Source organism: Sulfuricurvum sp. (assembly GCF_028713855.1).
Lineage (GTDB): Bacteria > Campylobacterota > Campylobacteria > Campylobacterales > Sulfurimonadaceae > Sulfuricurvum.
In genome coordinates this window covers 1-57,553 of record NZ_JAQTNN010000007.1, presented here as the reverse complement: position 1 = coordinate 57,553, position 57,553 = coordinate 1, and the positions used below count along the sequence as shown (strand labels likewise).

The window sequence follows — 57,553 nt, the reverse complement described above, 5'->3', positions numbered from 1 at the left end:
TTAAAGAGCGTATCATGGAAGACGATTGTAAAAATGGTTTTCTACTTGATGGTTTTCCGCGTACTGTTCCTCAAGCCGACGCACTCAAAGAAGCGGGTGTAGCGATCGATGCGGTCATTGAGATCGATGTTGCCGATAGCGTTATCGTTGAGCGTATGTCAGGACGCCGTGCTCATCTCGCATCTGGTCGTACCTACCATGTTGTTTTCAATCCTCCGAAAGTGGAAGGAAAAGACGATGATACCGGAGAAGATTTAGTGCAACGTGATGATGACAAAGCGGAAGTAGTACTTGATCGTCTTCGCGTCTATCATGATCAAACGGCTCCTCTTGTCAACTACTACCAAGGTGTTGCTGCTTCGGATTCATCGGTAAAATATATCACTATCGACGGAACTCAAAAAATTGATGCTGTTGAAAAAGAAATTTTAGCAAAACTCAAATAATCACTTTTTTCCCGCTCTGGCGGGATTCCATCATTTCCCATGTTATAATCTCTCTCATGAAAACTCCCCACTTTTATGCCGTTATTATCGGTTCTGAAATTTTGAATGCACGCCGTGATGATAAACATTTTATCTTTTTACGTGATGCCTTGATTCGTCGTGGTCATACACTCTTCTCATCGTGTATTATCAAAGATGACCCTGTCTTAATCCACAATACCTTTGCTATGATCAAAAACGATCCGGATGCCGTGATGTTCAGTTTCGGAGGAATCGGTTCGACTCCCGATGATTTAACACGACAAATTGCTTCGGATGTTTTTAGCGATGGGATTCTGGTGCCGCAAGAGCAATTTACCCGTGCTATTGTCGAGCGCTTTGGAGAAGCAGCCTACCCTCATCGTATCAATATGGCAAAATTACCACAAAATGCCGGATTGCTTTATAACGTTATCAACAATATGTCAGGATTTTATCTGGATGATCGTTATTTCTTTATGCCCGGATTTCCGGAGATGTCACATCCTATGGCGGAAGAAGCACTGGATCGTTTTTATCCACGTGCCATTCCTGTGTATCGCAAAACATTAATCGCGCAAACATCTGAAAATACACTTATAGACGTGATGAAGCAAGTAGATGAGTCAACCGATTTTTCCTCGTTGCCGATGATGAACGGAGGAAATCCAATCGTTGAAATATCTGTTGCATCAGAAAGCTTAGAGCGATGTATCGTAAACTTTAAGCTCTTTATTGATGCACTGGAAGCAAAAAAAATTCGATATGAAATCATTAAAGATAACTAAAAATAAAGATTTAAACACAAATGCCGATTTACTTATAGTTAAGCAAGGAGGAGAATCTATGAGCATAATGAGCTATATGCTGATCGGACTTGGGATAAGTATTGTCGGATATGGTATATATCGACAAACTTTTCTAAAAAATCCCAAAAAAGATGCATCCCATAAACCCCATTTTACACTCAAAATAGAGACAGAATAACGTATTAGACGTAATGTCTATCATAGAGTTTATTTTGCTCGTTCGCAGAGTTAAATACCCCTTTTAATGCCTCCAAACGTTCCAACCTCTGTTCAGTTGTGGGATGGGTACGAAAGAGATTTGAAAACGAAAAGTTTTTACCGTCAAACGGACTAATAATAAACATATGGGCATTTTCCGGAGTTGAACCCTGCACTTCTCCTCTGGCGTTATAATTTGAAAGTTTAATCAATGCACTTTGCAACCATTCAGGATGTCCGCTTAAACGTGCCGCTCCCTCATCCGCCATAAATTCACGGGAACGGCTGATAGTCATTTGGATGACGCTTGCCGCGATTGGCAGCAGTATCGCCATGGCAATCATGATAATCGGATTGCTATGGCGATTGTTCCGTCCAAACATTGCCCCGAATTGTAGGATATTGGCAACAAAGGCGACCGCTCCCGCGATCGTTGCTGCAATGGTAGCAATCAATATGTCACGATGGTCTACATGTGAGAGTTCATGTGCCATTACCCCTTCTATCTCTTCTTCGGTGAGAAGTTCTAGCAAACCGGTCGTAATAGCGACTGCCGCGTGCTCTGGATTACGTCCCGTTGCAAATGCATTAGGAATGTGGTCGTGGATAATATATATTTTTGGCATCGGTAAATTGGCACGTTCAACAAGGCGCTCGACAACACGATACAGCATCGGTGCTTCTCTGGGATCAACTTCTTGGGCATTGTAATGTTTCAAAATCATCGTATCAGAAAAATAATAGGCATAAAAATTCATCCCTCCTGCGATCAAGAGGGCAATAAGCATACCGCCGGTTCCACCGAAATACCCGCCGATGAGGACGAGTAATACACTTAAAGAGCCTAATAACAAAAAGGTTTTAATCTGTTCCATTCTTTTCCCCTTCTAAAAGAGCCAAAATTGATTTTTTATGCATTTTACGTGCAAAATCGAGAGCACTTAATCCATATGCATCGCGTGAATGTATATCGACCTTTAATTCCAATAGTTTTTTGATGACTTCAACACGTCCGTAACAAACGGCACCCATTAGCGGAGTAAAGCCGCTTCTTCGTGTCGGTTGATTGATATCAAAACCATCACTGATCAGTTTTTCAATGAGAGTGAGATTATTATAGGTGACGGCAACATCAAATACACTAACCCCTTCATCATCTACATGATGAATATCGGCACCGTTTTCAATCAACAGATCAATTATCTCCGAATCACAATGATACCGCATCGCAAAACAGATGACCGATTCACCATTTTCTTCTACCTCATTAGGGCTTCCGCCATTTTTAAGGTACTTCTTTATCCCAAGATAATCGTTTGCTTTTAATAATTCAATCCACTGTTCCATAGTTTATCCATAAATAATTTGTCGTAGTATAACACGCAACATTCAACCCATCCATAGGCTCTTATGGTAAAATTCCGTATTAATTTTATAACAAGAGAGATAATATGGAAGTTTTAGAGACCGAAGCAGCATTTAAAGCGTGTGTCCAAGAGATTCAAAATACTACGGGATACAAAAACCCCCTTGCATTCGGTATTTGCCGTGTTGATTTCGGTCAACTTGACAGCAATAAAATCCTCCAAGCTACTTATCCGCATATCAACTGGAATGAAAATTTCGGTAGTGCCGCTATTTTTATCAAAAGTGCTCAAGAGCAAGGATGTGAGATCGATTTCAATGCTGATGAAGTAATCATCCCCGTAACACTCAAATTTTTAGAAGGGTGTTTAAACGCATTTACCCCATATTCAGATGAAGCATTTGGCGATGCCCATAAAAATATTCAAGTGATCTCATCTCTCTACAACCAAATCAAAGAACGCGGTATGCGTGATAGTGAGTTCCGTCTGGTAATCCTTTTCAATGACGTTGCCTGCACGAGCGTTGAGGGAACCTATCTCAAACTCTACGCCCTATCAACTTCTAAAGTACCACTTCGTTCACTCAACCTAAACGGGGCATTCGGTGCATTGCACAATGTCGCATGGTCAGACGGACAACCGATCGAACTCGAATGGTTGCGTGAGAATGAGATCGAACTCAAATTTGCCAACGAATATCCGAAAATCGATTTCGTCGATAAATTTCCACGCTACCTCCAACACATCATTCCTGCCAACAATACTCGTGTATTGGATGATTCAAAAGTACGTTTTGGGGCACAGCTCCATGCAGGGACAACGATTATGCCGGGTGCGAGCTACGTCAACTTTAATGCCGGTACGACCGGTGTCAGTATGGTAGAGGGACGTATTTCTAGCTCTGCGGTTGTCGGGGACGGTTCAGATGTGGGTGGAGGGGCTTCTATCCTTGGCGTACTCAGCGGAACAGACGGGATCCCCGTCACAATCGGTAAAAATACCCTTTTGGGTGCTAACTCGGTAACGGGTATCGCACTGGGAGATGGATGTATCGTCGATGCAGGGATCGCTGTATTGGCGGGAACCAAATTTGCGGTTAGTCCTGAAGAACTTGCTAAAATCCAAGAAGCCAATCCTACTGCTACTCTCAACGGAAGCAGTTTCAAAGGCAAAGATTTGATCGGCTTGAACGGTATTCACTATCGCCAAGACTCCACAACGGGTCAATTACTTATTCGCCGTTCAACTCGCGAAGTGAAACTAAACGCTGATCTACACTAATTTTTTTGCCCCCCTATCTCTTAAGGTAGAGGGGATTATACTTTTCACATCTGATATACAAGGAGCTTTAGATGATAAGCTCAAATGTCTCTTCAATTCTTTCCAATCAAACGTATATGAATAATAGTGCCAGTAATGTAGCCAATGCTAATACTGATGGCTATGTTCCGCGAGATACTACTATAAGTGAAACCAAAAATGGTGGAACAAAAGCAAATACCTCCCTCTCAACTTCAAGCGGAAGCGAGAAATCTCAAACCGATCTATCCAAAGAGATGACCGATCAAATAGCGATTGAAAAAATAGCTACTTCCAATATTCAAGCGATTCGAACCCAAAATGAGATGCTAGGTTCTCTTTTGGATATTCGAGGCTAGAGTTCTTAAAGAGCTTTTTTCTTTGACGTGGTTTTATTTCCGTTTGTCAAAGTGAGTGGTGTTCTGGTAAAAATATTCATGCTCTCTGCACGGCTAAGTAGTTTCTTTTCGGGATCAAATTCTTCTAGGTCTGAACCCAGTTCCAATGAACTGATAATTGCTTTGCCGATAATAGTTCGTCCTTTGTTGCCGCTTTTATCAATCGTTCGGACGCCCCAGATATTGTGCATGACTAAAACATTCTCTTGATACGTACCGATATAGAGCAACACATGCCCTTTCAGATAAATGATGGTTTCAAATGGAATCCCTTTATTTTTTATCAGGGCTAATTTTTCATCATCTGAAATTCCGGCAAACGAAATAACTTCACCTTTATGCCCTTGGGCTGAAGAGTTGCGCGGCAGCCAAATACCAAAAGGAGTATACATATCACGGATCATTGAAGAGCAATCCCGTTCTCCAAACATCCCTCCCCATCCATAAGTATTTTTGAGGAGTTGGCTCCCTATTGTAATTAAATCATTTTTATTAATTTTACTGACACCGATATGGGCTGAGTGTTTCGGCAGTGATACAATTTTGAGCGTATTGTCACGATCATATGTTTTGACATAATAGGTATCACCCTCTTCATGATCCAATGGGAAAATCATACCGATGCGAGAATACGCTATAAATCGATTATTGGTATCCTGTAAAGGGATATTGTCTTCAATGATAAAAACTTTATCTGATTTTTGAATGGCTGATGCGGTTTTATTATCAATGGCACTAATACCATCGGATTGTACCCATCCGGATGCATTATTGGTAAATATATAACTCCATGCTCCGTCTTTGGTCGTATGTGAGATAAAAATTGGCTCATTAAAATTAACACTGCTGTTTTGAAGAAGATCAAACGGATACCCTTCCCCGGGTTGTGATGGATTTTTATAGAGCGGTTTATCGGTAGGTAATGCACGAATATCCATCCACTTTAGGGTGATTGCTTTTTGGTTTATGGTTCCGTAAGCTTCAAAATTACTTTGAATACTGATTTCATCAAACCAAGCCGGCAGCACCGGGCGAAGATTGCTTCCATACCCTCCCCTAAAAGCGCGGATAGGCCATGCAGCCTCTTGGGCTTTTTCCGGAGGTGCACTATAATTCCAAGGCGAATAATATCGTATATCAAAAGTACTCTGTATCTCATACAAATTATCATGGTCGACACCGTTTTTTTCTACATAAGGGGTCATAGCCTGTTCAAATCGCTCTAAATCATTAATTTTTGGACCATATTCAGGTAGTTTAATATCGAGTTCTTGAGGCAGTGCACAACAAAAAGGATCAGGGTTTAAGGGACTTTTTAAGCCACTTTGATTGGTATCTATATCAGCAGTATAAAGTGGTTCACTAGCTAGTGGAGTCACAGCAGGCGGCGTATGTGTTGTACATCCGCCTAAGATAATTAATGTACTGATGATTCCGATCGTATGTTTCATATATGTCCCGCTTATTCTACCCCGCCAAAACGTCCTACAACTCTGCCGATAATATCAACTTCATCTTTCCAGGCGACATAGGTTGGATAATCTTTGTTATCTGAAATGATATCGAGTTTCCCATCAATCCTTACTTGTAAACGTTTAATAAAAAGGCCGTGTTCGGTACGGATAGTAAAAATCCCGCCTCGGCTGATGTCCGTCTTTGAACGGTTGACAAAAACGATATCGTTATAGCTAAAAGAGGGTTCCATGGAATCCCCCGATACATTTATCGCTTCAATATTGCGTAACTCTTTTTCTCCCCCGAGTGAGAGAACAAAATTTTCTTCCAACATCAAAGGTTCATAGGAGAGTTCATCATTTTCTGCCCCTCCTCCCGCTGAGGCATTTACCGATGAGAAATAACGTACCATATAGAAACGATTTGTCGGCTCTATCAAACTTTCGGGAGATTGGTTATACAATAACCAATTGATGGCGATAGAGCGTTTTGCACAAAAATCGAGTAATTCGGTAAAGGGAATTTTATTTCGCTTTTTCATAGTGGCAAAATTCATTTGCGAAATGTCCAATAGTTCTGCCACATCTTTATCAAACACTTTTTTTTCGGGGAATTCTGAAGAGACAATATCTTTAATCGCCTCAACAATATCGCTGAATGTTTTCATATTAAAACCTTTTGCAGTATTTTGATAGTGTATTGTATGAATTATGCCATAAAAAAAGTGTATATATGACAAAATGACATATTTTTATAGTATATTTCAAAATATATCTACAATTTGCCTAATATCACTCAAGGAGTTGACAATGGCAAAGGTAATTCGTAAAGCAAACGGTTGGATGGATAAGTTTGAGATGAAGATGGGTGTCTGGGCAGAAAAATTATTTTAATCTTTTTTTTCGTTTTCCTCTTTTTTCTCTTCACGTTCCAATCGTGTAAGATGATAGCCTCGAAAGATATAGACCAAAAAGAGGATAAACAACACAATGACTAAGGTATCGAGGATTTGCAGCATATTACATCATCTTTCGGTAGGAATTAAAATTTTGTTTGATCGCTTCGTACAGAATAATTCCGCTACTGATGGCGAGATTAAGACTCCGTCCCTCTTTCGTCATTGGGATTGTCATGGTCTGATTAGGAAAAGCTTCTAATATTTCCGCAGGAATTCCTGAGGTTTCACTTCCGAAAAAGAGGTAATCCCCCTCTTGGAATTCGACTTCAAAATAAGGGCGATCTGTTTTGGTTGTCGCGAAGAAAAAGCGCTCTTTATTGGGGTGCGCTTCCAAAAACTCTTCAGTGTTTTCCCATACATGCAGATCTATTTTATGCCAGTAATCAAGTCCCGCACGACGAACCGCCTTTTCGTCAATATCAAACCCAAGAGGTTTGATCAAGTGCAGTGTTGAACCTGTATTGACACAGAGTCTTCCGATCGTACCCGTATTGTTCGGAATTTGAGGTGTCACTAATACGATATTGAACATTTAGAAAATGATCGTTTTATTGGCATGAACAAAAATACGATCCTCCAATGCTAATTTCAACGCTTTAGAAAGAACGATCTTTTCGACATCACGACCTAAACGCTGCATCTCTTCCCATCCGTAAGCATGGTTAACATGGATAACATCTTGGGCGATAATCGGTCCTTCATCCAGATGATTATTAACGAAATGGGCAGTTGCTCCGATAATTTTAACTCCGCGTTCATAGGCTTGCTTATACGGGTTGGCTCCTATAAAAGCGGGGAGAAACGAGTGATGAATGTTGATAATCTTATCTTCATACGCTTCTACAAAACGAGGAGTTAGAATACGCATATATTTGGCCAATACAATATAGTCTATTTCCCCTAGTTCTGAGAGTTGTTTAAGAACGCGTTTCTCGTGCTCATCCCGATCGCATCCTTCATGGGATACGGTATAGAAGGGAATATCAAATTTAGAAACCAACGGTTTAAGCAAATCGTAGTTTGAGACAACTCCGATAATATGGCAATCGAGTTCTCCTGCTTCATAGCGTATAAGAATATCGCCTAATGCATGTGACTCTTTTGTCGCCATTAAAACGACTTGCTTTTTACGGGGAGCGATTACTTCTAAATGGGCATTTGTAGGCAACACAGCTTTAAGTTCTGCTCTGAGGGTATCAGGAGCAATTTCACCGGCTACAACACTGCGCATAAAAAATTTATTGTGTGCTTTATCTACGAATTCGTTATTAGAGATGATGTTGAGATTGCGGTGGAAAAAGATACTCGATACTTTATATACAAGCCCTTTTTCATCTTTACAATGGATCAATACCCGATATTGTTCATTCATTGTTCAATCCTAATTATGTCTAAACGGTTATCAATTGTCCCCAAAAGATATTCGAGAAAGTTGAGCGTTAAATCGACTTTAGCTTCTATTTGAACATTGTTTGGAGATTGGAACCCTTCAAAGAGGACCAATAAACGTTCTCGAATCCCTTCCAACATGCGTGCTTCATCATCACGAATCGTATGAATCGACTCTACTTCTTTTGAGAGAGGCTGGCGAGGCAGTTCTTCTGTAACCGTCGGCTCTTCTTTGAAAACGTCAAATTTTTTAGTGGGTTCAGAATAGGTTGATAGCTCTTCGATTTCTGCCAATGTGGACAAAATAACATCTTTTAGTTCCATGCTCGTAACAACCACCTTTCAAACTGAATAAATTCGGCCTCTTCATCCATTTGGACAAAAAAAGCTTTCATTTCGTTATTAACCCCTAAAAACTTCTTTCGCATTCCTGAGAGGCGGCGGATAGCAATTTTTGCATCCGCATTAGAGGGATCTTTTTTTAAAATCTCTTTGTAAATTTCAAGAGCATCTTCTTTGAGCCCTTGAAGCTCATAAATATTGGCAAGAGTTAGAGTTTGCATTGGGCCGCAAAATTAGCGATGATAGAACCCATCTCGCTGGTAGAGCAAACTTCTTTCGCATCAAAACCTGCAATATCCTTGGTACGATATCCTTGTGCCAATGCCTGCTTGATACCGTAATCGATACGATCGGCCGCTCTATGTTCATTCAGAGCAAAACGGAGCATCATTGATGCACTCGCGATCGTTGCAATCGGATTGGCGATCCCCTGCCCTGCAATATCGGGAGCGGAGCCGTGAATCGGTTCATAGACACCGATAGCCGCACCGACAGATGCCGATGGGAGAAGCCCGATCGAACCGGAAAGCATACTCGCTTCATCGCTGAGAATATCGCCAAAAATATTCCCCGTTAAAATAACGTCAAATTGTTTTGGATCACGGATCAACTGCATTGCCGCATTATCGACGTACATGTGGGAAAGCTCTACTTCAGGGTACTCTTTTGCCACTTCTTCTACAACTTCACGCCATAGTTGGCTGACATCCAAAACGTTTGCTTTATCAACCGAACAGACTTTTTTCTTGCGATCCATCGCGATTTTAAAGGCAACGTGGGCGATTCGCTCAATCTCAGGACGGGTATATACCATCGTGTTCCATCCGCGATTTTCATCACGCCCTTTCGGTTCACCGAAATAGATGCCGCCGATAAGCTCACGGACAACCATCAAATCGACGCCCTTGACGATTTCAGGTTTCAATGAACTGGCATTAACGAGTTCATCATATACATTTGCAGGGCGAAGGTTGGCGAAAACACCCAACTCTTTACGGAAACGGAGCAAACCGCTCTCAGGACGTTTTTCTCTCGGAAGTGTATCCCATTTTGTTCCACCGATAGCTCCAAAAAGCACTGCATCGCTGGCTAAAGAGATATCAATTGTCTCTTGTGGAAGGGGATCCCCTGTAACATCGTATGCGCATCCGCCCATGAGGGCTTCTTGGTAATTAAATTCGATATTTTCACATGCCGCAACGGCATCCATAATCTTAACCGCTTCATCGACGATTTCAGGACCGATACCGTCACCTTTAATCAATGCAATATTGTAACTTTTCATAAATTATTTCTCCTGTGCTGCTATTTCAGCATTTGCGTAGTTCATCAATCCTCCGGCACTTAGCAGTTCTTGCATAAATGGAGGGATCGGGATAAAGTTATAAATTTTACCATTTGTTGTGTTGGTAATAGTCCCTGCATCCATATCGATGCTGACGGACTCACCCTCTTTGATTTCTAAACTTTCTGTGAGTTCAAAAATAGGCAATCCCATATTAAACGCATTACGGTAAAAAATACGGGCAAACGTCGGAGCGATAACGGCTGCAACACCGGCAGCTTTAAGTGCGATCGGAGCATGTTCACGTGATGAACCACATCCGAAGTTTTCATCAGCGACGATGATATCACCCGGAACCATTTTCGTTACAAAAGTTGGATCGGCATCTTCCATAACATGTTTAGCAAGTTCTTTTGGATCCGAAGTATTGAGATAACGAGCGGCAATAATGAGGTCTGTATCGATATCTTTACCGAAATTCCAAACTTTCCCTTCAATCTTTTGCATCAAAAATCCTATCGTATGTAAAATTAAGGGGATTATAGCCAAGAAGAGTTGAAAGAGTTTTAAATCCCCCATAAAGGGAGTTTAATATCTGTTAATATTATCGTTTAAGACCGTTTGTGGTTGCCAACATTTCATCACTTGTCGTAATAACTTTTGAGTTAGCATCGTAGGCACGTTGACCTGTAATCAAATCGGTGAGCTCGACAACGAGTTGAACGTTAGAAAGCTCAACAAAACCTTGACGAATGTTTCCGATTCCATTTTCACCCGGAGTTCCCTCAATCGGCTGACCGGAACTGTCGGTTTCGATAAAAAGATTGTCTCCCATCGCATGCAAACCGGCCGGATTGACAAAATTAGTCAGTGATATCTGCCCTACCTGTGTTGCTTGCGCCTGACCGGATTGTGTAACACTGACGATTCCGTCTGTTCCGATACTGATATCCATAGCATCTTCAGGAATAACGACTTCAGGGACGAGGGTATATCCGTCTGAATTAACCAAGGTTCCATTGGCATCCACTTTAAAAGAACCGTTACGGCTATACACTTCGGTGCCGTTTGGAAGTTGAAGTTTAAAAAAACCTTTACCGGTGATAGCGGTATCGAGAGTATTATCTGTCTGTTTGAGACTGCCTTCGGTAAAGATTTTATTGATGGCGGTCGGTCGAACCCCGAGACCCACTTCGATACCTGTCGGAGATTTTGTGGTATCGCTGGTAGAAGTTCCGGCATACGTCATGACTTTATACATCAAATCGGCAAATTCAGCACGGGACTTTTTATATCCCATGGTGTTAACGTTGGCAATATTATTCGCCGTCGTATCGATTTGTGTTTGCATTGCCAGCATTCCGGTAGAGCTGGTATAGAGTGATTGCATCATAGTATTATCTCCTTATCTTATCGTCGTGTTACGGCTAATTTTTCGATCGCATCTTTGTTGAGATCATTCATCTGCGAATCCATCGCTTTTTGATACATTCCCACCATCCGGTTTGCCTCGACCAAAGCAATCATCTCGTGGACGGCATTGACGTTGCTTTTTTCTGTATACCCTTGCATAACCGATCCGCTTTCGGTCAACGGTTTGAGAGGATCAGCAGGATCAGGAACATAGAAACCATCTCCCTCTTTTTTCAACATTCGGATGTTTTGTGGTTCAATGACCATAAGTTTTTTATTGGCTACCATCTGTGTAGAGCCGGCAACATTGGTAGAAATTTGACCGTTTTTATCGATGGTGATAATGCTGTCATCCGGATTAAAGGTTATCGCTGTTTTGGTTTGGAAGTAATCCGTTGACAATACTTCATACCCTTGTTTTGTAACCAGTTTTCCTTCGTCATTCGTTGTAAACGTTCCATCACGGGTCAAACGGACGCCCTGTGGAGTCTTTACTGCAAAAAATTGCCCAACTTTACTAAGTGCGAGGTCAAACGTATTTTCCGTTTTTTGCATCGAACCCAAACTAAAATCGGTGTATGCATCCGTAATCTGAGGAACACGGGAAAGTGAGCGGTTAAAATACTGTGCTGCTTCCTCTGTTTGATTGGCAATTGGGAGGATGCTTTGTTTATCTTTAAAAAGACGGACAAAATCTCCTGTAATTAATTGATCCTGTTTATACCCTGCCGTGTTAGCATTGGCAAGATTCGAGGCAATCGTATCCATACGGTTGAATTGGGCTACCATTCCCCCCGTCGCCGCATAATATCCGGTCTGCATTTATCATCCTTATGGAGTATTGAGACAGTTATAGCAACAAGTGTTCCACAGTTATAAAACAGCGACAAGAAAAAGTATCTAAAGCTCTTTAAGAAAAATTTCGGTATAATCCACCTCTTTTAACGTAAGGGAGTCTTCCTCGCATGAGTGTCAAAGATCTAAATAAACATCTCGAAACCCTATTTACCGAACACAAATCCAAAAATTGTCTCACGTATGAAACAATTGTCGATCCTTTTGACAAACAACCGACCCTTGCGCAAGCAAAATCAATCCTAAAGTTAGCTCAGAAACATAAAATCTGTCTTTTCACTTCTTCAGAGCATGCCAAAATGCTTAATCAGCAAGAAGCTGCAGCCAAACGCGCTGCTCAGCTTAAATACATCGAAGAAGCCAGCGGTGATGAGTTTGATATTCTCAAACAACATGAACTTCTTGAATGGTCTCGATCCGATTCTCCGGTACGTATGTATCTACGTGAAATGGGACAAATCCCTCTTCTTACTAAAGAAGAGGAAGTTGAAATTTCCAAACGTATGGAGATGGGTGAAGGGATTATTATCGATGCGATCTGCTCGGTTCCTTACCTAATCGACTTTATCCTCGATTACAAAGATCCACTCATTAATCGTGAGCGCCGCGTTAAAGAACTCTTTAAAAGCTTCGAAGAAGAGAATGAAGAAGAGAACGATGATGGCGATGATGAGATCGATGAAGAAGAAACAACTGAAAAAGCCCCGTCTGTAAAAGACAAAAAACGGGTAGAAAAAGTCGTTACCAGCTTTAAAGCGCTTGAAAAAGCAAAAAAAGACTGGGTTAAAGCGACTGAAAAAATGTTAGAAGAGTGTTCTATCGATGAGATGGATGCCGAATACGTTCTTTTCTTTCTAAATGTCAGTTTCAAGAAAAAAATGCTTAAAGAAGCTTTGTTGGATCTTGGGCCAACCTCAAAACTTATCAATGAACTCGTTCGTTCAATGGAGACAGCACTTCGAAGCGATGAAGGGTTTGACCGTGAATTGAAACGTCTTGAGTACAAGCTTCCACTTTTCAATGATCAGCTCAAAAAGAATCACACGCTGATTTTGAATAAAATCTGCGATTTGACCAAAGAAGAGATCGCGGCAAAAGTTCCTGAAGCTACGATGGTCAGCACCTATATGGAGATCAAAAAACTGATTCAAACCAAAGAAGCTTCCAAAGGGGGCTTCAACATGGAGCCGGATAAACTGGCGGATATTTTGGAACAGATCAAGCGGGGTAAAAATATCTCTGAAGTCTCTAAAACCCGTATGGCAAAATCAAACCTCCGTCTGGTTGTATCCATCGCGAAACGTTACACTAACCGCGGTCTCCCATTCCTTGATTTGATTCAGGAAGGAAATATCGGTCTTATGAAAGCGGTCGATAAATTCGAATACCAAAAAGGGTACAAATTTTCGACGTATGCCACATGGTGGATTCGTCAGGCTATCAGCCGTGCGATTGCCGATCAGGCACGTACGATCCGTATTCCGATCCATATGATCGAGACGATCAATCGTATCAACAAGATCATGCGTAAGCATCTCCAAGAACACGGAAAAGAGCCGGATGTTGAAACCATCGCGGAAGAAGTGGGCTTGTCGGTTGAGAAAGTTAAAAACGTTATCAAAATCACCAAAGAGCCGATCTCTCTCGAAGCCCCTATCGGGAATGAAGAAGACGGTCGTTTCGGTGATTTCATCGAAGACAAAATGTCCCTTTCACCGAGCGATGCTATTTTGAAAGACGATTTGAAAGTCCAAATCGAAAGCGTTCTTGAGCAACTCAACGAGCGTGAAAAAGCGGTTATTAAAATGCGCTTTGGGATTATGGACGATGAGAGTGACCGTACTCTCGAAGAGATCGGAAAAGAACTTAACGTTACCCGTGAGCGTGTCCGTCAGATCGAAAGCAGTGCGATCAAAAAACTTAAACACCCTAAAGTGGGTCGTAAACTTAAAAATTATATCGAGGACTGATGACATTCGATCAGCAATGGATTGAATATGATTTTAATCCGTTTATCCTTTTTAACTCCGGCGGCAAAATCGTATCGCTCAATACCGAGGCACAGTATCTCCTCGGTGCCATCGAAGCAACGGCTATATATAAGATTGCTACGACGTATGCAAGTTCTTCGTTTGGATTTAAAACGACTTTCTTGGAGCTTGAATTCGGACGATTCAAATTTTTCGGTATTACCGTCGGTTATGAAGATGAAGAACAGATCGGCATCCGTCTCTATCAACTCCCCTCTTTTCAGTTTACAGCGCACAAGCCGGAGGGGCAACTCATCAATGTCTATACGTTGATCGATCTGTGTATCAGTTCAAATTCGATTGGTAGCCAAACGCGCTATCTTAAAGAACTTGATCCGACTATTCCGGAAATTCGTTTGCAAACTGAGCTTTTTATCAAATTGCTCAATAAAATATATACTTCTATGGTTGGAAATGAGAAGATTTTAACCCGATTATTTTTCCGTGTCGGAGAACATATCAAATTTGAGGGAGAGAAATACTCCCTTTTCTCCATCGAGATCTCATCCGATACGATCATTCGAAAATATCTTTCTGAGATTACCCATTTAGCTGAAGAAAACAATCTTTTCATCGATCTAAAAGAACAGAAAATTACGATCAACGTTCCGATGATCGTTAAATAAACATCTTCTTTCCGATCAAGTAGCCCAGCGGTATTCCTACCGCCAATCCGACCAAATACGGAAGTATCAATAACGCGTGGCTGTTGTTAAGTGCGATAAACCCTAAAATCAAAAAAGCATACGGTATTAAGCGATATACTGACACCATTGCCGACGCATTTTTGGTCGTATTCTCGATGATATTGCTCTTTTGACGAGCTTTTTCCTCTTTAATCATCTGTTTAATATCCGCTACTTCATTCGCTCGCTCTTCTTCGTATAAATCATACGGGTCATCCAACATATCAATACTGTCTTTGACATCCTCAAAATCCACATCCCCGATACGACTTTGAATCATATTACGGTATGCATAGAGCGATCCCATCACTATAAGCATTGATGAGAGCATCGCAACGAAAAAACTGATCATTTATTAGTCCTCGTCATCATCGTCATCGACTTGTTTGCCCATGTTGTAGCGTGGATCTTTGGCTAACTTTTCGAATTCTTTGTATTGTTTACTGTAGGCTTTATAAACATTCATAATCGCAGCTGCAATACCGATCGCTACACCAATCCAAAGAAGCCATGTAATACCGGTCAGTTTTTTAAGTCCTAACCCGATTGCAACACCAAGCAATACGGCAACCACTATCGAAATACCGAGCGATAAGCTCTCCGCCCCTTCAATAATCGGTTTAATACGTGGTTTATGTTCTTCGTTTTCCATTATAGCTCTCCGAAAATTTTGTTTGCGGCAGCGATGGTCTCTTCGATCATTGCATCGGTTGTTGCCGTACAGATAAATCCAGTCTCAAACTGCGAACAGGCAAAGTAGAATCCGGCATCCAGCATAGCTGCATGAAACTTGGCAAATCGCTCTGTGTCGCTTTTAAGTGCTTCCGCAAAATTTCCGATTTGAGTATCACAAAAGAAAAATCCAAACATCGAACCTCGTACATCGGTTTGAAGTCCGATATTGTTTTTTTGCGCCGCTTCTGCAAACCCATTCATTAGTCGTTTAGCACGCTCTTCGAGAACTCCGAATACACGTCCGTTGGTTTTGAGCTTGTTAATTGATGCAAGACCTGCCGCCATGGCTACCGGATTTCCGCTAAGAGTTCCTGCTTGATAAACACCGCCCTCCGGTGAAAGGTGAGCCATGATGTCACGACGACCGCCGAAGGCACCCACCGGCATTCCTCCGCCGATAACTTTACCCAAGGTAACCAAATCGGGTTTTGTCCCTGTAATGCTCTCAGCACCATGAAGACAAGCACGGAATCCGCTCATAACTTCATCGAAAATCAGTAATGCACCGTATTCATTGCACACGGCGCGAAGCTCAGCGAGGAAATCTTTGGTAGCAGGTACTAATCCCATGTTTCCGGCAATCGGCTCGATGATGACACACGCGATCCCAGGGCTATCTTTGAAACATTGGCGAACACTATCGATGTTGTTGTACTCTGCCAACAATGTATGCTTAGTAAAATCGGCAGGTACTCCCGGAGAACTTGGTGTCCCAAATGTTACGGCACCAGAACCTGCCTGAACGAGAAGCGCATCACTGTGACCGTGATAGCATCCTGTGAACTTGACGATGTCATCACGTCCTGTAAAGCCGCGCGCAAGACGGATCGCACTCATTACCGCTTCGGTTCCGCTGCTCACAAAACGGATTTTTTCGATAGAGTCGTAGATTGAGATAATCAGCTCTGCAAGTTCTGATTCTGCTTCAGTCGGGGCACCAAAACTGAGACCGTGTTTAACCGCTTCGATCACCGCTTTTTCGATACTCTCATCACGATGACCGAAAATCAACGGCCCCCAGCTCTGAACATAATCAACGTAGCGATTATCATCGATATCAACCAAATAACCACCCTCTCCGCGTGCTATAAAACGGGGGATTCCGCCGACGCTTTTAAATGCGCGTACAGGGGAATTTACACCGCCTGGGATAAGTTGCTGTGCTTTTTCAAAGGCTATTTCTGAGTGCTCAATGCTCATGGAGTTTCCTGCATAATTGTTTTTGGTATTATAGAGTGTTGTAGCTTTGGAGTTGCCTATAAACCTAATGTACGGTAAAATAGTGAAAAAACAAGGTTTTGAATGGAATTTAAGGTCGATGCCACCTGCGGCAAAGCACGAGCATGTACCATCACCACGGCGCACTCAACGATACAAACACCAATTTTTATGCCAGTGGGGACGGTAGGTTCGGTCAAAGGGCTTGATATGGGAGATATGACGGAGCTTTTGGACACTCAAATCATCCTTGCGAATACTTATCACATGTATCTGCGCCCCGGAGATGAGACCGTTGCAAGACTGGGTGGATTGCATGGTTATACCACTTATCCAAACAGCTTTTTGACGGACAGCGGCGGCTTTCAGGCATTTAGTCTTAGCGATATTTCCAAACCAACCGAGTCAGGGATTGAATTTAGAAGCCATATTGACGGAAGCAAACACTTCTTTACTCCCGAAAAAGTGATTGATATTCAAAACAATCTGGGCAGCGATATCATGATGATTCTCGATGATCTCGTCGCTCTTCCCGCTACGCAAGAGCGGATCAAAACCTCGATTCAGAGAACAACCCAATGGGCACAGCAATCGATCGATTACCATCGTAATAACCAAACTAAAGGGATCGGTGTCAACCAAAATATCTTCGCCATTATCCAAGGGGGAACCGATTTTAATTTCCGTACCCAATCGGCCGAAGAACTGTGTGCGATGGATTATGACGGATTCGCCATCGGAGGGCTTAGTGTCGGAGAAGCGAACAATCTCATGTACGACACGGTCGAACACACAACACCGCTGATGCCTTCCGATAAACCGCGATATCTGATGGGGGTCGGAACACCTGAGGATTTGGTCGAGAATATTGAACGGGGGGTCGATATGTTCGACTGCGTTATGCCGACCCGTAATGCCCGTAACGGAACCCTCTTTACGACGTTTGGAAAAGTTAATATCAAAGGTGCTCGATATAAATATGATACTGAACCGATCGATCCTGTATGTACGTGCTACACTTGCCGCCGTTACAGCCGTGCGTATCTGCACCACTTATTCCGATCCAAAGAACTTACCTATTTTCGTCTTGCTTCACTGCATAATCTCCACTACTATCTGTGGCTGGTCAAACAAGCTCGTGAAGCGATCATAGCGGGTAAATTTGTTGAATTTAAAAAGGATTTTTATGCATGCCGCCAAGCCTAAAATGACTCTTGGAGTCAATATCGACCACATTGCCGTACTCCGCGAAGCCCGTAAAATCAACGATCCCGATCCTGTTATGGCACTTGCGATTTGCGCTCAAAGCGGTGCCAATCAAATTACGATTCACTTAAGAGAAGACCGTCGTCATATTCACGATGAGGATGCACGACGTATTATTGCTATGTCCCCTCTTCCGGTTAATTTAGAGTGTGCCATTGAGCCATCCATCATCGGTATTGTATGTGGATTGCGTCCGCATCGGGCGACGTTGGTTCCCGAAAAACGTCAAGAAGTGACAACCGAGGGGGGGTTAGATGTCAGCGGGAATTATTCATCAATATTAAATGCTATTAATGAACTTAAAGATCATGAAATAGAAGTTTCACTCTTTATCGATCCGACACGAGAAGCGGTAGAAACATCCGAGCGTCTCGGAGCACAATGGGTGGAGCTTCATACCGGCAGCTACGCTAACCTCTATGCAATGCGTCACAGTTCCCTTCCCCATTCTCATCATGCGATCGAATCATTGAAATTATCTCGACAAGAACTGGACAACAAAATAGAGCAAGCGTACGGAGCGCTCGTCGATGCGGCTAATTATGCCCGTTCATTGGGTCTGAAAGTGGCAGCAGGGCACGGTCTGAATTATCACAATGTTACCCCGATTGTGGAAATAGATACGATTGAAGAGCTTAACATCGGACAAAGTATCATCGCCCGATCGGTATTTACAGGGTTGGCAACGGCAGTGTCGGATATGAAAGTATTATGTCAGCGTTAAAAACTATCGCTATTAGCGTCGGTGATTTGAATGGTGTGGGATTTGAAATAATTCTAAAATCCCATAATCAGATCAAACAACACTGTAACCCTCTGTATTGTATCAACTACACAATGGCACATCAAGCAGCAAGTTTATTGCATACGCAAATTCCCAATGATTTTCATATGTTTAAAGTCTCCGGAGAATTTACCATCGAAGCAGGTAAAATATCGGCTTCAAGCGGACGTTATAGCTATGATTCTTTTATTGCTGCCGTGGAACTCGCTAAATCCAAATCTGTTGATGCCATCGTAACCTTGCCAATCCACAAAGAAGCGTGGATGTTAGCGGGAATAAAATATGTCGGTCATACCGATGCGATGCGTGATATCTTGAAAAGCGATGCGATTATGATGCTCGGATGCAATAAGCTTTATGTGGCACTCTATACGGAACATATGCCACTGCGTGAAGTAGCAGAACATATTCAAACCGATAAGCTTGCAGCATTTTTACTTCAGCTTTATAATACGACCGAACATGAGCCCATCGCCGTACTCGGACTCAATCCTCATGCAGGAGATCATGGGGTTCTGGGAAATGAAGAACACTTTATCGAAGCGGCAATCCACTATGCCAACGAAAAGCTCGGTAAAGAAGTTTTTATCGGTCCTATCGTCCCCGATATTGCTTTTACTCCCCGTTTTCGCCAAAATTTCTCAATGATAGCGGCAATGTATCATGATCAGGGACTGGCACCGCTAAAAGCACTTTATTTTGATGAAAGTATCAATGTTTCATTGGGACTTCCGATCATCCGTACTTCTGTTGACCATGGTACGGCATTTGATATTGCCTACCAGCACAAAGCATCTCAGTTAAGTTATCTGAATGCTGTTGATGCGGCCATTACATTTGAGGGTAAAGAGTAAATCCATGTCTAAAAAAGCAGCAATCAATGTATTTAAAACCCTGATTCATCCACAATTAGATATGCAAGCTTTTCGTGTTTTTTTTATCAAGGCTGCTTGGAAAGCGTACACTGACGCTGAATCTTCACCTATTACACAGAGCCGCTTTCAAACACTCATCGGTCCCTTATTCGATTGGCTTTTTTTAGAGAAAAAAGGAAATAACACTACCGTTCTCAGTGATATTCGCGATCTCTTTCAAAACTCTGAGGCGGTAGAGCGATTTTTTTCCGATACATTTTACATTGTACTTAACCACTATATCAAATCATTTTATGGAACGATTGGTGGGTGGAATAAAATTATCCCATTTGCTACGGCCATAGAACGCTTCATCGCTTATGTATCAAATCGACTTGATGATGAGTCTTTTTTCCTTTTCGAAGATGCACTTATCAATGCGCTAGAGACCCTGAGACAACGTTCAGAAAATATTACGGTGCTTAACACTTACCACGGTGTTCCTATCCAATATCCTGCGCAAATTCTCCACACGGATACCCAAAGCGTTATTCTTCGGGTACATCCGCTTCAAGAGACTGCCGCACTCTTACAAAACGGTATTTATCTCCTCAAAAATGATCAATTTATCCATGATGTCTATGCCTCAGTAAATCCGGTACTCATTCAAGGAGAACGCGTTTTAGAGTTAAAACGATTTGATGAACTAGAGACGTCTCTCTTTCATCGACAAAGTATTCGTGTCCAGCCACCAACTGCGTTTGGGTTAACGGTTCAGCATATAAGCCTTACACTGCATTGTTATTTGTATGACATTTCAATCGGTGGTATAGCGGTGACAAGTAAACATACGTATGCCCTTTCCCCCTTTAGTGAGGTCATTTTGCTCTTTCCGCCTGAAATTATTGGACAGTCACCGGAAGTAAAAGGGCAATTGGTATACAAGTCTTCTTATGAGGGGGGATACAAATACCATTTTAAAATTGAACCGAATCTTCAACAAGAGGGTGAGCTCGGTAAATACATTGCGAAGCGCGAGCAGGAGCTTATCAAAAAGCTTCGTGAAGAGATTATTTAAGATGAAAGAACATAATACCCCACCCTCTGATATAGACTTTGTCAATCCGAAGATAGTTTCTGATGTCATTGATTTATTGGATACGATCCTTCCTAAAGACCTTTATGCTCTTGATTTTACACTCGAATACTATTTTACTTTACTCAAAAAATTATCGCTTTACGAAAAAGAAGAGTATTTCAATGATAAAAAAGAGGCCATTAAAAAAGCCATTACTAACTATTTTGCCCAATCCAATCAACATATCGATATCAATATCTCTTTTAAAACCTTTACGATGCATAAACACTTTTTTGAACATTCAAATTCTGAGCAGATTGACCGTATGATTCATCGGAATGTCTCTTTGATCAGTGATTTAGAAAGTAGAAAAGCGCAATTCCTTCCATTGCCTTTTTTAGTCTCTATTCCCAATGAATTTTACATACAGATTATGCAAGGCTATATTGAAAATCATCAATCCATGGAATCTGCAAGATACATTACAAGACAGCAAATCGATACTATTTTCAAACTTGATGAACGGGATATTATCTTTTTTTTACGCGGAAAAATATCGATACGCTATTTTACACTGCCTAAAAAAATACCGGAAGGTGTTGATAAACGGTTTGCCGGAGAATCCCTTGAGAGTATGACAATAATGTATCAAAATTATTTTCCAGACGGTGCATGGGAAATGATTGAAGAAGTATTAGATGATGTACTTACTGACAGACTGAACTTTGCTGTAATAAGTAATGCAGCATTCAACAAAACGTTTATACCGGTTTTCCGTTCTATGATTGAAATTCTTTTACTTGATCTCCTTAGCGAAAATGATCGTGAAAAAATTGAAGGACAAACCGGATATATACTACGACAATATTTTCAAAAAATTCTTTTACACACTTCTAAAAATCTTTTAAATTTTGTTGAAAACCGAAATAAAAATGCCGAAAATTTTATCAAATATTTTACCGATGACGTTATCATTGACGCAAACGGCAACAAAATACAAAAATTTGCTATTACCGACAAACGGCAGCAAAAATGGAATTACAGCTCCGTCGTATCGGTAATGATGCAATACAAGCAGACCAAAATCAGAATTGCAGCACAGCAAGAAGCAATATTAAATGCCCAAGGACGGGTTATCGATACTCAAAATGAGATTGCAGGTGAAAAGAAACATAAAAGCGAAATAAAGAGTGAACTCGATGAAATCGAAACGGTACTCTCTGAAGTTGATGAAAAAATTATTCAACTCAAAGAGAGAATACCGCAAATGCCTGAAGAGAATAAAGCATTAAAGAAAGAGATCAGTACTCTAAACGATACCTACACTGAACTCTACAAAAAGAAAAAAAATCTTACCGTACAGCTTGAATTGATCAAAAATCGGATGACCAACAAGATGAGTGAGCTCGCACAGCGAAATATGAAAGCTTCATACGAACAAAAGTCACTTCAGACGATTTTAGAACAAACCGCCTCTGTCAAAGAGATGTATGAGATAGTTTCAGAGGCATTAGCTCTTACACTGGCAAAACGCTAACCATTAGGATAAGCGGTTTCGATAGTCTTCATACCCGAACTCATGAACCATTTTCAATTTTCCCTCTTTTGTCCAGATGGCGAGAGAGGGAAGTTTAATCCCGTTGAAGGTCGTATTTTTAACAAACGTATAATGAATCTGATCTTCAAAGATGATATAATCGCCTACTTTTAGCGGCTCATCGAACGAATAATCTCCCATAATATCCCCTGCTAGACACGTATTACCGCCTAAACGATAGGTATAGGCTTTCTCTCCTGCTTCACCTGATCCACGGATCATGGCTCGGTACGGCATCGCGAGGGTATCGGGCATATGCGCTTCTGCAGAAGTGTCAAGGATGGCTATATCCATTCCGTTATGGACAATATCAAGCACCGATGCGACCAAAGGTCCTGTCTGCCATCCCACCGCTTCACCGGGTTCAAGATAAACAGTAATATTGTTATGTCGAGCTTTAAACGCCTGTATTACTTCGATAAGGCGGTTAACATCATAATCAACGCGTGTGATATGATGTCCCCCTCCGAAATTAATATAGGTCATCTGGTCTATGTAGGCACCGAATTTTTCTTCAAATGCTTCGAGCACTCCCTCCAATGCATCAACATTTTGTTCGCACAACGCATGAAAATTAAGTCCGTTCAGTTTTGAAACAATCTCAGGATCGAAGTTTGCAAGTGTCGTCCCCAAACGGCTGTAAAGACCGCATGGATTGTACAGATCAACCGGAGAAGAAGAATATTCCGGATTGACCCGAAGCGATACGGAGATATTGGGGTTAAGGGCTTTAACCCGATCGTAATAGCGGTGAAATTGTGCGGGAGAGTTGAAAACGATATCATCGCTGATACGGGCGATTTCATCGATATCTTCATCTTTGAATGCAGGCGAATAGGTATGAACCTCTTTATTCATTTTTTCCCGTGCTAGTTTTGCTTCATGCAATCCGCTGGCAGTACATCCACGAAGGTACTTTGCTACAAGGGGAAAGGTCGACCACATAGCAAAACCTTTAAGGGCAAGGATTATTTTAGCCCCCGATTCTCTCTGAACACGCTCCATTACCTGCAAGTTTTTCTCTAAAAGAGACTCTTCACAAATGTAACACGGTGTATGGGTGAGTTGGGAGAAATCGATAGTGCTCATGTAAATTCCTAGGGAGGGAGTTTTAATGGCGTGATTGTAGCATAGAGTTATTTCCACACTGACAAAAATGATAGAACAAGAATTGTATTGATAGTTTATATATAACTCTGAAGGAACCTCAATGTCTATTAAAGACTACATCGCTGAAAACAAACTCGAATGGATGATCGTTTACAATGCGCCGACTGACTCATATAAGTATGCGTATCGTGGATGTCTCATCGTTACTGAAGGTAAAGTAATTACTGCTGATAAAAGTCTTCCACCAAAAGATATTGTTAAACAAGTGATCTTGGCTACTAATAGTGATACCATCGACTTCATGGCACTAGAGCTACAATCGTTGGATCTTTTTGAAAGTTTCGTTGCTAAATATAAAGAGTATTTAACTCCGGAAGGTAAATACCTCCTATTCGTATCCGATATTATCGGTAAAGGTAAATTTATTTACGAAGGGATCACATTCAATACCTTTGCATTGGATGAAAGTTCAGTATGGAATGACTTGCTTGATATCGCCGATCTTTCAAAAGGTGATTTGAAAAAGATGTCTGACAAAGAGAAAATTGATGCGGTAGCTAAAGAGATTCTACGCAGCAATCTTCGTCTCAATGATAAGACATATGAAGATATCAAAGCGTTGCAACGCGGTGGAAAAGCTTCATTCGGAGCCGTATAATCACAACTATTTCCCTTTATTGGGAAATAACTTCTTCATTCTTCTTACCTCTCAGTCTCATTTTTTATTTATCTTATTTTGTTACGCTTTACGTGATACAATTATGTCCAATAGTATTTTAGCTCCATATGTAATATTAGGAGGTTAAAAATGAATCCCCTTACTTATTTAAAGATTGCAAGAGATGCAATCAAAGCACATTTTGAACATACCCAGATTGATAAGAATGCGCTTTTAGCCATTTACCCTGAACTGTCTGCACAAAGAGCCTCTTTTGTGACACTTACAATAAACGGTCATTTACGCGGCTGTATCGGATCGATCATTGCACACCAAATTCTCATTGATGATTTAATTTCCAATGCCGTGTCAGCCGCCTTTCGTGATCCCCGATTCCCACCCTTGTCACGAAGTGAATTGGATGAGGTAAAAATCGAAGTATCACTTTTAACACATCCCGAGCCCATAACGTATCGTGACACGGATGAACTCTCTCGTATCATCCGTCCTGATATTGACGGTGTCATCTTGCGTCTTGGAAATCGTCAGGCAACTTTTTTACCTCAGGTGTGGGAAGAGTTGCCTGACTTCAACTCATTTTTTACCCATTTGGGGCTCAAAGCAGGGATTGGAAATGATCCTCTTTCCTACCATCCCGATATTTTTACCTATCAAGTTAAAAAATATAAGGAAGGCTCACATGACTAAAAGAGTTATGAGTGTAGCGGGAAGTTTTTATCCTTCATCTTCACATGAAATCAACAAAATGATTGATCATTTTAATACTATCTTAGAGTCTCATCCTGAGGTAATGAAGCATTTTAGCACTCTGAGCGGATATGCCATTATCGTTCCCCATGCGGGATGGATCTATTCAGGATTTACCGCCAATATTGCTTTTAGAGTACTCTCCAATACGCAACCCAAAACAATTGTCGTGATCGGTCCGTCGCATCGTGTCGGATTTGAGGGGGTGAGTATCGCCGATACTGAATTGTATCAGACACCATTGGGAGATTTAGTCATAGATCGTGCTCTTGTGAAGGATTTAATGCAACGCTTTAACATTCCGTGTTTTCCTGAAGCACATCACGAGCACAGTACTGAAGTTCAGATGCCGTTTATTAAGCGCTATTTTCCAGAAGCCAATATTATCGAGATGGTTTATGCGTATGCGCAACCTTCTCTGATTGAACCGATCATTACCTATTGTTTGGATCATGCGGATACTGCCGTCGTTATCAGCACCGATTTGAGTCATTATTATCCTCTAGATGAAGCTAAAAAACTCGATTCGATCTGCTTGGAAGCGATTCAAAATGAAAACACACATACGTTACATCAAGGGTGTGAAGCGTGTGGAATGATCGGAGTAGAAGCGATGTTGAATGTGGCTAAAAGAAATGGGTTGGAGAGTACGGTCTTAGATTATCGAACGAGCGCCGACACGAGCGGGGATAGTTCTCGTGTTGTCGGCTATGTCAGTGGAGTATTTTCTTAAACGTCCATCTCGATAACATTCCAAGGGAGTCCTTGGGTATTCATCTCGTCCATAAACGGATCCGGATCGAGCTGTTCCATGTTGAATACACCTTGCCCGTTCCAAATACCTTGAACCATCAGTTTTGCACCGATCACGGCTGGAACACCTGTCGTATACGATACACCTTGTGATTTTACTTCGGCATAGCACTCTTCATGATCTTTTACTTGATAGATATAGATTTTTCGTTTTTTGCCGTCTTTTAGACCTTCAGCAACAATACCGATATTCGTTTTACCTTTGGTTCGAGGACCAAGTGACGCAGGATCAGGAAGCAAGGTTTTCAAAAATTCCATCGGAACGATTTTCATCCCTTGGTGTTCAACCGGTTCGATTCCCAACATTCCAACATTTTCAAGGCATTTCATATGCGTAAGGTAGCTTTGACCAAAGGTCATAAAGAAACGAATACGTTTAAGACCATGGATATGTTTTACCAACGACTCCATCTCTTCATGATAGAGAAGATAGCTGTCTTTTGGCCCTACTTCAGGATAATCCCACACCTGCATAATCTCCATCGGAGCAGTTTCGATCCACTCTCCATTCTCCCAATAACGCCCTTTAGCACTTACTTCTCGAAGGTTGATCTCAGGATTGAAGTTAGTTGCGAACGGATAGCCGTGATCTCCCGCATTACAGTCGAGGATATCGATCGTGTGGATTTCGTCAAAATAGTGTTTTTGAGCATAGGCACAAAAAATATTGGTCGCACCCGGATCGAATCCGCTTCCGAGTAATCCCATGATTCCTGCTTCTTTAAACGCCGCATCGCGTTCCCATTGGAGTTTATACTCAAATTTTGCTTCATCCGGGTGTTCGTAGTTAGCGGTATCGAGATAAGGAGTTTTGGTCGCAATACACGCATCCATGATAGTAAGATCTTGATACGGCAATGCAACATTGATTAAAATGTCCGGATTGAATTTATTGATGAGATCGATCACTTCTTGAGTGTTGTCCGCATCAACGGTTGTAATTTCAATAGCACCTGCTGGAAGTTCACTCTGGATCTCTTCGCAACGCCAAATACTACGGCTTGCTAAAATGATACGATCAAATACAGTATTGTTCATAACACATTTATGTGTTACAACGCGCCCTACTCCGCCGGCGCCGATAATGAGTGCAGTTGCCATAGCAAACCCCTGATAAAAAATATAATGGAAATTATAGGCTAAAATCTCTTACGAAAATGTTACAGATAAAATGCGTTGAAAAGGGTCAATCCCCAAATGAATGCCAACATCGCTAAAGAGAGAAATACCAATGCGGCTCCCGCATCTTTTGCCCGTTTTGCAAGTTCATGGTGATCAAATGTGACTAAATCAACGGTTCGTTCAACGGCACTGTTAATAACTTCAGCGATGAGAGGGATAAAAAGAGATCCGGCCAAAACCGCACTGGATACATAAGAGATCGGCAGTGACCAAGCCACGATCATTCCTACGGTAAAAAGGGCGATTTGAAGTCGAAACGATTTTTCGTTACGGGTAACTTCCATAAGACCGTTTAGCGCGTATCGAGTATTTTTGAAGAGAGTGTATTTTGGTTTATTCAGCGCCATGCTCAACCTCCGCCAAAACAGTACTCCAACCTTCATAGTGTCCGTGTTCCTGCATCGCTGACTCATATAACGATGTTGTTGTCTCTTCGACCACATCGGGAGTGATCGGTTCATTTTTTATCAGTATGACACCGTAAGCGTAATCGCTCTCGTCATCCGTGACGTATTCTTTTGCCTCAAAACCGTGAGAAGCGAGTTGTGACACCGCACGTTCCATCGCACTTTTGGTTTGAAAAAAGAGATAGTGTTCAACCTCTCTGGAACTATTCAGATCATCACCTGCTTCGACAAGAGCGGTCATAGTATGACGGTTTTGGATACTGAGAAGACCATATGCATCGGGATAGAGGTTGTCAATGTACATTTCCCATTTACTGTCTCTCGATGAACCGCGCTCATACACGTACCCGCCGTGGCGACTCATTACCTCAGAGCTTAGATTTTCAAAACGTTTAGATTGAGGAGCATAGAAATAAAATTCTGCCCATCCTTCTTTCATCACTCTTCCAGCGAATACAGCATCTAAAGAAGTCATAATTGTTGATTTTAAATCTTCAGTAAATAATTCTAAACTCTCAGTAACGCTCTCAGCTTTAACAAAAAGCCATAGAAGCATTGGACGTTCCTCTTGGGGAACTTCATCGATGAGATCAAGCTCAACATCACAGCGATACGGGATATTCTCATCATCGAGGAGCTGATAAAATTCTACCATGGCCAAAACCTTATTTTTTTGCCATTATAGGGTCTTTATTCTTGGTTTTCTCCCAAATAACTTTTGTGTAGCTTCACTTTACTCGCCAGTTCTTGGACATTTTTTGTCTCAATGGACGGGAGAGTTTCTCTTTTTTGGAGGTTCTGAGACCAAAGCTGCATTTGTGCCGTTGCTTCAGCGGCTACTTGTTCCAAACTCTGACGGATAGAACGGAATTCCTGACGTTCATATGATTCGAGGGTCACGATCAATTCGTTCAGTTTCCCTTTGGCATTGATAAACTCATCGTAAAGTGTTTCTGAAGATGAAAAGAGACGTGAAAGGGGCTTGAGTGATTCGGAAAGTTCTTTAGAATGCACTGTCATTTCACGCATCTGTTTTGAGGAAAGAACCATCTGCTGCATAATCAGTTCACTTTGCTCGCGCGAATTTTTCAGTAAAGAATCATTTTCACTCAGAGTGGTTACAATCGATTCACTTTTGGTGCCCAATACATGGATATGGTGAGAGAAATCATTGACGATACGTTCCAACTCTCTTTGCAATACACTGATGGTATGGTCGGGAAGCTGGTTATGACTAATCTGAGTTAAAAGATCATGTAGATTTTTGAGCTGTGCATGTACCTCTTTTTGATCATCACAACTAAGACGGGCAACACTTTTTAGCTGATTGAAGTGATCTTGCTCTGCCACACGAAGAAGATCGATATGGCGATGTACGACATTATCCAGACTCGGCAGCTCACTTAAGGTAAATTCTTCAAATTTTTCCATGGCGCTTTGTTGTTGTGCCAAAAGTGATTCAATTTTGGAAACAAAGAGCTTTTGATTGCTTTGAATAACGTTTAGGGCATCCAGTTCCTCTTTGAAAACATGGCGAATCTGATCGTGGGTTGAACTCTCCATTTGCGCAACAATATCGAGTCGTTCTCGTAAGGTTGAGAGTGCTGCCGCGACGGACGTCATTTCATCGGTTAGTGTACTGAAACGGAGTCGATCTTCATGGGTATTGATGCTCGAAACAGTCTGGCTCATAACACTCATAATGGCAGAGAGGATAACCCCGACACCAAGGGACAAAAGTGACTCTTTAAGTACATTAACATCCATATTGCCGCTGAGGATAAAATGCAATAATCCTCCGATAATTCCCAATACCAGTACAACGGGGGTATAATTGATTTTATTCGGATCTTTGTAAACAGCGGTATGACGCAAAAAAAAGAGAGACATAACAATAATAGTAATAAGTAAATCGATACTAATCATAATTTATCCTTTTCACAAATGATACTCAATAAATCTTTGGGTGAGTGTGCAAAATAATCTCCCTTCCCTTCATTGCTAAATCCCCATCCGGCAAAGATACTTGTTATCCCAGCACGAGAAGCTGCTTCCATGTCTTTGGAGTTGTCTCCTATCATCCAAGCATTATCCGTACCCGAACGAAATTCGTAGTGATTGAGATGTTTATGAAGCATTTGAGGGTGAGGTTTGGGGGAATCGACGTTATCAGCACCAACGATTAGTTGAAAATAGGAGTCCAGTTCCAAATATTGTAACATCCTCTTGGCAAAAATACTCGGGGCATTCGTTGCCACCCCCATGACAAAATCATTTTTATGCAATACGTTTAATAGGTTATGTATTCCATCATAAGCCGTAACATTTTGAATACACTGCTCATAATAGTGTTCTTCAAAAAGTTCGCTGGCACGCTGTTCGTAAATTCTTTTCCCATAAAAAATCTTCGATAAATTCCGTACAGGAGCATTAATGGCATCGATAACCGACTGAACGCTTAAAGGCTCTAAATTGTAACACACTTCACGTACATGGTTGATAGAAAGGGTAATGTCCAATCCGGAATCGATTAACGTTCCATCCATATCGAAAAGTGCAATGCGGCGCATTTATTTCATTTTCTCGTAGAGTTCTTTGAGTGTTTGGACAAATAACGGATGATCGTTTGGACAGCGGCATACACGATACTCTTGATATCCCAATTCGTGAGCCACTTCGGCATATTCAATAGAGAGTTCAAAATCAGTTTCAGAGTTATCGATGGTAAATGCGATAGGTACGATAATGACTCGTTTATTGCTTAAAGTACGTAACGTGGTTTCCAATGAAGGTTCAAGCCACTTCATTGGCCCTACTTTGGATTGATACGCCAGATGAACGGCATTAAAATCCAGCCAACTTTTTTTCATTAGCTCTTCAATTAATAAGACATGGGCAATAACGTGTCGCTGATACGGGTCACCTTGATCAACAATCTTTTGCGGCAATCCATGGGCAGAGAAAACAATATCAAATGTCCCGGCATTATCTGTACCCAACGTTTCTTTGATCCGTTCAACAAGACATCGGTTATAAGTTTCATTCATAAAGAAATGTTTGATTTCCACCGTAATAACATCCCAACCGATTCTTTGGGCAGTCTGCTCGAAATCATCGAGTGACGACTGACTAGTCGTACTCGAATATTGCGGATACAGCGGAAGAAGATAGACTTTATCAATTCCTTGATCTTTTAATCGTTGGCACACTTCATCTGCCATAGGAGGCGTATAACGCATAACGAAGTCAACAACGATTCCATCTCCTACCGTCTCTTTTAATCGTTCTACCACTCTTCGAGTGAGTTCTACAATAGGAGATTTACCACCAATTTGTCGATAAATATCCTGTGATTTTTCCACACGTAACAAGGTAATCATTCCGGCTATAAATTTACGTAATAAGGTGCTTTTTGTTCGAATAATATAAGGGTCATTAAACATGTTATGCAAGAACATCTCAACTTCATTAAGATTGTTAGGGCCACCCATGTTTAAGAGTACAATCGCTTCTTTCATTTATGCTTGTTATCCATCTGTTTTTGAAGAAAGTGTACCATAACGAAGTGTTAAAATTTAGTATTATAAAAAAAACTAAAGCTTTTTAATCTATAATGACTACAGCGCAGAAAAAAGAAGGAGGGTTAATGCTGATAAAACGAACAGTGTTATCACTGATTTTACTGACATTGACGGTTCAAGCTGAATCTCAGAGGCGTGAGCCATCCCTCTTTTTAGAATACGAACGTGAACTGAAAAAAGTGAACGATTCGGCCAAAAATGATGATAATCCCTTTGACAAAAACAATCAAATTCTAACTATAGCCAAACCAACACCTCCAACCGTTAAAACCGTTGTCCTCCATGAAACCGTTTTAAAAAACACTACATTTGACCACGATACAATTGGTAAAGATAATAATCCCTATTTGGTTGTAACCAAACCTTCTCCGATTGCTTCTTCTACCGTTTGCCCAGATAATTCCACTACGGATGAATCACCTAAAAATACTTCTCAAAAAATCGTAACCAATTTTAAAACAGTGAAAGACAAACTACTTTCCCGTGCAAAAACTTTTCTCGGGACCCCGTATGGGTTTGGTGACAAATCGGGTGATCGCACCGATTGTTCCGGGTTTACTCAGCAGGTATACAGTCAATTCGGGATATCTCTTCCCCACAGTGCTACCGAACAAGCGCATCTTGGAGACAATGTTGATCCAAAAGATTTACAAGTCGGTGATCTTCTTTTTTACCGAACCTACAAATCTGACCCATCACACGTAGCAATTTATGCAGGAGACGGGCAAATCATTCACGCATCTTATTCCAGCCGAAAAGTCCAATTTGACTCTATTGACAAAGGGTATTATAAAGAGCGCTTTATGTACGCCAAACGTCTAGCTCTCAATAATCCTGAATACGACGAATAAGCAAAATAAGTATGTCTTCCTTATATTCCATTCTTGACAAGCACTGGCTTTGGAAAGAGGTATATACAAAGCTTGATATCTCGTCTCCGGCGTATCAATACTGGAACGATACCCGTCATATTAAACTCAACCGCTACGTATTTCTTGAAAAACAGACACTCCCCTCAAAATATGCCCATATCGAAGAAGATCTTACCGATCTTTCAGGATATCTTCCAACCCAATATGCCGCGACACAGCTTGGTATTGATAGCCATATTTTTGGCTATAAAAAAATGCGTCTTTACAATCAATTTGAGTATAAATTTGTAAACGATATCAAATTTGTTAATCTCAAGCGGTTTTTTCTCGAAAACGGGATCAAAATCGGTAAAAAAAGCTATGTTCATCTTGCGCGGCTCGATGAGCTGATTATTACTGCTGATTCACGTTTCTACCGTATTGATGATAACTACGGAATGGTCGTTTACGATTGACGCTTTGCCCATCGCGGAAAAAAGCGTGAGGGGGACAATATCGGATCAATAGCTCTCCCCTCGACAATAAACTCTTTCAATCGCTTTGCCAAATACGGCGCTAAGACAAATCCATATCCTCCTGAACCGTTGATCATCGTCAAATTCGGATAATAGGTATATTCGGATGGATCAACCCTCTCACCGTGTTTCAGATGGGGGTACTTTAGAAGCGTTGCCTCGGCATTTACAAGACTTCCCAACATCGGGAGGTAATCATTTGATCCCGAACGGAGTCCCGTATAGTCGTTGATGATATTAATATTATTTAATTTTAATGTTTTGGAGGCTTTTTCGAGCAGTTGTACTCTCCCCTGCTCCCTATCATACGGTTCATCGGTAAATGGCGAATAATGGACATCATGGGTTGCTCCGATAGCAACGATCCCCTCCTTGCTCGTAGGGGAAATAGAGACATGATGATGGAGAATACAGGGGATGTGGGTAGAGGTAATTATATCGATCCGATGACCCCAAATACCTCGTAAACCGACGTAATCGATGGGTAATAGCTTCGGATAGGCTCCGATCGAGAGGATGATATGTTTCGCGCGTAGTTCGCCTACTTGCCAAACTCCATCACTGTGGATCAGCTTTTCAACCTTGAGAGGATAAAAATCGATCTCTTGGACCATTGCTTCACAAACACCCTGCGCATCAACGACGGCACCTTCAGTGAAATAGATATAGCTATCCACTGAGGCTTCTGAGGTTAGGAGGGATTTAAGCTCATCGTCTATTTTAGAGTGTTGTAATGTGGTTTCACGTTTGAAATGTTCGAGTTTATCGGCTTCTTGCGGGCTGTTTGCGATATGAAGAAGCGGTTTTGTGAGGGTAAATTGGGGAAAATGGGTCGTGTAAAATTCGAGTGCTTCGGCGTGTGCTTGGCTCATAATCTCTTTGAGCTCACCGGCTTTGGAGATTTTAGGCGAGATAAATGCCCCTGCCGCACCACTCCCGCCAGCAGCGATACCGTCCTGATCGATCAGCGCGACGTTTAGACCTGCTTGTGCGAGAGTGTAGGCGCTACAACAGCCGTTTATCCCTGCACCGACGATGATGACATCATAGGGTAATATTTTTGATGTCGGCAATCGAATAAATCTCGGCGTAGATCATCCCAACCAACGCTTTACGGTTGGCACGGACACTCAAATCCTCGGCATTGACCATAACATTGTCGAAGAAGTTGTCTAATTGGGCTTTAAGGCCGAAGAGTGCATCCAAACGCTCTTCAAGTGTTTCGTAACTTGCAGAGATAGCTGACGTTGCGGCAGAGTATAGGTTGCGTTCCGCATCGTTTTCAAACAGTGATTCGTTGACACTGAAACCTTTATCCATCGATTCGTCTTTGAGGATATTGCTGACCCGTTTAAAGGTGGAGAATGCTTCGAGGAATGATTCGGATGATGCGATAGTGGCAATGGCGCGGATTTTACGGTCGATTTCGAGGACATCGAGTTCGACATTAGCATCTTTGGCAACGACCGATTGGATGATCGAAGGATTGACGCCGACATAGGCACCTGCGAGACGTTCGATGATAAAAGTCTCAATGTTCTTTTTGTACTCTTTGCCTTGCGGATAGAGATTTGAGAGTTGATCGATCAAGGTAGAAAAATTGAGAGGGATTTGGTGCGCTACGGCGATTTTGATAATCCCGTTGACGGCGCGGCGAAGGGCGAACGGATCGCGTGAACCAGTTGGGATTTCACCGATGCTGAACATTCCCATGAGGGTATCAAGTTTCATCGACATAGCGACGATGGCACTGAGCATTGTGCTTGGCAATGCGCTATCTTCGCCTGTTGGAAGATACTGCTCTTTGATTGCCGTGGCTACTTCGGCAGATTCTCCGAGTGCTAGGGCGTAGTAATACCCCATAAGTCCCTGTAGTTCAGTAAATTCATATACCATCTCAGACATCAAGTCGGCTTTCGCCAACTCCATCGCACGATCCAAATCGGATGGATTAATATTATCATATATGAGATTTGCGATAGTGGATGCGACCACTTTTTCGCGTTTGATTTTTTCCGCTAACGTCCCCAAACCGTTCATAAAGACGACTTTTTCTAATCCTGCCGTACTCAAACCTTTTTTGAGGTCGTTACGGTAAAAGAAAAGTGCATCGGAGAGGCGTGGACGGAGAACCCGTTGATTCCCTTCGATTACGTGGCTGAAATCATCGGTAAGGGCGTTGGAGACCACGACGAATGCATTGATCAGTTTCCCCTCTTTAAATACGGGGAAGTAGCGTTGATGCTCTTTCATAGAGGTAATGATGACTTCGGGAGGAAGTTCGAGGAAACTCTCATCAAAACTTCCCAAAAGCGGTGTCGGGTGTTCCGTGATGGCAACGACTTCATCGAGCAAATCTTCGTCCACTTCGATCGTAATGCCGTGCTCATTTTCGAGTTTAGCGAAGTTTGCCAAGATTGATTCGCGGCGGCTTTGCGGATAGAGATCGACGGAACCCTCTTTGAGGAGATCGAAATAGTGATGGATCGAGTTTACTTTTTTGGCTTCGAAATGGCTGATACGGTGGACGTAGGTTTCGGAGGATGAACGTACACCGAAGAGTTCCATATCGACGAGCTCTTCGCCGAGGGTCACATTGACCCAACGGATCGGACGGATAAAGCTCTCATGGCTGCTTCCCCAACGCATCGATTTACCAAAGCTCAAGCTTTTGATCCATGTATCGATCATTTCACCCAAAATCTCAGTGCTCTCTTGTCCCGCAATGGTTTTACTGAAATAGAGGACCTCTTTGCCCCCCTTTTCGGCTCGACTAATCTGCTCAAATTCAACGCCGCATTTTTTGGCAAAGCCCAAAGCCGCAGGGGTTGGAATTCCGTCTTTGATCGCGATGTCGACCGGTGCACCGAAGAACTCTTCGATACGGTCGTCTTGGCGCGTTTTGAATTCACGATGCCATAGTACCAAACGGCGCGGTGTGTAGTAGAACTCAAACTCTCCGACTAGAGCATTTTTTTCCAAAACGGCGACCCATTTTTTCTCTATTTCCGCAAGCTCTTTGAGCAGTGGGACTGCCGGAAGTTCTTCGACACCGATTTCAATCAAAAGAGATTTTAACATTTATTTATCCATCAATCATTTTTAAAGTCCCGATTTTACCGCTTCGATGGTTAAAAATCGCTGTTGCTTTGGAAAAAATTAATTCAGAGATAAAATATCTTATTTAGGTATAGTTAAAAGTTTTGGTGTGTACAATACCCGTATCATATTACATTCAATAAGGAACCAAACATGCCAACAATAAATCGTTACGTAGATATCAGCACTGTAGATCGTGAAGCGAAAAAAGATTATATCGATCGTCACTCACCGTTTATCCACTGTCCAACATCCGCTAAAAAAGGTGAAAAGCTCGCAGTAACCGTTAAAATGGGAAATGAATATTCTCATCCGGATGATTTCGACCACTTTATTGCTAATATCGCACTTTACAACGGTGAGACATTGCTTGCTCGCGCCGATTTCGTTCCAGGAACACTCGGAAATGAAAAAAACCATGCGGAAGTAACATTCAACATTGTCCCTATGGGTAAAAAATTGACCCTTGTGGCACACGGTTACTGCACCAAACACGGTGTTTGGGAATCAACTCCTGTTGAAGTAGAAGTCGCTGAATAAATTTTGAAGCCTTTTTAAGGCTTTAAAAACTTTGATTAATCGTCTATTTCCTCTGCACTAAGTAAAATTTCATATGCTACTCTTGCATCATTAACATGAAAACCAAACTTCACTAAAATAGGTTCAATTTCTTCAAACGGTTGTATATCTTTTAGAGTAAAAAGTGATCTGGCACACATCAAAGCTGCACAGGTTTTTGGTTCAATCGCACCATCCGGTTTGAGTGAATTACATAAAGAGTTGATAAATAGATCATCAAAATTCCAAAACTCGAATAATCTTCCTGCCAGTTGGTCTCCAGAATTGCCTAAAAGTTCATTTTCTTCTACACTTAGTTTAATCGGATCATGTTCTACGAAATTATAGGATGTTTTGGTAAGCATGAGTACATAGGAAGAAACTAAACGTCCTATTTCGAGGATAAATGTTAGTCCGCCTAATGACTGAAGAATAGAGCGATGCTTTTTTCCTAGCCAAAGATCTAGAAACCGTTGTTGCTTCTCCATTACAGAAAACCATTCATTCATACTGATTCCATAAGGAGATATATCGGTATAGGGATGAGCCTTTAATGCAGCAGTAAGTGACATTCCGCGTATAGCCGATGTTCCAAACAGTGCGACTGCCTGTGAAATAGAAATTATCGGATAACGAAAGCCGTGATATGGTGCATTTGCATAATGGAGAATATCAGTGTACAAGATTGGATCGGATTCAATTACACGAATAAAAGCTTTGATATCAATATCATCAATTTGACAAATTTCATTCATTTTATTGATTGATTCAGGCAGAGGCTGAAATGATTCAATAGAATAAAGCAATGTACTGAGCATGGATAACCTTTTTGTTTAATACTTTGTCATAAAACGTTACAGATTTTAGTTTTAATTCTTTAAATTTATTTAATTAAAGTTATTATTAATTTTAAATAAGTAATAACTTTATTCTAAAATACAACAATTATCATAATACATTCAAAGTTATAAATAAATTAGTATTCTCAGGATGTGAAATGAAATCACTTAAAGATAATTAGATTATGTCATATTATTTTAGTTTTATAGCATTATTTTCGAAAAACAATAAAGTATCGTGTTTCAACTTTACGTTCCAAAAATGAGAATCACATATGGATAATATAAAACGACGTGAATTTGAAATACTTGCGATGGCAATGAAACATGCTTCAGATAGCATGATTGTCATGGATCGTAATAATAAAATCATAAAAGTTAATAATGCTTTTATCAAAACATTTGGATATGAAGAAAAAGAGGTAATCGGTAAAAATCCGAATATTCTCTCCTCGGTTAAACATAATAGTTCTTTTTACGCTCAGATGTGGAATACGTTATTGAGAGAAAAGCACTGGAACAGCGAAATTTGGAATAAACGCAGGAACGGTGAGTTGTTTCCTGCGTGGGTGAGTATCACTGCCATAATGGACGATAATAATAAAATACAAAACTATCTGGCTATTTTTACAGACTTAAGTGCGTTACGCGATAGTCAAAAAAAGTCTTTAAAACTTGCCTATTATGACCAATTGACCGGACTTCCCAATCGTCAGAAAATAGTTTCCGACTTGGGAAAGAAAAATCCATCTGTTTGTGTGGTTTTTAATATTGATGATTTCAAAGAAATAAATGACTTTTTTGGAATCGAAATCGGTGATAATATCCTAAATCAGTTGGGACAATGGTTTTTTAAAATGAATTTTTTACCTTATCGTATCAGCGGAGATGAATTTGCTGTCTTATTGTATGAAGATATTATATGGAATGACCTGCGAAACCGAATCATAGCGTTAATGTCATTGCTGGAGGAACATGTTTTTTATGTCGATGACGAAGCAATCAATATTCATATGACGGTAGGTGCCGCACTCGGAAATTATAAATTGTTGACACGAGCTGATATAGCTCTAAACAGAGCAAAGAAAGATAAAGTTGCAATTGCTTTGTATGATGAAGATGAAAATATCGAAGAAACATATCGTTCAAATATCAAAATGAGTGCTGCGATACGCTCAGCCTTATCGAAACGAAGAATTATTTGTCATTATCAACCCATAATTGATCTAAATAGCGGAAAAATAGATAAATATGAAACACTAGTCCGTATGATTGATGAAGAGGGTATTGTTATTTCTCCATCCGTTTTTTTAACGATTGCGAAGAAAACAAAACTGTATCCACAAATTACCATTGAAGTCGTGAATCAAGCTTGTGCCCTTTTTTCAACACGAAATGAAGAATTTTCCATTAATCTTTCTGATAGTGATATACGTGATCCGTATATTGTAAAAGAGATAATAAATACAATTACCAGAACCGGTACCGCTTCTCAAATCGTTTTTGAAATCCTTGAATCAGAGGGTATAGAAAATTATGAAGAAGTTGTGCAGTTTATTAATACGGTCAAACTGCTAGGTGCAAAAATCGCTATTGATGATTTTGGAACAGGGTATTCAAATTTTGAAAATATCCTAAAACTGAATGTTGATTACATCAAAATTGACGGTTCACTCATTCAGGGAATTACAGAGAATAGCAGACACCATATTGTTGTTGAAACTATTGTCAATTTTGCGCATAAAATAGGGGCTAAAACCATAGCCGAATTTGTGAGTTCTAAAGCGATCTACGAAGCTGTCAAAGAACTTGGGGTTGACTACTCGCAAGGATACTTTACCGGTAAACCAGAAGCGTTACCTTTCTCTTTTTAGATCCCCTTTATCTCCTTTTAACCGCTTCTTCTTTATACTCTTTTTAAATTCTGTAGTAAGTGAAATCCGTGGACTCTTTTCAAAATCTTGCTTTGTTAGAAAACCTTTATCGTTTAAAATCACTAGGCTACACCTATGTAGATCCAATTACTCCAAATATCCAAACCACTCCAAATACTTTACCCGATTCTTTGAATACATTGGGACAAAACATTTCACAATGTTACCTGTGTGATCTGAGTAAATCGCGTCGTCAAAGTATGAGCGGGTATGGAAATCCCCGTGCCGATTTGATGTTTATTGATGCGTATGTTTCTGCAGCGGAGGATGAAGCAGCGGAGTATTACGTCGGCAGATCAGGTGTGATGCTGCGAGACATGATCGAAAAAGTATTAATGCTTCGAGTTGAAAATGTCTATTTTACCCATACGGTTAAATGTAAACCATTCGGCTTTCAAAACCCATCAACCAGTGAATGCAGCAGTTGTACCCCTTTTCTATCCAAACAACTCGAACTTATAAAACCTCGTTTTATTGTTACCCTTGGACCCGATGCATATCAAATTCTTAGTGGAGACAATGGAGATTTTGAGCGTGTGCGCGGAGAAATTATTCCGTTTGGAGACGCATTTTTGATCCCGATGTATCATCCACTTTATCTTGTACGCAATCCCTCCCTAAAAAAAGAGGCTTTACGGGATTTGCAAACCATTAAGGCTCAATTGTCATGATTTTTGTCCGAATATTTTTTCTTTCATCACTCTTATTCCTTTTTAGTGACGCACATGCGATTACGATCCAAAAATCTTCAAATGCCGCTAATCCTACTTCCGATGTTATTTCATCGGATCATACTTATCATATTGCTGTCATTTCAGCACCTAATATTATCGGTAAATATTCCCAATCCGTTTACAATGTCTCCTTAGCCACACTCATGAGCCTTCGCAGTGACCATTATGAAATTAAACGATACGATATGTCGGATGAATCACCTGACTCACTTTCAAAAGCTTTAGACGAAGTACGCCATGATCATATGGATGCGATACTGGCTCCACTTACCACCGGCGGTGCTAAAAATTTGCTTACACTCAATGTTGCACTTCCGTTATTTATCCCTACTGTCCACAAGCGTGATATATCATCAGCTCCAGTAAATATTACCTTTGGAGGGATTGATTACGTTGCTCAGATCGAAGCATTACTCCCTTATATGGCTGATTCAATTGCTATATTTTATGATAGTTCCAGTGTTGGATCTCAACTCAAAGCTTCAACCGAAGAGGTTTTTTTGGCCCACAAAAGCGAAAAAAAGAGAATTTCAAGTTATCCGGTAGATCTCAAGGGGGATAATATTATTTCGCATCTCTCTAAGCCATCCACCTTTAATAAATCCAGTATTATTATCCATCTTCCAGTCGTAAAAAGTGCTCTCTTGAGTGCACACATGACTTTCACAGGTATTAAAGAAAAAAATATCCTTTCAACCCAAATCAATATTGACCCTACTCTTCTGACACTGACCCAATATCAAGATCGTAAAAACATGATTTTGGCCAATTCACTCATTGAATTTCCTCCTACTATTTATGAATCCAATGCATTGATGAATAATGATATTACATTTGATTGGATTCAATATGCTACCAGCGTTGGGATTGATTATTTGGTTTCCGTACTCGGTAATACACCAAGGGAATATACGATGCGTATAATCAATTCTCAAGTGATTTATCCTGTTGAATTACTTCGTGCAAAAGAGTTTGGTTTTGAACCCGCTACCTCTCGCTGAATCTTTTTCACTCGATAAAATCGAGATATTTAGTCATCTTAGCGCAAAACAGCGTGCACAAATTGCGCAGATCGGTATCATACGACATTACGGTTTAAATGAGATTGTCTTTTATGAAGGAGATGAAAGCCGCTATTTTCATTTTCTGATTGAGGGAGAAGTCTCTATTTATAAAACTTCTGCCTCCACAGAGACTATCCTCATTCATCGTTTTAGAGCACCTTCCTTAATAGCTGAAGTAGCAACTCTAAAGCAAGTCCCCTACCCTGCCTCTTGTGAGTCTACGCAGCCCTCCGTCATCCTAAAAATTTCACGTGATCCATTTTTGGAACTCTTAAAAAACGACCCTTCTCTCAGTATCGCATTCATTTCATCATTAACCCAAAAAATTTCTGCTTTGGAACGTTCCTTACAACGTCACAGCGCTCCAAATGCGATGTCAAAAGTAGCGAGGTTGATACGGGATGATAAAGATTTATTTGTACGGCTCAAAGGGATTGAAATCGCCCGCCTTATAGGAATTACTCCGGAAACGCTCTCCCGTATGATCAAAAAACTCAAAACGCAAAGAATTATCACCGTCTCAAAATCGGCAGGGATAAACATACTTTTGGCGGAACAACTTGATACTTACTGCGGATAATTATTTTCCTTTAAGAGAAGCAATGATAGAGTTAAGACATCTGTAATTAAGGATTTTCCAATGGGTAAAAGAGGTATTTCTCTCCTTCGAGGAATTGAAGCGCAAACTGTGTATGAATTACTTAATAAGGCTTATTGTGATGAGTGGCTCGCTTATTATCAGTATTTCATTGAAGCCAAAGTCGTTAAAGGGTTGATGAAAGATGCCGCAATCGTTGAACTCACGCAACACGCTGCCGATGAGCTTCGTCATGCAACGATGCTGAGTGATCGTATCATTCAACTCGGAGGTATTCCTGCTTTACATCCTGCACAGTGGCTTGAAAATTGTAATTGCGGTTATGAAGCGCCTACAGAGCCTGACGTGCGTAAAGTTTTGGAACAGGCGATCAAAGGAGAGCAGTGTGCTATCGGCGTTTACTCCAATATTTTGGATATCACTCGTGAAAAAGATATTATCACTTATGATCTCGTATCCCAGATTTTGGCAGATGAAGTCGAACATGAAGAGGATCTTCAAGCACTGTTTGACGATATCGAAGAGTTTATCGAACAATTCAAGAAATAAATCATGATAAAAAAATTAGCTTTTACAGTAGCGTTAACTCTGAGTTATTTGGAGGGAGCCGATATTCTTCAATTGGTAGCTCTTCTTGATCGAAATGATACGATTACGTTTGAATCGCAGGTGCAAACACTGCAAGATGCCAATATCAAACGTGATGATAACAATAAGACAATTTTAATGTATGCCAGCTGGGTTGGAAATAGTGATGCAGTCAAGTATCTTGTCGAGAAAGGCGCCGATATCAATGCTCAAGACAGTGGCGGAGCAACCGCTTTACATCTTGCGGCGTGGAAAGGTTACACTAAAATAGCCACATATCTACTTGAAAATGGAGCTTCCCCTCAGGCCATGAGTACAGAAGGGATGACACCGCTTGATATCGCAATTATGAAGGAAAATCAAGAAATAATCACTGCTATCGATAAAGCGACCCCAAAATTAAAACCGTTATTAAAGTAGTAAGGATAATAACATTTTTTCGGAGGAGGGAATTTTTGCCATCTTTCCCTCAAAATCAAGATAAACAAGAGTAATCGTCATTTCAAACAATTTCTCTTCTTCTCTAAAAATTTGCTGTAATAGTTTAAACGAGACATTCTTTATCTCTATCAATGCTGTTTTAACCTCTAAAATATCCCCAAATTTTGCACTTTTTACGTAATCAGCTTCGACATGTTTGGCAACAAAATGCCCATTCTCCAAAATCGGCGAACGCCCTGCATCAAAAAACAGCTGACTCCGCGCACGCTCGCAAAAGTTAAGATAATTAGAATGATACACGACACCGCCCACATCGGTATCCTCGTAATAAACCCGTATTTTCATTCTTATTTAGATTTCTTAGATGCTTTCTTGGTCACTGAAGGTTTTACATCTAACGTAGCCAAAATTTTCTTTGCTTCATTTTCAACTGTTTGTTGGCGTATCATATTTTCTAAGTAGCTTTTAGCTTCATCAAACGTTGCTGAGTGCTCAGGTTTTATCTCATCCAGAAGAATAATGTCCCATATGTCTTTACCGGTTGAAAGTTTAGTAAAGCTCCCCGCTTCCTTGTCTTTTAATGCAGTACGTACCGTAACTGGAAGTGCTGATGAATCAACCCACCCTACATATCCGCCTTTTTGTTTAGTATTTTGATCAATACTATTTGTTGACGCTAATGTATTAAATAACTGGGTTCGTTCATCTCCGGATTTTTCTTTTAATTGCTTAATAATAACGTCTGCCAGTGTTTCTTGCATAACTACAATATGACGAATTTTATAGCTAGCGGCCATATTCAGATCTTTTGCCTCTTTATACGCTTTTTGAAGTTCTTCATCAGTCGGTTTCGTGGCTTCAGCTATCCGTTTAGACCACAAATCAAGAGCAAGAGTTTCAGAAATTTGGATAAATTCGGGATCATTTTTCAATTTTCCCACAAGAGTTTCAGCAAGCTTAATACGTTGCGTATATTCTGTGGATATCTTTTGTTTTACATCCTCAGGTGCTTTATCAAAATCAATTTGTAATGCTTGTGCCGCAAATTTTTTGATTTCATCAGGTGCTATAACATGTGCTTGGAGTGATGAAGTTAATAAAAATGCTGTAGCTATTGAACCAATAAAACGTTTTGACATAGTCTTTTCCTTATATTTTTGACGATTCGATAAGTTTATCGAAGTTTTGTAACAATTCAACTTTTTTTAGATATCCGCTTTGTAAGATTAAGGTATCAAACCTATAATGTCACGAATTATAAAAGTAGGAAATATGATGGATTTAAAACAACGACTAATTGACTTTGGATGCAGTCTTGAATTTGTAGATATTGCATTAAATTATGAAAATCTGTATCCCTCAGAGCAAGATATTGAATTTTTCATTGAATATGTTGAAGAGGAATATGCAAAAATTGAAGCGCTTGAAGAGGTTAAATCAATAGATAAAGAAATTGTAGATGCTTCAGGCCTTTTTCAAGAATTTGAAGATGAAATCTAATACTACCAAAGTATTCCACTCTTAAAACGAGATTTTTTTAATCGATGATAGAAATTGCCGTTAATTTGTTTATAGTTAATCACATATCCTTTGAACCGTCGATACAGTTCTCTATCTACATTAAAAGTATCTGCATCATTCCAAAAATTCTCTAATTTACCTTGATAGGTTAATCCATCAATATCATAAATAGAAGTACCACATGTTTTTAATGGGGCACTATGATGGATAGCCGATAGGCCAACGGTTGAGTTAATTAAAACAACGCCTTTTGCATGTTCTAATAAGGTTGGTAAATGCTGATCATGAATATATTTCACCCGTTTTACAATATTATGTTTAGCAGCTAAACGATAAATTAATTCTGAATAATCATGATATCCCCTATCAAGTGGGTGATGTTTGATAATAAGAAGATTCGTTATAGGAGCATGGTCCGAAAATGAACTAATAATTCTTTTTATAAAAATTTCTACTGATCTAAAATCTGAATGTTCACGTATTTGAGCATCAGTTGATATTTGCAAAGGTGCTAAAAAATAGTTTTTACTATTCTCCTTTACCAAATTATCTTGTATACCCCGTTCATAATACTTAAAATACCATTTTTTTAAAATAGCTTTTATCCAATACGTAGCTTCCCATAATTTAAGAGGACGATGATGTTTATAATGACGGAATAGCGGACTTAAAAATACACTGACAGCATAATATATAAAAGCGTACCATGCGGCATGCCAAAAAGTATTACCTACAAAATCAACATCAGGAGTTAATGTTTCTTTTGTTTCAAGCTTATCATAGAAGTCTCTGTTACGTGGTAGAAGAGAAAAACCATTTACGCCAAATCGTTCAAAGGTGATATAATCAGGACGGACGTATCCTTCTTCGAATACACCGATTTCAATGTTGTTCTGATGTGCAATAGTATGGGCAATCCGATGATATTCTCGACAATCTCCAAATAAAATAACTGTATCAATCCTATGTTCTTCAATAAAATCTAAAAAAAACTGAGGCCATTCTTCAAGGCTTCCTTTAAAGTTAATCGAATTATTTGGAGCAAAAAACCAATCACCTCCATTAAAATTAATTTTATATGATTCTGTATTTACGGTTAAAAAATCTTCAAATAGGCGTTTAAAAAATGGACCAACCGGTCCTTGGAGAAAAACAACTTTTTTATTCCGAAAATATTCCAATCCATTTTCAACCATCAATCACTCTTAAAATTAATATTTCATTTTTGTATCATACGTAATATTTGTTGAGAATTACGACTAATTCTATTACGGATTTTAGTCCATATTGAATTATTATAAGATCCTCTTTTTTTTTCTAATACATGCAACAGCTCTTCTACTTCGCAACGATTATTTGTTTCAGGATGTACATAACGAGGATAGAGAATTAACGTACCTGCTATGAGTTCATCAATATTTAGCTTTTTTGTCCGTCGTGTAGACTGAAGCTTATCTTCACTTAATCCCCATCCTGCATAAAAAGGCAAGCCATATGTATAAACTGGAATCCCTCGTATCAATGCTTCAAATCCAACTAATGATGTCATAGTATGTACTTCATCCGCATGTGATAAGATACTATCAATACTCACTTCGGTAACAATTGCATTGCAATATTGTAATGCAATTCTATCCTCAATATTCCCCACCCTATTTCCGACCAATACATCAGGATGAGGCTTATAGACAATATATCCGTCTGGTCGGTTAAGTCGAACTTGCTGAAGCAGCTCTAAATTTGACATACCAGATGCACCATAACGTATTGATGCATCATCTTCCACCTGTCCTGGGACAACAATAATCACTTTGTCCGCTGGGAAAGTGAGTCTAACATCGCTATAAAGATTGTATTTTGAGAGTTTTTTAACGATCAAATAATCTTTAATTTTACGTGCACGCTCAACAATTTCCGTATCGAATACATTGGTCTCTAAAATCCATTCCAAATCACTAGGATTTGTAGGATCGAAGTATATCCCACGAGTGTCAACGACTAGTGAATAGGGCTGTGTTAAATCAGATCCCAATCCTATAGAACGTATAAAACCATCTTCAATCCGATATAAAGCAATTTCATTATCCTGTGCATATTTTTCGACATCAGGAAAAGATTTTTTCCCCCAAACATAGATGCTATTTTGTGGGCAAAGACCACTTTTTAGTGCCAATTCTAAATTATTATTCCCCCATAAAGGGTTAATAAAAATAATTTTTTCATTAAAAAACAGTTCTATGTAAGTGTGCTTCCAGGCTGAAAATCCAAAAAAATATTTCATTTTATAAATTTTCCTATTTTTATTTTCCACATTATTATTAACGCATATATCCAGCGCCAATAATGGTGGTCACACTTGTTATTAGGATTAATCAGCCATCGTTTGACAAGTTTGTCTTTTCCGAGAGCAGTAGAGTCCATATCAAGAAAGCTAATCTTTTGATCATTACAAAACGATTTGATTCGAGAGTTAAATTCCAGTGTAAAAGTATTCCGATCTTCTACTCCTATATCAATAGTTGAACGTACCCGACTTATTTCATCACTGCATTTCTGACAATCTGCAATGGTTTGCAGTGGTGCACTGATGACTGTAGTCGGAGCATATTCCATCAAAGATAAAATAAAGTGTTGATATTTAGAAACAATGTCATCAAAAATTGTTTCTAAACTCATATTTCCTTTTGCTAATCGAATCCAAATTGCGTATGCAGCATCAACCTCACCTAATGTAACGACAATCTCATCATATCCACCCTCTTCCAGTGCAATATTAAACGTCGTATACGCTCCGCTTAACGAATTTATATTATGTATACCACTAACACTCGCACCTGGAACATAAACAACCTTGAAGTTGGTTTTTGGAAAAAATACTCTAAATATCCAATGTTCAAATACACGAATATGCGAATCACCTATTACCAAAACTCGATGATTTTCATCTTGCGTCGGACGGTTAAGCTGTATACTCCTCTGACGTATAATCTCATCAATAGTGTCAATAATATTCGATGGACGTTTTTGATACGGATTATAATATCGAGTATAAAGAATATAGGCAGCTGCGAATACTTCTTCTACTTGTAGTTTACGATTGCGTCGTATACATATTACACGGTCATCCGTTAATCCCCATCCTGCATAAAATGGCATTCCAAAACAAACACACTTTTTACCGAGTAAAAGAGCTTCAAAACCCATTTGGGATGTTTTCGTATAAACGGCATCGAAATACTCAAGCAAGGATAATGGATTTACATTTTGATCAATTATGATACAGCTTTTACGTGCAATTGCTGTATCAATATCAGATCTTTTTTTTCCGCTTAGTACGTCCGGATGTATTTTAAGATAGATTTCTGCTTTTGGATTTTCCTCTATTGCTGCTTTAATCATTGTGTTCGTGCTAAATTGATCCGTCATACCATAGCGCAGTGATTCATCACCGGATGTTTGTGCAATTATTAGAATCCGCATTTGCCCATTATTTTCGAAATAATCCTCTGCGATATCTGGTGTATTGTTGTATTTACTTATACGGTGTTTACGAATCAATGCCATTGCTTTATTCGCTGTTTCCATTAAAACTATATTGGCACTGAAATCATACGTGTTGAGAATATTTTCAAGATCTGATGGAACCGTAGCATCATAATATATTCCTACAGTGTCTTCAACGATGCTAAACGACGGCGAGCCATCAATCCCAAGTCCGACAGAGCGGAGAAAGCCATCCTCACGAAGCGTCAGTGTTCCATTAAATTTTTTATGACACCATTTGGCAAATCGACCGGTACGTTTGCGTCCCCACCCCATAAAAAAACGATTTCCAAAAAAAGTACCAATATTGTGAAAATAATAAAAATAACCGCTAATCACTGTCTAATGCCAATCACTTCATATATTTCCTGGATCCTGTGGCTCCATGTATGTTCTTTTGCTACATATGCCGCTCCAGCGCGAGCCCGCTGTAAGTCTTGATCAGATAAGCCGTATTTTATGCGATCAAAAAGATCATTCGCTTCCTTCTCGTCATGAACGACATAACAATATTCTTTAAAATATTTTTCGACCGCCGGAGACGGATTGGTCACAGCAATCCCTCCGCATCCTATAATCTCCACCAACCGACGAGAAAACATAGTTTCAGAATCTTCAATCGTATTTACATTCAATGATACAAAGTAATCTTTATAAATCTGTGCAGTGTCAGCGTATTGCACTGCCGAATTAACATCCATTTTTGATAGTTTCGGATAACGGTAATTGGAAGACTTACGTGATGAGTTTCGGTCATATACACTCAAGCCTAGTCCAGTATTACTTGTTGAATGAAAGAACATATCTTGCCAAAAGCGACGACGATCGTGTATATGATGACTGTAGCTTCCAACAAAATTAGCTCGTTTATACTTGAAATTAAACCCTGAAAAATAGTGGATTTTAGCTTGAACTGCAAACATCAATGTATTAACAGTGACTCTGGCATCAACCACTGCACGATATTTAGATAAACAATTTTCATCAACAGTAAAAATGTGATCAAAAAGTTTTGCACTCTCTATAAAACGTTCAAAATGTACGCCATCTTCTTTGTTCCAAAAGACCGTTGGAATATTCAGTTTTTTCGCATAATTAACGACTTTTTCTAATATTTTATTGTTTCTTTTTGGATGTTCGGGATAAGAAGCTATCTTAAACTTCCATGCATCTCTTTTTCCATGCCATGTAGATTCAACAAATAAAAAGTCCGGTTTAAAAAAATGTAGTACAAATTTGTAATTTAAAGGAGTTATAAAATACACATTGGCTTCATATTCAAGACATTTAGATGTTAATTCGTCAGCGATAAGAGCTATTGTTGATTTTTTATTCAAATTAAGCATAGTTAAACTATCCGATAAAAAACTATAGAGTTCAAATTATATCTGTTCATCATAATTCCGGAATAGTACTGCAATCGCACTAAAATAGTTATAATAACGTGATAAAAAATACAATCTTAACTTTCTAAAATCAATATATGATAAACAGATTGGTACAATAAGTCCTATATTTTCATCTAAAATTCATACACTAACGATAAAATAATAATTTATAACGAGGTCTAAATGCTCAAAAGCACTGAACACAATTTAAAATCTGCTATTAAAGCTTCAAAAAGTGCTTTCTTATTCACTGCGTTAGTATCACTGATGATAAATTTATTAATGTTAGTCCCTTCATTGTATATGCTACAACTTTATGACAGAGTTATCGCTAGCCGCAGTGAAGAAACCTTACTGATGCTTACGCTTATCGTTGTAGCATTTTTTATTGTTATGGGCGTTTTAGAATTTGTCCGTTCACGTATTTTAATACGTGTCGCTAATAGTATCGATATGCGGCTAAGTGACCGAATATTTAATACAATGTTTACTTTGGCAAATCGTTTTCCCTCGCGCGCTACTGCACTGCCATTAAATGATTTAGGGCAGATTCGCCAATTTTTGGCAGGAACTCCTCTATTTGCTTTTTTTGATGCTCCATGGATACCGATTTACATCGCAATATTGTTTCTATTTCATCCATGGTTTGGTGTTTTTGGTATATTTGCCGTTATTATTGTTGCTGTTCTTACAATTGTAAATGAAGCACGTACCAAAGAACGGATTGATTCATCAAATAAAATGTTTCAAAGTTCTCAAAATTTTATAATTTCCAGTCTACGAAATAGTGAAGTTATTGAAGCTATGGGAATGCATGAACAAATACGGCACAGATGGAAAGATCGATATCTAACGTTTTTACATGATCAATCCTATGCCAGTGACGAGGCCGGAGTATGGTCTAATCTTAGTAAACTATCTCGCATATTGATGCAGTCTCTCATTCTTGGACTAGGTGGATATCTAACCATCACATCACAGGTAACTCCCGGTATGATGATTGCCGGTTCTATTATTTTGGGGCGGGCTTTAGCGCCACTTGATTTAATGACCGCGACATGGAAGCAATTCACTTCCGCGCGTCTTTCCTATGCACGTTTAACAAAACTGCTAGACGATTTCCCGATATTAGCCCCCCCTACTCCGCTGCCCGCTCCAAAAGGACAAATAACCCTTGAAAATTTGACCATTGCACCGCCTGAAAGCAAGTTACCTTCACTAAAAAATATTTCTCTATCCATTGCCACCGGCGAAACAGTAGGCGTTATCGGACCAAGTGCAGCGGGGAAATCTTCATTTGCCCGTGCATTAATAGGAATATGGAAACCCATTAGCGGTGTGGTGCGTATTGATGGAGCACAGATTGAACATTATGATCGAGCTTTTTTAGGGAAACACATTGGTTATTTGCCGCAAGACATCGAGCTATTTGAGGGAAGTGTCAGTGAAAACATAGCACGCTATGCAACACCGGATCCTGAAAAAGTGATTGAAGCAGCAATGCTATGCGGTGTACATGAGATGATTCTTAGATTGCCGCAAGGGTATGACACCCCGATCGGAATCGGAGGTACTTCACTCTCAGGTGGTCAACGTCAGCGTATAGCATTAGCTCGAGCTGTATATGATTATCCGAGTATCATTGTTTTAGATGAACCGAATTCGAATCTTGATGATATAGGCGAACGGGCTTTAGTTAACGCCATTATTGAACTAAAAAAACGTTCTATTACCGTTGTCTTAATTACCCACAGACCATCCATTTTAGGTATTACCGATAAAATACTTTTATTGCGTGAGGGAGTTTTACAACTTTATGGAAAGCGTGATGAAGTTCTTACTGCACTTTCCCAAAAAAACATCTCTTCTTCTGAAAGTAATCCATCATGACAATCATTACCCCTGCAACCGAAGACCGTCACTACCGTCGCTTAGGTGTTATTGTCTTAATTGTTTTTATTTTAATAGTCGGTGTATGGGGTTCTCTCGCACCACTATCAAGTGCCGTTCCTGCTCCCGGAAAAGTGACTGTGGCCTACAGTAACCGCACTATTCAGCATCTAGAAGGGGGAATTATCAAATCGATTCTTGTACATGACGGTGATTATGTTCATATCGGACAAACTCTTGTCGAGCTTGATTCGACGCGTGCTGATTCAGAGCTTCAGATTGCTTTGGTTCAATATACCGAACTACTTTCACAAGAAGCTAGACTCATTGCAGAACGTGATAATAAATCTTCAGTTGTTTTTTCGGATGAGTTGAATGAATTGTGTTCAAAGTTTCCATGTACCCTTGCCAAAGAAGGGCAATTAAATGAATTTACGGTTCGTAAAGTATATTTAACCGGTAAAATCACTATGCTCTCTCAACAAATCGATCAATTGAACAATCAATTAGCCGGATTAAACGATTCGATACAAGCTAATATCCAATTATCAAATTCATATGCACAAGAGATAAAAGAGTGGAAAGTTCTTTTTGACCAGCAACTTACCGATAAATTGCACCTCAGAGAAATTGAACGCCAAAAGATTAAAACAGACAGTGATATAACATCGTCACGCTCTGAAATTGCGCGAATTCAAGGACATATTTCAGAAACTAGAACACAAATCCTAAGTGAAAAACAAACATTTAACAAAGAAGTATCTCAACAGCTCAATGAGGTACAGACTAAAATTTCAGATGTACATTCACGCATTAATTCATTACGAGATACTTTAAGTCGCACACGAATCGTTTCTCCGGTAGAAGCAACGGTGACCAACTTGCAGTTTCATACTCTCGGAGGAGTTATTCCTCCTGCTAAACCGATTCTTGATCTTGTACCAATCAATGAACAACTTATTATTGAGGGACGTGTCAGTGCTAGCGAGATAAATAATGTCCGCTTGGGACAGCAATGCGAAATACGTTTTCCAGGTTTTTCGCATATAAAATCATTAGGCGTCGTTAACGGAAAAGTTACTCATATCGCTGCAGATGCTGTAAATGATGATACTACGCATACCCTCTATTATCCTGTAAAGATGGTGGTAACGCTTGAAGGTCAACAAGAACTGTCACGGAATCATTTAACATTGCGGCCGGGTATTCCGGCCGATTCAATGATTGTTATAGGTTCACGTACTATGTTCGATTATTTAATGCATCCCTTTAAAATGATGTTTGTAAAGAGCTTTAATGAACAATAAAATTTCATCACTATTGATCTGTATTTCTTTCTCGATTTCTTCTTATGCAGGACCGTTTTATCTTTCTGATGCCTATGAACTGGCTTTGCAAAACAATCATGGGTACAAGTCAAAAAAATATGAAAGCGATTCCTTTAATTTTGCTCAGGAGCAAAGAATTTCCAAACTTTATCCACAAATTCAACTTGCGTTGAACGGTGGATTACACGATTATCTTCAAAATTATTCCAATGAAACGGAAATAACTGAATTTTATAAAGGGTATACCCTTTCTCTCACCCAGCCGTTGTATCATCCTGAATTGACAAGGTCTGTGGAGCAAGGTGAATTACGTACGTACGGAGCTGAAACAGACACATATAAATCGTCACAAGCACTTGGTGTAGATGTAGCCAAAGCCTATTTCGATTTACTTTTATCTCATAAATCACTTGAGTTGGCTGAAGCAAATCATCGTTTTTATACACTTAAATATACCCGTATTAGCGAAATGTTGTCACAAGGATTATCAAATAAAATGGATCTTCTTGATACCGGTCTTTACCGTGACCGAGCTATGATGGAAATCAATACTGCGTTAAAAAAAGAGCATTTGGCACGTCGAAAATTGGAGGATTTCACCCTTACAAGCTCACTAGACCTCCCAGCTTTTTTGCCCAATATGGTTGAGAATATTGAAACACTTAAATCCAATATTATAAACAATATAGAAGGTAATCCGGATATTCGTCTTGCTACCCTTTCTCGCCGAATTGCAGAACATGAAATCAATGTAAGATATGCTGAATATTATCCCAAAGCCGATCTCAGTCTAACCCGAAGTGAAAATCAAACGAATGATCGAACGTTATATAAAACCGATAACCGTGCTTATATTCAATTATCTATTCCGCTTTATCAAGGAGGACAAACCTCTGCGCGGATAGAGGAAGCAAAGGTTTTACATACTTCTGCCATTGAAAAAGAGGCTCAAACACGACAAGATATCTTGTTTCATTATGATGAACTCAGTGAACAATATGATCTTTCTCTTCAAAATATGCAATTATTGGAATCTGCACGTACTTCGGCCCAACTAAACCTTTCTGCTATCGAAATTGCTCAAAAGGCAGGATTAAAAAGCCAGGTTGATCTCCTCGAAGCACAGGCAAAACTTTATCAAATTGAGCAGGACCGTTTAAAGAAACTAAGTGATTTAGCTATGACACATATTTCATTATTGGAAATGAACGGATCTCTAAACATTAAAACTTTACGCACATTTGAAAAACAGATTTTCAAACACTAACCAAATAGACTTATCATTTCTAACCTTTCATACTCTAAAGCCATACCATTAGATCTGTTTTTAAATGTCATTCGGTAATTATTATTATTTTTCATCAAAAATTCATAAACATCCCCTAATATTACGGATAAATATCAAATAAAGGGGTCGATATGCGTACATCCATAGCGATTATTTCATCAGTAGTGGCAACATTGCTTATGGTAGGTTGTGGTGGTGGCGGAAGTGGATCAACTACATCAAGCACTCTCTCCACAGCTACATTCATTGATTCATATGTTACCGGCTTAGAATTTGACACATCAACCGAAAGCAATGTAACAGATGGCAATGGTAATTTTAGATTTACAGATGGAGAAAGTGTAACTTTTCATATCGGTAATCTTTACTTAGGATCTGTCAAACCAACAAAAGATGGAAAAGTCACACCGATGGATCTAGTTGGAACAACCGATCCAGCTGATCCAAAAGTTGTTCGTATGTTACGTACACTCCAAACACTTGACAGCGATGGCGATCCGACGAACGGTATTACTATTGATCCGACAATGACAGCAACACTTAAAGACCAGACTAGAGTAGATATGAGCACCGCTACTGATGCAGATGTATTAGGAATGATCGGTAGAAATGATTTTGCCGTATCAACATCTACTGCACAAAGCAACTTCACCCCTAACGCTCCTTCAAATGCAAGTAAAGGTTATACACCAACCGAACCAACTGCAACATCTGGTACTGATATAGGAAACACTGGTAGGTACACACTTGTTGCATGGAATGATTTGGGAATGCACTGTGTTGATGGAAAAGATTATTCTGTCTTTAGTATTCTTCCTCCCTATAACAATCTTCATGCACATCTTATTGATAAAAATTTAACAACAGGCAAAAATATTACTACGGGCGTAACACTAACCTATGAAGCGGTAGCTGATACAACCGGCTCAATCAATACAACCAGTGTTACAAAAACAAACTTTTGGGATTGGGTTCTTGCCATCTTTGGCGGCAGACCTGCTGACAATCACGGTTTGAATCTTTCTGATCCAGCTGTTTCTAATCCAACACCAAATATGACTCCTGCCGGGATGAACTATAACAGTTTGCATGGATGGTGGGAAGCTGAAGGAATTCCAGTAACTCCATACGATGATAAGGGCGTAAAGAACTACTATCCTATGGTCAAAGTTGTAGCTAAAAATGGCTCTGGTACCATTATAGCAACAACCAAAGTTACACTTCCGGTTTCTGATGAAATGAGTTGTGCTACATGTCACGCTTCCAATAGTGTTGCAGCCGCAAGACCTGCTGCAGGATGGGTTAATAACACGGCAAATCTGGAAAGAGATTGGAAACAAAACATCCTTAAACTTCATGATGACAAATTCCCTAATGCTATTGCTACAGCAAATATGGCTGCTTCATATACAAAAGGAACTCTTTTAGCGACTGCGAATGCAGGTCAACCGGTTTTGTGTGCGGCATGTCATAAATCAAATGCCCTTGGAACATCACTAAAAACAGGTATTAAACCTCTCACTGAAGCCCTTCATAGTAAACATGCAACTGTAATCGATCCAACAACTGGGCTTTCTATGAACAGTAGTACAAACCGTGATTCGTGTTACAAATGTCACCCTGGTTCATCGACCAAGTGTCTACGTGGTGCTATGGGTAAAGCAAAAACACCTTTAGGGGCAAATGCTATGGATTGTCAAAGCTGTCACGGTTCGATGAGCACTGTAGGAAAAACCGGACGTGAAGGGTGGTTGGATCAACCAAACTGCCAACAATGTCATGACCGTAACGGCTCTTCTACCGCTAATTTTGCACGCTTCACCAGTGTTTTCTCTAGCGGAAGTACTTTACGTACAACGGTAGACACAAAATTTGCAACCAATGCAAATACTCCCGGAACCGGGTTTTCACTTTATCGCTTTAGTAAAGGCCATGGAAATCTTCAATGTGAAGCGTGTCACGGTGCTACGCATGCCGAGTACCCAAGTTCGCATGCCAACGATAATGTCCAAAGTACCGCTTTACAAGGACATGTAGGAACAATTGCTGAATGTACAGCATGTCATACAACTATTCCAAAAACGACAAACGCTGGTCCACATGGATTACATCCTATCGGATCAACAACTTGGTATAAAGACCACCGAAATGCAGCTGAAGCAGCCGGAGCCGACAAAGGACTAGGAAAAGATGCATGTGCGGCTTGTCATGGTACTGACTATAGAGGAACGGTTCTCTCTAAAACAACCCAAGCTCGAACAATTAGTGGTAAAAAGTTTACCGCAGGTGAAATGGTCACTTGCTATAAGTGTCATAATGGACCAAGCGGAGACTGATTTTTAGGCTTTTTTAAAGAAAAGCCTAAAAATATTTTGATTATTCATTAAAATATAAAAGGAAATAAAGCAATGGGAAATGGTATTACAGCATCAGTCGTCTCATCAACGACTTTTACACCTACAACAGCAGTTCCGGTTAACCATACACAATCGATTCAAAATCTTCTTGCCGGAGATAAATGGGGTGGATCTATCGGCACGAGTGTAGCGTTAACGTACAGTTTTACAGACTATTCTTCAGTCTTTAACTATACGACGACCGGTATGTCAGAACTAAAATTAATGACTGATACACAAAAAACAGCTATCATAAATGCTATGACTACCTGGTCAAACGTAGCCAATGTAACATTTAATCAAGTTACCGATACAGCAACTTCTGCCGGAGATATCCGCATAAGTGCATCAACATCGTTTGCAATTCCGACAATCAATGAGATTGTTGCACCCAATACCGCTTCAAACGGTGATATATGGGTAGGGGCAAATTATGGCGGATATAATGACGCTACATCCGGTAGTTATAGTATGGACGCTTATATGCATGAAATCGGACATGTATTAGGGCTTGATCACCCGACTGACAGTACTATTACCCCTGTCTCCGGTGAAGACCAACTCAAATATTCGATTATGAGTTATCGTGCTTTCAATGGCGATAGCGCTACAGGCGATTACGGAAATACCTTTTTTCCAACATCACCGATGTTAAATGATATTGCTGCGATACAGTATTTGTATGGTGCGAATATGAGTTATAAAACAGGAAATGACACTTATACTTGGAGTGATGGGCAAAAAATATTTGAAACCATTTGGGATGCAGGAGGAAATGACACTATCGATGCATCGAACCAATCTAGCGGTGTTACTATTAATCTAAATTCAGGACAATGGTCAACAATAGGCGGGACCTTTTGGAACGGTCAAGCATACGTTAATGACTGCTTAACAATAGCCTATGGTGCAGTTATTGAGAATGCAAAAGGAACAAATTTAAATGATACATTGATCGGCAATCAGGCAAACAATGTCCTCGATGGCGGAGCCGGAACTGATGCAGCAGTCTTTAGCGGTAATTCTAGCAATTATTCTTTTGTTAAAAATTCAGACGGTTCAATCACCGTTACCGATAAAACCGCCAATCGTGATGGAGTTGATAGATTAATCAATATCGAACAACTCAAGTTTTTAGATACTACAATCCAAGCATCGTCAATAGTTTATAATCCAAACACCCCTCCTACCTCTGCCAATGCGACTGTAACGACGAATGAAGATATTGCTAAAATCTTCGCAACCACCGATTTTGCATTCAGTGATGTTGATGCGGGAAATACACTTACTAAAGTGTTGATCACAACATTACCGACTGCCGGAACCTTGATCTTTAACGGTATTGCCGTTACCCTCAATCAAGAAATCCTTGCTTCGGATATCGCTGCCGGTAAACTCAGCTTTACCCCTGCCTCTAATGCCAACGGTACCGGCTACACCTCATTCGGATTTAAAGTCTCTGACGGTACGGACTATTCCGCTTCTGCCAATACAATTACTATTGATGTAACACCTGTCCGTGATGATCTTAATCTAACCGGTACGAGTGGCAATGATACCCTTAACGGTGATGCGATCGATGTCGGAAGTTATGATACTCTCAGTGGTTTGGCAGGAAATGATACGCTTAACGGTTTGGCAGGAAATGATATGCTTAACGGCGGAGACGGTAACGATACCCTTGATGGCGGAAGTGGGGATGATATTATGGACGGCGGTAATGGTATTGATACCCTTTCATATACTAATGCAACATCTGCTGTTACAATTAACCTAGCTCTTACCACGGCTCAAGCTACCGGAGGTGCCGGAACGGACTCAATCAGCAACTTTGAAAATCTTACCGGTTCTGCTTATAATGATACATTACGAGGCAATAATTTAGGAAATACTATTTTAGGGCTTGGCGGCAATGACACCATCTTTGCCGGTGCAGGAACCGGAAACGATACCTATGA

The 57,553-nt window shown here is 40.1% G+C and carries 62 protein-coding genes (1 of these 62 cut by a window edge); 30 read left to right on the top strand and 32 right to left on the bottom strand.

What is annotated here, in order from left to right:
* The 3 genes in view from adk to PHI47_RS08005 are tightly spaced (at most 58 nt apart) and all read left to right on the top strand, a layout consistent with a single transcriptional unit that may run on beyond the window.
* Positions 1–446: the 3' portion of an adenylate kinase gene (gene adk / locus PHI47_RS08015; RefSeq protein WP_299935927.1), read on the top strand. 202 nt of this gene lie to the left of the window's left edge; only the last 446 of its 648 coding nucleotides appear in the window; the start codon falls outside the window, past its left edge; the stop codon is at positions 444–446.
* Between the two features lie 56 nt (positions 447–502).
* Positions 503–1,252 (top strand): molybdopterin-binding protein, encoded by a 750-nt coding sequence (locus PHI47_RS08010; RefSeq protein ID WP_299935924.1) that lies wholly within the window; start codon positions 503–505, stop codon positions 1,250–1,252.
* A gap of 58 nt (positions 1,253–1,310) precedes the next feature.
* A complete protein-coding gene (locus PHI47_RS08005) occupies positions 1,311–1,451 on the top strand; it encodes a hypothetical protein (protein WP_299935922.1) in 141 nt (46 codons plus the stop codon).
* Positions 1,452–1,455: 4 nt separating this feature from the next.
* Here PHI47_RS08005 and htpX read toward each other — a convergent pair whose 3' ends face one another.
* A complete protein-coding gene (htpX, locus tag PHI47_RS08000; protein WP_299935919.1) occupies positions 1,456–2,346 on the bottom strand; it encodes a zinc metalloprotease HtpX in 891 nt (296 codons plus the stop codon).
* The gene (locus PHI47_RS07995) at positions 2,333–2,818 is read right to left on the bottom strand and encodes an ankyrin repeat domain-containing protein (protein ID WP_299935916.1); all 486 of its coding nucleotides are present in this window, start codon (positions 2,816–2,818) and stop codon (positions 2,333–2,335) included. The genes htpX and PHI47_RS07995 overlap by 14 nt, the downstream gene beginning before the upstream one ends.
* A 104-nt stretch (positions 2,819–2,922) precedes the next feature.
* On the opposite strand from PHI47_RS07995, the gene PHI47_RS07990 reads away from it, so the two are divergent.
* Both PHI47_RS07990 and PHI47_RS07985 read left to right on the top strand, forming a co-directional pair.
* Positions 2,923–4,119, top strand: coding sequence for a tetrahydrodipicolinate N-succinyltransferase N-terminal domain-containing protein (locus PHI47_RS07990; RefSeq protein WP_299935914.1), 1,197 nt, complete (start codon positions 2,923–2,925; stop codon positions 4,117–4,119).
* Positions 4,120–4,190: 71 nt separating this feature from the next.
* Positions 4,191–4,496: a hypothetical protein gene (locus PHI47_RS07985; protein WP_299935911.1), complete on the top strand. Its 306-nt coding sequence runs from the start codon at positions 4,191–4,193 to the stop codon at positions 4,494–4,496.
* 5 nt (positions 4,497–4,501) lie between these two features.
* Here the strand turns inward: PHI47_RS07985 and PHI47_RS07980 are convergent, their stop codons facing one another.
* The 11 genes from PHI47_RS07980 to PHI47_RS07930 all read right to left on the bottom strand — a co-directional run bounded on the left by PHI47_RS07980 (position 4,502) and on the right by PHI47_RS07930 (position 12,199).
* Entirely contained in the window at positions 4,502–5,986 is a 1,485-nt protein-coding gene (locus tag PHI47_RS07980) for an SH3 domain-containing C40 family peptidase (protein WP_299935908.1), read from the bottom strand.
* A gap of 11 nt (positions 5,987–5,997) precedes the next feature.
* Positions 5,998–6,657, bottom strand: coding sequence for a LexA family transcriptional regulator (locus PHI47_RS07975; protein ID WP_299935906.1), 660 nt, complete (start codon positions 6,655–6,657; stop codon positions 5,998–6,000).
* Positions 6,658–6,879: 222 nt separating this feature from the next.
* The gene (locus tag PHI47_RS07970; RefSeq protein WP_299935905.1) at positions 6,880–7,008 is read right to left on the bottom strand and encodes a hypothetical protein; all 129 of its coding nucleotides are present in this window, start codon (positions 7,006–7,008) and stop codon (positions 6,880–6,882) included.
* 1 nt (position 7,009) lies between these two features.
* Positions 7,010–7,480, bottom strand: coding sequence for a tRNA (cytidine(34)-2'-O)-methyltransferase (locus PHI47_RS07965; protein ID WP_299935902.1), 471 nt, complete (start codon positions 7,478–7,480; stop codon positions 7,010–7,012).
* Positions 7,481–8,320, bottom strand: a complete 840-nt coding sequence (purU, locus tag PHI47_RS07960; protein WP_299935898.1) for a formyltetrahydrofolate deformylase — start codon at positions 8,318–8,320, stop codon at positions 7,481–7,483. It abuts the gene before it with no gap.
* Positions 8,317–8,661: a hypothetical protein gene (locus PHI47_RS07955; RefSeq protein ID WP_299935896.1), complete on the bottom strand. Its 345-nt coding sequence runs from the start codon at positions 8,659–8,661 to the stop codon at positions 8,317–8,319. Before PHI47_RS07955 ends, purU begins: the two co-directional genes overlap by 4 nt.
* The gene (locus PHI47_RS07950; protein WP_015653561.1) at positions 8,652–8,900 is read right to left on the bottom strand and encodes a tetratricopeptide repeat protein; all 249 of its coding nucleotides are present in this window, start codon (positions 8,898–8,900) and stop codon (positions 8,652–8,654) included. Before PHI47_RS07950 ends, PHI47_RS07955 begins: the two co-directional genes overlap by 10 nt.
* On the bottom strand, positions 8,888–9,964 hold the full coding sequence (leuB, locus tag PHI47_RS07945) for a 3-isopropylmalate dehydrogenase (RefSeq protein ID WP_299935894.1): 1,077 nt from the start codon (positions 9,962–9,964) through the stop codon (positions 8,888–8,890). Before leuB ends, PHI47_RS07950 begins: the two co-directional genes overlap by 13 nt.
* A gap of 3 nt (positions 9,965–9,967) precedes the next feature.
* On the bottom strand, positions 9,968–10,471 hold the full coding sequence (locus PHI47_RS07940) for a 3-isopropylmalate dehydratase small subunit (RefSeq protein ID WP_299935890.1): 504 nt from the start codon (positions 10,469–10,471) through the stop codon (positions 9,968–9,970).
* A gap of 97 nt (positions 10,472–10,568) precedes the next feature.
* Positions 10,569–11,357 carry a flagellar basal-body rod protein FlgG gene (gene flgG, locus PHI47_RS07935; protein ID WP_299935889.1) on the bottom strand — a complete coding sequence of 263 codons (789 nt, stop codon included), beginning with the start codon at positions 11,355–11,357 and terminating at the stop codon, positions 10,569–10,571.
* A gap of 17 nt (positions 11,358–11,374) precedes the next feature.
* The gene (locus PHI47_RS07930) at positions 11,375–12,199 is read right to left on the bottom strand and encodes a flagellar hook-basal body protein (RefSeq protein WP_299935886.1); all 825 of its coding nucleotides are present in this window, start codon (positions 12,197–12,199) and stop codon (positions 11,375–11,377) included.
* 143 nt (positions 12,200–12,342) lie between these two features.
* Between PHI47_RS07930 and rpoD the strand changes: the two genes are divergently transcribed.
* A complete protein-coding gene (rpoD, locus tag PHI47_RS07925) occupies positions 12,343–14,202 on the top strand; it encodes an RNA polymerase sigma factor RpoD (RefSeq protein ID WP_299935883.1) in 1,860 nt (619 codons plus the stop codon).
* Positions 14,202–14,888 (top strand): hypothetical protein, encoded by a 687-nt coding sequence (locus tag PHI47_RS07920; RefSeq protein ID WP_299935880.1) that lies wholly within the window; start codon positions 14,202–14,204, stop codon positions 14,886–14,888. The genes rpoD and PHI47_RS07920 overlap by 1 nt, the downstream gene beginning before the upstream one ends.
* Here PHI47_RS07920 and PHI47_RS07915 read toward each other — a convergent pair.
* From PHI47_RS07915 to hemL, 3 genes are read right to left on the bottom strand one after another with little or no spacing between them, the layout of a single operon-like run.
* Entirely contained in the window at positions 14,881–15,300 is a 420-nt protein-coding gene (locus PHI47_RS07915) for a hypothetical protein (protein ID WP_299935877.1), read from the bottom strand. The two genes, PHI47_RS07920 and PHI47_RS07915, sit on opposite strands and share 8 nt — an antisense overlap.
* A gap of 3 nt (positions 15,301–15,303) precedes the next feature.
* Complete coding sequence (locus PHI47_RS07910) at positions 15,304–15,600, bottom strand: AtpZ/AtpI family protein (protein WP_299935875.1); 297 nt, start codon at positions 15,598–15,600, stop codon at positions 15,304–15,306.
* Complete coding sequence (gene hemL / locus PHI47_RS07905) at positions 15,600–16,883, bottom strand: glutamate-1-semialdehyde 2,1-aminomutase (protein ID WP_299935872.1); 1,284 nt, start codon at positions 16,881–16,883, stop codon at positions 15,600–15,602. The genes PHI47_RS07910 and hemL overlap by 1 nt, the downstream gene beginning before the upstream one ends.
* 102 nt (positions 16,884–16,985) lie before the next feature.
* On the opposite strand from hemL, the gene tgt reads away from it, so the two are divergent.
* Genes tgt through PHI47_RS07880 form a run of 5 tightly spaced genes read left to right on the top strand, consistent with a single transcriptional unit; the run spans position 16,986 to position 22,420 of the window.
* Positions 16,986–18,107 (top strand): tRNA guanosine(34) transglycosylase Tgt, encoded by a 1,122-nt coding sequence (tgt, locus tag PHI47_RS07900; RefSeq protein WP_299935869.1) that lies wholly within the window; start codon positions 16,986–16,988, stop codon positions 18,105–18,107.
* Position 18,108: 1 nt separating this feature from the next.
* A complete protein-coding gene (locus PHI47_RS07895; RefSeq protein ID WP_299936137.1) occupies positions 18,109–18,891 on the top strand; it encodes a pyridoxine 5'-phosphate synthase in 783 nt (260 codons plus the stop codon).
* Positions 18,879–19,805: a 4-hydroxythreonine-4-phosphate dehydrogenase gene (pdxA, locus tag PHI47_RS07890; RefSeq protein WP_299935867.1), complete on the top strand. Its 927-nt coding sequence runs from the start codon at positions 18,879–18,881 to the stop codon at positions 19,803–19,805. Before PHI47_RS07895 ends, pdxA begins: the two co-directional genes overlap by 13 nt.
* A gap of 4 nt (positions 19,806–19,809) precedes the next feature.
* Positions 19,810–20,883, top strand: a complete 1,074-nt coding sequence (locus PHI47_RS07885; RefSeq protein ID WP_299935865.1) for a PilZ domain-containing protein — start codon at positions 19,810–19,812, stop codon at positions 20,881–20,883.
* A 1-nt stretch (position 20,884) separates the two neighbouring features.
* Complete coding sequence (locus PHI47_RS07880; RefSeq protein WP_299935864.1) at positions 20,885–22,420, top strand: hypothetical protein; 1,536 nt, start codon at positions 20,885–20,887, stop codon at positions 22,418–22,420.
* A 3-nt stretch (positions 22,421–22,423) separates the two neighbouring features.
* Here the strand turns inward: PHI47_RS07880 and nspC are convergent, their stop codons facing one another.
* Positions 22,424–23,569, bottom strand: coding sequence for a carboxynorspermidine decarboxylase (gene nspC / locus PHI47_RS07875; RefSeq protein WP_299935862.1), 1,146 nt, complete (start codon positions 23,567–23,569; stop codon positions 22,424–22,426).
* 121 nt (positions 23,570–23,690) lie between these two features.
* Between nspC and PHI47_RS07870 the strand changes: the two genes are divergently transcribed.
* The 3 genes from PHI47_RS07870 (at position 23,691) to amrB (ending at position 25,749) form a co-directional block, all read left to right on the top strand.
* Complete coding sequence (locus PHI47_RS07870) at positions 23,691–24,248, top strand: hypothetical protein (protein ID WP_299935860.1); 558 nt, start codon at positions 23,691–23,693, stop codon at positions 24,246–24,248.
* Between the two features lie 150 nt (positions 24,249–24,398).
* A complete protein-coding gene (gene amrA / locus PHI47_RS07865) occupies positions 24,399–24,956 on the top strand; it encodes an AmmeMemoRadiSam system protein A (protein WP_299935858.1) in 558 nt (185 codons plus the stop codon).
* Complete coding sequence (amrB, locus tag PHI47_RS07860; RefSeq protein ID WP_299935856.1) at positions 24,949–25,749, top strand: AmmeMemoRadiSam system protein B; 801 nt, start codon at positions 24,949–24,951, stop codon at positions 25,747–25,749. Before amrA ends, amrB begins: the two co-directional genes overlap by 8 nt.
* Here amrB and PHI47_RS07855 read toward each other — a convergent pair.
* The 6 genes from PHI47_RS07855 to hemH are packed head-to-tail and all read right to left on the bottom strand — an operon-like array spanning position 25,746 to position 30,936.
* Positions 25,746–26,930, bottom strand: coding sequence for a saccharopine dehydrogenase family protein (locus PHI47_RS07855; RefSeq protein ID WP_299935854.1), 1,185 nt, complete (start codon positions 26,928–26,930; stop codon positions 25,746–25,748). The two genes, amrB and PHI47_RS07855, sit on opposite strands and share 4 nt — an antisense overlap.
* 59 nt (positions 26,931–26,989) lie before the next feature.
* The gene (locus tag PHI47_RS07850; RefSeq protein WP_299935851.1) at positions 26,990–27,358 is read right to left on the bottom strand and encodes a diacylglycerol kinase; all 369 of its coding nucleotides are present in this window, start codon (positions 27,356–27,358) and stop codon (positions 26,990–26,992) included.
* Positions 27,345–28,073: a DUF695 domain-containing protein gene (locus PHI47_RS07845; protein ID WP_299935848.1), complete on the bottom strand. Its 729-nt coding sequence runs from the start codon at positions 28,071–28,073 to the stop codon at positions 27,345–27,347. The genes PHI47_RS07850 and PHI47_RS07845 overlap by 14 nt, the downstream gene beginning before the upstream one ends.
* Before the next feature lie 35 nt (positions 28,074–28,108).
* The gene (locus tag PHI47_RS07840) at positions 28,109–29,344 is read right to left on the bottom strand and encodes a hypothetical protein (RefSeq protein ID WP_299935846.1); all 1,236 of its coding nucleotides are present in this window, start codon (positions 29,342–29,344) and stop codon (positions 28,109–28,111) included.
* A complete protein-coding gene (locus tag PHI47_RS07835) occupies positions 29,341–29,988 on the bottom strand; it encodes an HAD family hydrolase (RefSeq protein WP_299935844.1) in 648 nt (215 codons plus the stop codon). The genes PHI47_RS07840 and PHI47_RS07835 overlap by 4 nt, the downstream gene beginning before the upstream one ends.
* Positions 29,989–30,936: a ferrochelatase gene (gene hemH / locus PHI47_RS07830; protein WP_299935841.1), complete on the bottom strand. Its 948-nt coding sequence runs from the start codon at positions 30,934–30,936 to the stop codon at positions 29,989–29,991.
* Positions 30,937–31,064: 128 nt separating this feature from the next.
* Here hemH and PHI47_RS07825 point away from each other — a divergent pair, with 128 nt between their 5' ends.
* Both PHI47_RS07825 and PHI47_RS07820 read left to right on the top strand, forming a co-directional pair.
* A complete protein-coding gene (locus PHI47_RS07825) occupies positions 31,065–31,850 on the top strand; it encodes a C40 family peptidase (RefSeq protein WP_299935838.1) in 786 nt (261 codons plus the stop codon).
* Positions 31,851–31,861: 11 nt separating this feature from the next.
* On the top strand, positions 31,862–32,326 hold the full coding sequence (locus PHI47_RS07820; RefSeq protein WP_299935835.1) for a hypothetical protein: 465 nt from the start codon (positions 31,862–31,864) through the stop codon (positions 32,324–32,326).
* Here the strand turns inward: PHI47_RS07820 and PHI47_RS07815 are convergent.
* Together PHI47_RS07815 and glyS are read right to left on the bottom strand one after the other, a co-directional pair.
* The gene (locus PHI47_RS07815) at positions 32,317–33,459 is read right to left on the bottom strand and encodes an FAD-binding oxidoreductase (protein ID WP_299935832.1); all 1,143 of its coding nucleotides are present in this window, start codon (positions 33,457–33,459) and stop codon (positions 32,317–32,319) included. The genes PHI47_RS07820 and PHI47_RS07815 overlap by 10 nt on opposite strands.
* A complete protein-coding gene (gene glyS, locus PHI47_RS07810) occupies positions 33,431–35,467 on the bottom strand; it encodes a glycine--tRNA ligase subunit beta (protein ID WP_299935829.1) in 2,037 nt (678 codons plus the stop codon). Before glyS ends, PHI47_RS07815 begins: the two co-directional genes overlap by 29 nt.
* Positions 35,468–35,638: 171 nt before the next feature.
* Between glyS and PHI47_RS07805 the strand changes: the two genes are divergently transcribed.
* Positions 35,639–36,025, top strand: a complete 387-nt coding sequence (locus PHI47_RS07805) for a class II SORL domain-containing protein (RefSeq protein WP_299935827.1) — start codon at positions 35,639–35,641, stop codon at positions 36,023–36,025.
* A gap of 35 nt (positions 36,026–36,060) precedes the next feature.
* On the opposite strand, the gene PHI47_RS07800 is transcribed toward PHI47_RS07805, so the two are convergent.
* Positions 36,061–36,861 (bottom strand): HDOD domain-containing protein, encoded by an 801-nt coding sequence (locus PHI47_RS07800; RefSeq protein ID WP_299935824.1) that lies wholly within the window; start codon positions 36,859–36,861, stop codon positions 36,061–36,063.
* 296 nt (positions 36,862–37,157) lie between these two features.
* Here PHI47_RS07800 and PHI47_RS07795 point away from each other — a divergent pair, with 296 nt between their 5' ends.
* The 6 genes from PHI47_RS07795 to PHI47_RS07770 all read left to right on the top strand — a co-directional run bounded on the left by PHI47_RS07795 (position 37,158) and on the right by PHI47_RS07770 (position 42,220).
* Entirely contained in the window at positions 37,158–38,756 is a 1,599-nt protein-coding gene (locus tag PHI47_RS07795; protein WP_299935822.1) for an EAL domain-containing protein, read from the top strand.
* A 68-nt stretch (positions 38,757–38,824) separates the two neighbouring features.
* Positions 38,825–39,487, top strand: coding sequence for a uracil-DNA glycosylase (locus tag PHI47_RS07790; RefSeq protein WP_299935819.1), 663 nt, complete (start codon positions 38,825–38,827; stop codon positions 39,485–39,487).
* Positions 39,484–40,551: a hypothetical protein gene (locus PHI47_RS07785; RefSeq protein ID WP_299935816.1), complete on the top strand. Its 1,068-nt coding sequence runs from the start codon at positions 39,484–39,486 to the stop codon at positions 40,549–40,551. The genes PHI47_RS07790 and PHI47_RS07785 overlap by 4 nt, the downstream gene beginning before the upstream one ends.
* A complete protein-coding gene (locus tag PHI47_RS07780; RefSeq protein WP_299935814.1) occupies positions 40,529–41,194 on the top strand; it encodes a Crp/Fnr family transcriptional regulator in 666 nt (221 codons plus the stop codon). Before PHI47_RS07785 ends, PHI47_RS07780 begins: the two co-directional genes overlap by 23 nt.
* Positions 41,195–41,254: 60 nt before the next feature.
* A complete protein-coding gene (locus tag PHI47_RS07775; protein WP_299935812.1) occupies positions 41,255–41,761 on the top strand; it encodes a ferritin-like domain-containing protein in 507 nt (168 codons plus the stop codon).
* Positions 41,762–41,764: 3 nt separating this feature from the next.
* Entirely contained in the window at positions 41,765–42,220 is a 456-nt protein-coding gene (locus tag PHI47_RS07770) for an ankyrin repeat domain-containing protein (RefSeq protein WP_299935809.1), read from the top strand.
* On the opposite strand, the gene PHI47_RS07765 is transcribed toward PHI47_RS07770, so the two are convergent.
* Together PHI47_RS07765 and PHI47_RS07760 are read right to left on the bottom strand one after the other, a co-directional pair.
* Positions 42,212–42,586 (bottom strand): YbgC/FadM family acyl-CoA thioesterase, encoded by a 375-nt coding sequence (locus PHI47_RS07765; protein WP_299935807.1) that lies wholly within the window; start codon positions 42,584–42,586, stop codon positions 42,212–42,214. The genes PHI47_RS07770 and PHI47_RS07765 overlap by 9 nt on opposite strands.
* Positions 42,587–42,588: 2 nt before the next feature.
* The gene (locus PHI47_RS07760) at positions 42,589–43,380 is read right to left on the bottom strand and encodes a peptidyl-prolyl cis-trans isomerase (protein WP_299935805.1); all 792 of its coding nucleotides are present in this window, start codon (positions 43,378–43,380) and stop codon (positions 42,589–42,591) included.
* Positions 43,381–43,486: 106 nt separating this feature from the next.
* Here PHI47_RS07760 and PHI47_RS07755 point away from each other — a divergent pair, with 106 nt between their 5' ends.
* Positions 43,487–43,741, top strand: coding sequence for a hypothetical protein (locus PHI47_RS07755; RefSeq protein WP_299935802.1), 255 nt, complete (start codon positions 43,487–43,489; stop codon positions 43,739–43,741).
* A gap of 2 nt (positions 43,742–43,743) precedes the next feature.
* Here the strand turns inward: PHI47_RS07755 and PHI47_RS07750 are convergent, their stop codons facing one another.
* From PHI47_RS07750 to PHI47_RS07735, 4 genes are read right to left on the bottom strand one after another with little or no spacing between them, the layout of a single operon-like run.
* A complete protein-coding gene (locus tag PHI47_RS07750; RefSeq protein WP_299935800.1) occupies positions 43,744–44,958 on the bottom strand; it encodes a capsular biosynthesis protein in 1,215 nt (404 codons plus the stop codon).
* A 23-nt stretch (positions 44,959–44,981) separates the two neighbouring features.
* Positions 44,982–46,043 carry a hypothetical protein gene (locus PHI47_RS07745; protein ID WP_299935798.1) on the bottom strand — a complete coding sequence of 354 codons (1,062 nt, stop codon included), beginning with the start codon at positions 46,041–46,043 and terminating at the stop codon, positions 44,982–44,984.
* Positions 46,040–47,644, bottom strand: a complete 1,605-nt coding sequence (locus PHI47_RS07740; RefSeq protein ID WP_299935795.1) for a hypothetical protein — start codon at positions 47,642–47,644, stop codon at positions 46,040–46,042. The genes PHI47_RS07745 and PHI47_RS07740 overlap by 4 nt, the downstream gene beginning before the upstream one ends.
* Complete coding sequence (locus PHI47_RS07735) at positions 47,641–48,642, bottom strand: glycosyltransferase (RefSeq protein ID WP_299935792.1); 1,002 nt, start codon at positions 48,640–48,642, stop codon at positions 47,641–47,643. The genes PHI47_RS07740 and PHI47_RS07735 overlap by 4 nt, the downstream gene beginning before the upstream one ends.
* 234 nt (positions 48,643–48,876) lie before the next feature.
* Here PHI47_RS07735 and PHI47_RS07730 point away from each other — a divergent pair, with 234 nt between their 5' ends.
* The 5 genes from PHI47_RS07730 to PHI47_RS07710 form a co-directional block, all read left to right on the top strand.
* Positions 48,877–50,583 carry a type I secretion system permease/ATPase gene (locus PHI47_RS07730; protein ID WP_299935790.1) on the top strand — a complete coding sequence of 569 codons (1,707 nt, stop codon included), beginning with the start codon at positions 48,877–48,879 and terminating at the stop codon, positions 50,581–50,583.
* Entirely contained in the window at positions 50,580–51,890 is a 1,311-nt protein-coding gene (locus PHI47_RS07725; protein WP_299935788.1) for an HlyD family type I secretion periplasmic adaptor subunit, read from the top strand. Before PHI47_RS07730 ends, PHI47_RS07725 begins: the two co-directional genes overlap by 4 nt.
* On the top strand, positions 51,880–53,178 hold the full coding sequence (locus tag PHI47_RS07720; RefSeq protein WP_299935786.1) for a TolC family protein: 1,299 nt from the start codon (positions 51,880–51,882) through the stop codon (positions 53,176–53,178). The genes PHI47_RS07725 and PHI47_RS07720 overlap by 11 nt, the downstream gene beginning before the upstream one ends.
* Positions 53,179–53,609: 431 nt before the next feature.
* A complete protein-coding gene (locus tag PHI47_RS07715; protein ID WP_299935784.1) occupies positions 53,610–55,535 on the top strand; it encodes a multiheme c-type cytochrome in 1,926 nt (641 codons plus the stop codon).
* 72 nt (positions 55,536–55,607) lie between these two features.
* On the top strand, positions 55,608–57,553 hold a 1,946-nt coding region (locus PHI47_RS07710; protein ID WP_299935781.1), incomplete at its 3' end, for a M10 family metallopeptidase C-terminal domain-containing protein.

What these genes read in the sequence shown, in the direction of transcription:
- PHI47_RS07985 (WP_299935911.1), top strand. Translation starts at nt 4,191, where the DNA reads ATGATAAGCTCAAATGTCTCTTCAATTCTTTCCAATCAAACGTATATG.
- PHI47_RS07910 (WP_299935875.1), bottom strand. Translation starts at nt 15,600, where the DNA reads ATGGAAAACGAAGAACATAAACCACGTATTAAACCGATTATTGAAGGG.
- amrA (WP_299935858.1), top strand. Translation starts at nt 24,399, where the DNA reads ATGAATCCCCTTACTTATTTAAAGATTGCAAGAGATGCAATCAAAGCA.
- PHI47_RS07950 (WP_015653561.1), bottom strand. Translation starts at nt 8,900, where the DNA reads ATGCAAACTCTAACTCTTGCCAATATTTATGAGCTTCAAGGGCTCAAA.
- PHI47_RS07730 (WP_299935790.1), top strand. Translation starts at nt 48,877, where the DNA reads ATGCTCAAAAGCACTGAACACAATTTAAAATCTGCTATTAAAGCTTCA.
- PHI47_RS07745 (WP_299935798.1), bottom strand. Translation starts at nt 46,043, where the DNA reads ATGAAATATTTTTTTGGATTTTCAGCCTGGAAGCACACTTACATAGAA.
- PHI47_RS07965 (WP_299935902.1), bottom strand. Translation starts at nt 7,480, where the DNA reads ATGTTCAATATCGTATTAGTGACACCTCAAATTCCGAACAATACGGGT.
- PHI47_RS07720 (WP_299935786.1), top strand. Translation starts at nt 51,880, where the DNA reads ATGAACAATAAAATTTCATCACTATTGATCTGTATTTCTTTCTCGATT.
- PHI47_RS07785 (WP_299935816.1), top strand. Translation starts at nt 39,484, where the DNA reads ATGATTTTTGTCCGAATATTTTTTCTTTCATCACTCTTATTCCTTTTT.
- PHI47_RS07980 (WP_299935908.1), bottom strand. Translation starts at nt 5,986, where the DNA reads ATGAAACATACGATCGGAATCATCAGTACATTAATTATCTTAGGCGGA.
- PHI47_RS08005 (WP_299935922.1), top strand. Translation starts at nt 1,311, where the DNA reads ATGAGCATAATGAGCTATATGCTGATCGGACTTGGGATAAGTATTGTC.
- PHI47_RS07715 (WP_299935784.1), top strand. Translation starts at nt 53,610, where the DNA reads ATGGATCTAGTTGGAACAACCGATCCAGCTGATCCAAAAGTTGTTCGT.
- PHI47_RS07930 (WP_299935886.1), bottom strand. Translation starts at nt 12,199, where the DNA reads ATGCAGACCGGATATTATGCGGCGACGGGGGGAATGGTAGCCCAATTC.
- htpX (WP_299935919.1), bottom strand. Translation starts at nt 2,346, where the DNA reads ATGGAACAGATTAAAACCTTTTTGTTATTAGGCTCTTTAAGTGTATTA.
- PHI47_RS07725 (WP_299935788.1), top strand. Translation starts at nt 50,580, where the DNA reads ATGACAATCATTACCCCTGCAACCGAAGACCGTCACTACCGTCGCTTA.
- PHI47_RS07805 (WP_299935827.1), top strand. Translation starts at nt 35,639, where the DNA reads ATGCCAACAATAAATCGTTACGTAGATATCAGCACTGTAGATCGTGAA.
- nspC (WP_299935862.1), bottom strand. Translation starts at nt 23,569, where the DNA reads ATGAGCACTATCGATTTCTCCCAACTCACCCATACACCGTGTTACATT.
- PHI47_RS07775 (WP_299935812.1), top strand. Translation starts at nt 41,255, where the DNA reads ATGGGTAAAAGAGGTATTTCTCTCCTTCGAGGAATTGAAGCGCAAACT.
- PHI47_RS07940 (WP_299935890.1), bottom strand. Translation starts at nt 10,471, where the DNA reads ATGCAAAAGATTGAAGGGAAAGTTTGGAATTTCGGTAAAGATATCGAT.
- PHI47_RS07885 (WP_299935865.1), top strand. Translation starts at nt 19,810, where the DNA reads ATGTCTAAAAAAGCAGCAATCAATGTATTTAAAACCCTGATTCATCCA.
- tgt (WP_299935869.1), top strand. Translation starts at nt 16,986, where the DNA reads ATGGAATTTAAGGTCGATGCCACCTGCGGCAAAGCACGAGCATGTACC.
- PHI47_RS07825 (WP_299935838.1), top strand. Translation starts at nt 31,065, where the DNA reads ATGCTGATAAAACGAACAGTGTTATCACTGATTTTACTGACATTGACG.
- PHI47_RS07755 (WP_299935802.1), top strand. Translation starts at nt 43,487, where the DNA reads ATGTCACGAATTATAAAAGTAGGAAATATGATGGATTTAAAACAACGA.
- PHI47_RS07915 (WP_299935877.1), bottom strand. Translation starts at nt 15,300, where the DNA reads ATGATCAGTTTTTTCGTTGCGATGCTCTCATCAATGCTTATAGTGATG.
- purU (WP_299935898.1), bottom strand. Translation starts at nt 8,320, where the DNA reads ATGAATGAACAATATCGGGTATTGATCCATTGTAAAGATGAAAAAGGG.
- PHI47_RS07760 (WP_299935805.1), bottom strand. Translation starts at nt 43,380, where the DNA reads ATGTCAAAACGTTTTATTGGTTCAATAGCTACAGCATTTTTATTAACT.
- PHI47_RS07975 (WP_299935906.1), bottom strand. Translation starts at nt 6,657, where the DNA reads ATGAAAACATTCAGCGATATTGTTGAGGCGATTAAAGATATTGTCTCT.
- hemL (WP_299935872.1), bottom strand. Translation starts at nt 16,883, where the DNA reads ATGAGCATTGAGCACTCAGAAATAGCCTTTGAAAAAGCACAGCAACTT.
- hemH (WP_299935841.1), bottom strand. Translation starts at nt 30,936, where the DNA reads ATGAAAGAAGCGATTGTACTCTTAAACATGGGTGGCCCTAACAATCTT.
- PHI47_RS07750 (WP_299935800.1), bottom strand. Translation starts at nt 44,958, where the DNA reads ATGGTTGAAAATGGATTGGAATATTTTCGGAATAAAAAAGTTGTTTTT.
- PHI47_RS07835 (WP_299935844.1), bottom strand. Translation starts at nt 29,988, where the DNA reads ATGCGCCGCATTGCACTTTTCGATATGGATGGAACGTTAATCGATTCC.
- PHI47_RS07990 (WP_299935914.1), top strand. Translation starts at nt 2,923, where the DNA reads ATGGAAGTTTTAGAGACCGAAGCAGCATTTAAAGCGTGTGTCCAAGAG.
- glyS (WP_299935829.1), bottom strand. Translation starts at nt 35,467, where the DNA reads ATGTTAAAATCTCTTTTGATTGAAATCGGTGTCGAAGAACTTCCGGCA.
- PHI47_RS07840 (WP_299935846.1), bottom strand. Translation starts at nt 29,344, where the DNA reads ATGATTAGTATCGATTTACTTATTACTATTATTGTTATGTCTCTCTTT.
- PHI47_RS07855 (WP_299935854.1), bottom strand. Translation starts at nt 26,930, where the DNA reads ATGGCAACTGCACTCATTATCGGCGCCGGCGGAGTAGGGCGCGTTGTA.
- PHI47_RS07845 (WP_299935848.1), bottom strand. Translation starts at nt 28,073, where the DNA reads ATGGTAGAATTTTATCAGCTCCTCGATGATGAGAATATCCCGTATCGC.
- flgG (WP_299935889.1), bottom strand. Translation starts at nt 11,357, where the DNA reads ATGATGCAATCACTCTATACCAGCTCTACCGGAATGCTGGCAATGCAA.
- PHI47_RS07770 (WP_299935809.1), top strand. Translation starts at nt 41,765, where the DNA reads ATGATAAAAAAATTAGCTTTTACAGTAGCGTTAACTCTGAGTTATTTG.
- PHI47_RS07970 (WP_299935905.1), bottom strand. Translation starts at nt 7,008, where the DNA reads ATGCTGCAAATCCTCGATACCTTAGTCATTGTGTTGTTTATCCTCTTT.
- leuB (WP_299935894.1), bottom strand. Translation starts at nt 9,964, where the DNA reads ATGAAAAGTTACAATATTGCATTGATTAAAGGTGACGGTATCGGTCCT.
- PHI47_RS07850 (WP_299935851.1), bottom strand. Translation starts at nt 27,358, where the DNA reads ATGGCGCTGAATAAACCAAAATACACTCTCTTCAAAAATACTCGATAC.
- PHI47_RS08010 (WP_299935924.1), top strand. Translation starts at nt 503, where the DNA reads ATGAAAACTCCCCACTTTTATGCCGTTATTATCGGTTCTGAAATTTTG.
- amrB (WP_299935856.1), top strand. Translation starts at nt 24,949, where the DNA reads ATGACTAAAAGAGTTATGAGTGTAGCGGGAAGTTTTTATCCTTCATCT.
- PHI47_RS07800 (WP_299935824.1), bottom strand. Translation starts at nt 36,861, where the DNA reads ATGCTCAGTACATTGCTTTATTCTATTGAATCATTTCAGCCTCTGCCT.
- PHI47_RS07820 (WP_299935835.1), top strand. Translation starts at nt 31,862, where the DNA reads ATGTCTTCCTTATATTCCATTCTTGACAAGCACTGGCTTTGGAAAGAG.
- PHI47_RS07920 (WP_299935880.1), top strand. Translation starts at nt 14,202, where the DNA reads ATGACATTCGATCAGCAATGGATTGAATATGATTTTAATCCGTTTATC.
- PHI47_RS07765 (WP_299935807.1), bottom strand. Translation starts at nt 42,586, where the DNA reads ATGAAAATACGGGTTTATTACGAGGATACCGATGTGGGCGGTGTCGTG.
- pdxA (WP_299935867.1), top strand. Translation starts at nt 18,879, where the DNA reads ATGTCAGCGTTAAAAACTATCGCTATTAGCGTCGGTGATTTGAATGGT.
- PHI47_RS07995 (WP_299935916.1), bottom strand. Translation starts at nt 2,818, where the DNA reads ATGGAACAGTGGATTGAATTATTAAAAGCAAACGATTATCTTGGGATA.
- PHI47_RS07895 (WP_299936137.1), top strand. Translation starts at nt 18,109, where the DNA reads ATGACTCTTGGAGTCAATATCGACCACATTGCCGTACTCCGCGAAGCC.
- rpoD (WP_299935883.1), top strand. Translation starts at nt 12,343, where the DNA reads ATGAGTGTCAAAGATCTAAATAAACATCTCGAAACCCTATTTACCGAA.
- PHI47_RS07880 (WP_299935864.1), top strand. Translation starts at nt 20,885, where the DNA reads ATGAAAGAACATAATACCCCACCCTCTGATATAGACTTTGTCAATCCG.
- PHI47_RS07795 (WP_299935822.1), top strand. Translation starts at nt 37,158, where the DNA reads ATGGATAATATAAAACGACGTGAATTTGAAATACTTGCGATGGCAATG.
- PHI47_RS07870 (WP_299935860.1), top strand. Translation starts at nt 23,691, where the DNA reads ATGTCTATTAAAGACTACATCGCTGAAAACAAACTCGAATGGATGATC.
- PHI47_RS07955 (WP_299935896.1), bottom strand. Translation starts at nt 8,661, where the DNA reads ATGGAACTAAAAGATGTTATTTTGTCCACATTGGCAGAAATCGAAGAG.